Source organism: Paraburkholderia dipogonis (assembly GCF_042680985.1).
Classification (GTDB): Bacteria; Pseudomonadota; Gammaproteobacteria; order Burkholderiales; family Burkholderiaceae; genus Paraburkholderia; species Paraburkholderia phytofirmans.
Map to the genome: position 1 here is coordinate 91,379 of NZ_JBHUFR010000016.1, position 54,637 is coordinate 146,015.

67 protein-coding genes and 1 tRNA gene are annotated in these 54,637 nt (G+C 61.2%); 51 read left to right on the top strand and 17 right to left on the bottom strand.

Features of this window, described 5'->3' with window-relative positions:
• Positions 1-167: 167 nt before the first annotated feature.
• Both ACFSNN_RS20530 and ACFSNN_RS20535 read right to left on the bottom strand, forming a co-directional pair.
• A complete protein-coding gene (locus ACFSNN_RS20530) occupies positions 168-302 on the bottom strand; it encodes an entericidin A/B family lipoprotein (RefSeq protein ID WP_012433647.1) in 135 nt (44 codons plus the stop codon).
• 233 nt (positions 303-535) lie between these two features.
• Entirely contained in the window at positions 536-2,020 is a 1,485-nt protein-coding gene (locus ACFSNN_RS20535; RefSeq protein ID WP_134455513.1) for a sensor histidine kinase, read from the bottom strand.
• 243 nt (positions 2,021-2,263) lie between these two features.
• On the opposite strand from ACFSNN_RS20535, the gene ACFSNN_RS20540 reads away from it, so the two are divergent.
• From ACFSNN_RS20540 to ACFSNN_RS20560, 5 genes are all read left to right on the top strand, one after another.
• Complete coding sequence (locus tag ACFSNN_RS20540) at positions 2,264-2,440, top strand: DUF1328 domain-containing protein (RefSeq protein ID WP_012433645.1); 177 nt, start codon at positions 2,264-2,266, stop codon at positions 2,438-2,440.
• A 107-nt stretch (positions 2,441-2,547) separates the two neighbouring features.
• Entirely contained in the window at positions 2,548-2,709 is a 162-nt protein-coding gene (locus ACFSNN_RS20545) for a DUF1328 domain-containing protein (RefSeq protein ID WP_006052455.1), read from the top strand.
• A 101-nt stretch (positions 2,710-2,810) separates the two neighbouring features.
• Positions 2,811-3,383 (top strand): ferritin-like domain-containing protein, encoded by a 573-nt coding sequence (locus ACFSNN_RS20550; protein ID WP_134455514.1) that lies wholly within the window; start codon positions 2,811-2,813, stop codon positions 3,381-3,383.
• Between the two features lie 288 nt (positions 3,384-3,671).
• A complete protein-coding gene (locus ACFSNN_RS20555; protein ID WP_012433643.1) occupies positions 3,672-4,304 on the top strand; it encodes a response regulator in 633 nt (210 codons plus the stop codon).
• A complete protein-coding gene (locus ACFSNN_RS20560) occupies positions 4,304-4,753 on the top strand; it encodes a response regulator (RefSeq protein WP_244322709.1) in 450 nt (149 codons plus the stop codon). Before ACFSNN_RS20555 ends, ACFSNN_RS20560 begins: the two co-directional genes overlap by 1 nt.
• Before the next feature lie 28 nt (positions 4,754-4,781).
• Here ACFSNN_RS20560 and ACFSNN_RS20565 read toward each other — a convergent pair whose 3' ends face one another.
• The gene (locus ACFSNN_RS20565; protein ID WP_134455515.1) at positions 4,782-5,981 is read right to left on the bottom strand and encodes an MFS transporter; all 1,200 of its coding nucleotides are present in this window, start codon (positions 5,979-5,981) and stop codon (positions 4,782-4,784) included.
• Positions 5,982-6,202: 221 nt separating this feature from the next.
• Between ACFSNN_RS20565 and ACFSNN_RS20570 the strand changes: the two genes are divergently transcribed.
• Complete coding sequence (locus ACFSNN_RS20570) at positions 6,203-6,691, top strand: DUF2569 domain-containing protein (protein ID WP_134455516.1); 489 nt, start codon at positions 6,203-6,205, stop codon at positions 6,689-6,691.
• A gap of 10 nt (positions 6,692-6,701) precedes the next feature.
• Here ACFSNN_RS20570 and ACFSNN_RS20575 read toward each other — a convergent pair whose 3' ends face one another.
• The 6 genes from ACFSNN_RS20575 to ACFSNN_RS20600 all read right to left on the bottom strand — a co-directional run bounded on the left by ACFSNN_RS20575 (position 6,702) and on the right by ACFSNN_RS20600 (position 12,701).
• The gene (locus ACFSNN_RS20575; RefSeq protein WP_134455517.1) at positions 6,702-7,529 is read right to left on the bottom strand and encodes a phosphodiesterase; all 828 of its coding nucleotides are present in this window, start codon (positions 7,527-7,529) and stop codon (positions 6,702-6,704) included.
• A gap of 45 nt (positions 7,530-7,574) precedes the next feature.
• The gene (locus tag ACFSNN_RS20580) at positions 7,575-8,621 is read right to left on the bottom strand and encodes an ABC transporter ATP-binding protein (protein ID WP_134455518.1); all 1,047 of its coding nucleotides are present in this window, start codon (positions 8,619-8,621) and stop codon (positions 7,575-7,577) included.
• The gene (locus tag ACFSNN_RS20585; RefSeq protein ID WP_134455519.1) at positions 8,618-9,520 is read right to left on the bottom strand and encodes an ABC transporter permease; all 903 of its coding nucleotides are present in this window, start codon (positions 9,518-9,520) and stop codon (positions 8,618-8,620) included. Before ACFSNN_RS20585 ends, ACFSNN_RS20580 begins: the two co-directional genes overlap by 4 nt.
• Before the next feature lie 47 nt (positions 9,521-9,567).
• Positions 9,568-10,392, bottom strand: coding sequence for an ABC transporter permease (locus ACFSNN_RS20590; protein WP_012433636.1), 825 nt, complete (start codon positions 10,390-10,392; stop codon positions 9,568-9,570).
• Positions 10,389-11,378: an ABC transporter substrate-binding protein gene (locus tag ACFSNN_RS20595; protein ID WP_377689172.1), complete on the bottom strand. Its 990-nt coding sequence runs from the start codon at positions 11,376-11,378 to the stop codon at positions 10,389-10,391. The genes ACFSNN_RS20590 and ACFSNN_RS20595 overlap by 4 nt, the downstream gene beginning before the upstream one ends.
• A 252-nt stretch (positions 11,379-11,630) precedes the next feature.
• Positions 11,631-12,701 (bottom strand): LacI family DNA-binding transcriptional regulator, encoded by a 1,071-nt coding sequence (locus ACFSNN_RS20600; RefSeq protein ID WP_134455521.1) that lies wholly within the window; start codon positions 12,699-12,701, stop codon positions 11,631-11,633.
• A gap of 182 nt (positions 12,702-12,883) precedes the next feature.
• Between ACFSNN_RS20600 and ACFSNN_RS20605 the strand changes: the two genes are divergently transcribed.
• Positions 12,884-12,968: transfer RNA gene (locus ACFSNN_RS20605), tRNA-Leu, on the top strand.
• Between the two features lie 171 nt (positions 12,969-13,139).
• Positions 13,140-14,306 (top strand): integrase family protein, encoded by a 1,167-nt coding sequence (locus tag ACFSNN_RS20610; protein WP_208949452.1) that lies wholly within the window; start codon positions 13,140-13,142, stop codon positions 14,304-14,306.
• Between the two features lie 92 nt (positions 14,307-14,398).
• On the opposite strand, the gene ACFSNN_RS20615 is transcribed toward ACFSNN_RS20610, so the two are convergent.
• From ACFSNN_RS20615 to ACFSNN_RS20640, 6 genes are all read right to left on the bottom strand, one after another.
• Entirely contained in the window at positions 14,399-14,773 is a 375-nt protein-coding gene (locus tag ACFSNN_RS20615) for an aspartyl protease family protein (RefSeq protein WP_377779190.1), read from the bottom strand.
• A gap of 53 nt (positions 14,774-14,826) precedes the next feature.
• The gene (locus ACFSNN_RS20620; RefSeq protein WP_134455523.1) at positions 14,827-15,069 is read right to left on the bottom strand and encodes a hypothetical protein; all 243 of its coding nucleotides are present in this window, start codon (positions 15,067-15,069) and stop codon (positions 14,827-14,829) included.
• A gap of 310 nt (positions 15,070-15,379) precedes the next feature.
• On the bottom strand, positions 15,380-15,721 hold the full coding sequence (locus ACFSNN_RS20625; protein WP_134455524.1) for a hypothetical protein: 342 nt from the start codon (positions 15,719-15,721) through the stop codon (positions 15,380-15,382).
• A gap of 161 nt (positions 15,722-15,882) precedes the next feature.
• A complete protein-coding gene (locus tag ACFSNN_RS20630) occupies positions 15,883-16,191 on the bottom strand; it encodes a hypothetical protein (RefSeq protein WP_134455525.1) in 309 nt (102 codons plus the stop codon).
• Positions 16,192-16,290: 99 nt separating this feature from the next.
• The gene (locus ACFSNN_RS20635) at positions 16,291-16,560 is read right to left on the bottom strand and encodes a hypothetical protein (protein WP_377688865.1); all 270 of its coding nucleotides are present in this window, start codon (positions 16,558-16,560) and stop codon (positions 16,291-16,293) included.
• 33 nt (positions 16,561-16,593) lie between these two features.
• Positions 16,594-16,821, bottom strand: coding sequence for an excisionase (locus ACFSNN_RS20640; protein ID WP_134455527.1), 228 nt, complete (start codon positions 16,819-16,821; stop codon positions 16,594-16,596).
• Positions 16,822-16,862: 41 nt separating this feature from the next.
• Here ACFSNN_RS20640 and ACFSNN_RS20645 point away from each other — a divergent pair, with 41 nt between their 5' ends.
• The 43 genes from ACFSNN_RS20645 to ACFSNN_RS20855 all read left to right on the top strand — a co-directional run bounded on the left by ACFSNN_RS20645 (position 16,863) and on the right by ACFSNN_RS20855 (position 49,728).
• Positions 16,863-17,612 (top strand): hypothetical protein, encoded by a 750-nt coding sequence (locus tag ACFSNN_RS20645; RefSeq protein WP_341868424.1) that lies wholly within the window; start codon positions 16,863-16,865, stop codon positions 17,610-17,612.
• Between the two features lie 303 nt (positions 17,613-17,915).
• Entirely contained in the window at positions 17,916-18,332 is a 417-nt protein-coding gene (locus ACFSNN_RS20650; protein WP_134455528.1) for a hypothetical protein, read from the top strand.
• Entirely contained in the window at positions 18,325-18,642 is a 318-nt protein-coding gene (locus ACFSNN_RS20655) for a hypothetical protein (RefSeq protein ID WP_134455529.1), read from the top strand. Before ACFSNN_RS20650 ends, ACFSNN_RS20655 begins: the two co-directional genes overlap by 8 nt.
• On the top strand, positions 18,635-19,117 hold the full coding sequence (locus tag ACFSNN_RS20660; protein WP_134455530.1) for a hypothetical protein: 483 nt from the start codon (positions 18,635-18,637) through the stop codon (positions 19,115-19,117). The genes ACFSNN_RS20655 and ACFSNN_RS20660 overlap by 8 nt, the downstream gene beginning before the upstream one ends.
• A gap of 217 nt (positions 19,118-19,334) precedes the next feature.
• On the top strand, positions 19,335-19,730 hold the full coding sequence (locus ACFSNN_RS20665) for a hypothetical protein (protein WP_377747363.1): 396 nt from the start codon (positions 19,335-19,337) through the stop codon (positions 19,728-19,730).
• Positions 19,731-19,819: 89 nt separating this feature from the next.
• Positions 19,820-20,662, top strand: a complete 843-nt coding sequence (locus ACFSNN_RS20670; RefSeq protein ID WP_377688863.1) for a DUF6387 family protein — start codon at positions 19,820-19,822, stop codon at positions 20,660-20,662.
• Between the two features lie 141 nt (positions 20,663-20,803).
• A complete protein-coding gene (locus tag ACFSNN_RS20675; protein WP_134455533.1) occupies positions 20,804-21,037 on the top strand; it encodes a helix-turn-helix transcriptional regulator in 234 nt (77 codons plus the stop codon).
• Positions 21,038-21,147: 110 nt separating this feature from the next.
• A complete protein-coding gene (locus ACFSNN_RS20680; protein WP_134455534.1) occupies positions 21,148-22,107 on the top strand; it encodes a ParB N-terminal domain-containing protein in 960 nt (319 codons plus the stop codon).
• Entirely contained in the window at positions 22,104-23,645 is a 1,542-nt protein-coding gene (locus ACFSNN_RS20685; RefSeq protein ID WP_134455535.1) for a DEAD/DEAH box helicase family protein, read from the top strand. The genes ACFSNN_RS20680 and ACFSNN_RS20685 overlap by 4 nt, the downstream gene beginning before the upstream one ends.
• Positions 23,642-24,529, top strand: coding sequence for a toprim domain-containing protein (locus tag ACFSNN_RS20690; protein ID WP_134455536.1), 888 nt, complete (start codon positions 23,642-23,644; stop codon positions 24,527-24,529). The genes ACFSNN_RS20685 and ACFSNN_RS20690 overlap by 4 nt, the downstream gene beginning before the upstream one ends.
• 293 nt (positions 24,530-24,822) lie before the next feature.
• On the top strand, positions 24,823-25,017 hold the full coding sequence (locus ACFSNN_RS20695; RefSeq protein ID WP_134455537.1) for a hypothetical protein: 195 nt from the start codon (positions 24,823-24,825) through the stop codon (positions 25,015-25,017).
• A 1-nt stretch (position 25,018) separates the two neighbouring features.
• Positions 25,019-25,366, top strand: a complete 348-nt coding sequence (locus tag ACFSNN_RS20700; protein WP_377747364.1) for a MarR family transcriptional regulator — start codon at positions 25,019-25,021, stop codon at positions 25,364-25,366.
• 519 nt (positions 25,367-25,885) lie between these two features.
• Positions 25,886-26,116, top strand: a complete 231-nt coding sequence (locus ACFSNN_RS20705; protein ID WP_134455539.1) for a hypothetical protein — start codon at positions 25,886-25,888, stop codon at positions 26,114-26,116.
• A complete protein-coding gene (locus ACFSNN_RS20710) occupies positions 26,113-26,292 on the top strand; it encodes a beta-lactoglobulin I (protein WP_134455540.1) in 180 nt (59 codons plus the stop codon). Before ACFSNN_RS20705 ends, ACFSNN_RS20710 begins: the two co-directional genes overlap by 4 nt.
• An 869-nt stretch (positions 26,293-27,161) precedes the next feature.
• Positions 27,162-29,165, top strand: a complete 2,004-nt coding sequence (locus ACFSNN_RS20715; RefSeq protein WP_134455542.1) for a hypothetical protein — start codon at positions 27,162-27,164, stop codon at positions 29,163-29,165.
• Positions 29,166-29,167: 2 nt separating this feature from the next.
• Complete coding sequence (locus ACFSNN_RS20720) at positions 29,168-29,329, top strand: hypothetical protein (RefSeq protein WP_166799208.1); 162 nt, start codon at positions 29,168-29,170, stop codon at positions 29,327-29,329.
• A 2-nt stretch (positions 29,330-29,331) separates the two neighbouring features.
• Entirely contained in the window at positions 29,332-29,670 is a 339-nt protein-coding gene (locus ACFSNN_RS20725) for a hypothetical protein (RefSeq protein ID WP_134455543.1), read from the top strand.
• Entirely contained in the window at positions 29,654-29,827 is a 174-nt protein-coding gene (locus ACFSNN_RS20730; protein ID WP_166799209.1) for a hypothetical protein, read from the top strand. The genes ACFSNN_RS20725 and ACFSNN_RS20730 overlap by 17 nt, the downstream gene beginning before the upstream one ends.
• Before the next feature lie 3 nt (positions 29,828-29,830).
• The gene (locus ACFSNN_RS20735; protein WP_134455544.1) at positions 29,831-32,014 is read left to right on the top strand and encodes a collagen-like triple helix repeat-containing protein; all 2,184 of its coding nucleotides are present in this window, start codon (positions 29,831-29,833) and stop codon (positions 32,012-32,014) included.
• Positions 32,011-32,355, top strand: coding sequence for a M48 family metalloprotease (locus ACFSNN_RS20740; protein WP_106306378.1), 345 nt, complete (start codon positions 32,011-32,013; stop codon positions 32,353-32,355). Before ACFSNN_RS20735 ends, ACFSNN_RS20740 begins: the two co-directional genes overlap by 4 nt.
• Positions 32,348-33,691, top strand: coding sequence for a glycine-rich domain-containing protein (locus ACFSNN_RS20745; RefSeq protein ID WP_134455545.1), 1,344 nt, complete (start codon positions 32,348-32,350; stop codon positions 33,689-33,691). The genes ACFSNN_RS20740 and ACFSNN_RS20745 overlap by 8 nt, the downstream gene beginning before the upstream one ends.
• On the top strand, positions 33,691-33,876 hold the full coding sequence (locus tag ACFSNN_RS20750; protein ID WP_134455546.1) for a hypothetical protein: 186 nt from the start codon (positions 33,691-33,693) through the stop codon (positions 33,874-33,876). The genes ACFSNN_RS20745 and ACFSNN_RS20750 overlap by 1 nt, the downstream gene beginning before the upstream one ends.
• A 52-nt stretch (positions 33,877-33,928) precedes the next feature.
• Positions 33,929-34,447, top strand: a complete 519-nt coding sequence (locus tag ACFSNN_RS20755) for a hypothetical protein (protein ID WP_134455547.1) — start codon at positions 33,929-33,931, stop codon at positions 34,445-34,447.
• 8 nt (positions 34,448-34,455) lie between these two features.
• Positions 34,456-35,199: a hypothetical protein gene (locus ACFSNN_RS20760; RefSeq protein WP_134455548.1), complete on the top strand. Its 744-nt coding sequence runs from the start codon at positions 34,456-34,458 to the stop codon at positions 35,197-35,199.
• 17 nt (positions 35,200-35,216) lie between these two features.
• Positions 35,217-36,632 carry a N4-gp56 family major capsid protein gene (locus ACFSNN_RS20765; RefSeq protein ID WP_134455549.1) on the top strand — a complete coding sequence of 472 codons (1,416 nt, stop codon included), beginning with the start codon at positions 35,217-35,219 and terminating at the stop codon, positions 36,630-36,632.
• 10 nt (positions 36,633-36,642) lie between these two features.
• Positions 36,643-37,179: a hypothetical protein gene (locus tag ACFSNN_RS20770; protein ID WP_134455550.1), complete on the top strand. Its 537-nt coding sequence runs from the start codon at positions 36,643-36,645 to the stop codon at positions 37,177-37,179.
• Positions 37,180-37,205: 26 nt separating this feature from the next.
• Entirely contained in the window at positions 37,206-37,646 is a 441-nt protein-coding gene (locus tag ACFSNN_RS20775; RefSeq protein WP_134455551.1) for a hypothetical protein, read from the top strand.
• A 1-nt stretch (position 37,647) separates the two neighbouring features.
• A complete protein-coding gene (locus ACFSNN_RS20780; RefSeq protein WP_134455552.1) occupies positions 37,648-38,352 on the top strand; it encodes a hypothetical protein in 705 nt (234 codons plus the stop codon).
• Between the two features lie 8 nt (positions 38,353-38,360).
• Entirely contained in the window at positions 38,361-39,980 is a 1,620-nt protein-coding gene (locus ACFSNN_RS20785) for a hypothetical protein (RefSeq protein WP_134455553.1), read from the top strand.
• Positions 39,981-39,983: 3 nt separating this feature from the next.
• Positions 39,984-40,526, top strand: a complete 543-nt coding sequence (locus ACFSNN_RS20790) for a hypothetical protein (protein ID WP_134455554.1) — start codon at positions 39,984-39,986, stop codon at positions 40,524-40,526.
• A complete protein-coding gene (locus tag ACFSNN_RS20795; protein ID WP_134455555.1) occupies positions 40,523-40,831 on the top strand; it encodes a hypothetical protein in 309 nt (102 codons plus the stop codon). The genes ACFSNN_RS20790 and ACFSNN_RS20795 overlap by 4 nt, the downstream gene beginning before the upstream one ends.
• Positions 40,821-41,012, top strand: coding sequence for a hypothetical protein (locus ACFSNN_RS20800; RefSeq protein ID WP_134455556.1), 192 nt, complete (start codon positions 40,821-40,823; stop codon positions 41,010-41,012). Before ACFSNN_RS20795 ends, ACFSNN_RS20800 begins: the two co-directional genes overlap by 11 nt.
• A 9-nt stretch (positions 41,013-41,021) precedes the next feature.
• Entirely contained in the window at positions 41,022-41,234 is a 213-nt protein-coding gene (locus ACFSNN_RS20805) for a hypothetical protein (RefSeq protein WP_134455557.1), read from the top strand.
• Positions 41,231-41,713: a glycoside hydrolase family 108 protein gene (locus tag ACFSNN_RS20810; protein WP_134455558.1), complete on the top strand. Its 483-nt coding sequence runs from the start codon at positions 41,231-41,233 to the stop codon at positions 41,711-41,713. The genes ACFSNN_RS20805 and ACFSNN_RS20810 overlap by 4 nt, the downstream gene beginning before the upstream one ends.
• Complete coding sequence (locus ACFSNN_RS20815) at positions 41,713-42,114, top strand: 3TM-type holin (RefSeq protein WP_106306424.1); 402 nt, start codon at positions 41,713-41,715, stop codon at positions 42,112-42,114. The genes ACFSNN_RS20810 and ACFSNN_RS20815 overlap by 1 nt, the downstream gene beginning before the upstream one ends.
• Before the next feature lie 8 nt (positions 42,115-42,122).
• Positions 42,123-42,674, top strand: coding sequence for an aspartyl/asparaginyl beta-hydroxylase domain-containing protein (locus ACFSNN_RS20820; protein WP_166799210.1), 552 nt, complete (start codon positions 42,123-42,125; stop codon positions 42,672-42,674).
• A complete protein-coding gene (locus tag ACFSNN_RS20825; RefSeq protein ID WP_134455560.1) occupies positions 42,671-42,955 on the top strand; it encodes a cupin domain-containing protein in 285 nt (94 codons plus the stop codon). The genes ACFSNN_RS20820 and ACFSNN_RS20825 overlap by 4 nt, the downstream gene beginning before the upstream one ends.
• A 3-nt stretch (positions 42,956-42,958) precedes the next feature.
• Positions 42,959-44,005, top strand: coding sequence for a hypothetical protein (locus ACFSNN_RS20830; protein ID WP_134455561.1), 1,047 nt, complete (start codon positions 42,959-42,961; stop codon positions 44,003-44,005).
• A gap of 8 nt (positions 44,006-44,013) precedes the next feature.
• Positions 44,014-45,510 (top strand): hypothetical protein, encoded by a 1,497-nt coding sequence (locus tag ACFSNN_RS20835; protein WP_134455562.1) that lies wholly within the window; start codon positions 44,014-44,016, stop codon positions 45,508-45,510.
• Complete coding sequence (locus ACFSNN_RS20840; RefSeq protein ID WP_134455563.1) at positions 45,510-47,618, top strand: hypothetical protein; 2,109 nt, start codon at positions 45,510-45,512, stop codon at positions 47,616-47,618. The genes ACFSNN_RS20835 and ACFSNN_RS20840 overlap by 1 nt, the downstream gene beginning before the upstream one ends.
• Positions 47,615-48,958 carry a phosphoribosylglycinamide synthetase C domain-containing protein gene (locus ACFSNN_RS20845; RefSeq protein ID WP_134455564.1) on the top strand — a complete coding sequence of 448 codons (1,344 nt, stop codon included), beginning with the start codon at positions 47,615-47,617 and terminating at the stop codon, positions 48,956-48,958. Before ACFSNN_RS20840 ends, ACFSNN_RS20845 begins: the two co-directional genes overlap by 4 nt.
• A 9-nt stretch (positions 48,959-48,967) precedes the next feature.
• Positions 48,968-49,198, top strand: a complete 231-nt coding sequence (locus tag ACFSNN_RS20850) for a hypothetical protein (protein ID WP_134455565.1) — start codon at positions 48,968-48,970, stop codon at positions 49,196-49,198.
• Positions 49,195-49,728, top strand: coding sequence for a hypothetical protein (locus tag ACFSNN_RS20855; protein WP_134455566.1), 534 nt, complete (start codon positions 49,195-49,197; stop codon positions 49,726-49,728). Before ACFSNN_RS20850 ends, ACFSNN_RS20855 begins: the two co-directional genes overlap by 4 nt.
• Here the strand turns inward: ACFSNN_RS20855 and ACFSNN_RS20860 are convergent.
• The gene (locus ACFSNN_RS20860; protein WP_244322710.1) at positions 49,664-50,713 is read right to left on the bottom strand and encodes a hypothetical protein; all 1,050 of its coding nucleotides are present in this window, start codon (positions 50,711-50,713) and stop codon (positions 49,664-49,666) included. The two genes, ACFSNN_RS20855 and ACFSNN_RS20860, sit on opposite strands and share 65 nt — an antisense overlap.
• Positions 50,714-51,013: 300 nt before the next feature.
• Entirely contained in the window at positions 51,014-54,613 is a 3,600-nt protein-coding gene (locus ACFSNN_RS20865) for an indolepyruvate ferredoxin oxidoreductase family protein (RefSeq protein WP_134455567.1), read from the bottom strand.
• Positions 54,614-54,637 lie beyond the last annotated feature (24 nt).

Genomic DNA, 54,637 nt, shown 5'->3' on the forward strand with positions numbered 1-54,637 from the left:
GTTTGCAGCCTGGACTAACATCCGCAACGCCAGCGGCTTCGACAAAAGTCCGCGATGACGATTAAGCGGGCGCAAAAAAACCCGCCACGATTTCCCGTGGCGGGTTCTGCCTGAACTGCGCAAGCCAGGCGCTATCAAGCGCCGGCGTCTGCTTCGTTATGCGCTGCTTATTTGGCCTGTTCGGCCGAGTTCGTGATGGCGTTGCCACCCTTCGAAATATCCTGCCCGGCCCCCGCCATTGTGTTGCAACCGGCGAGCGCAGCTGTCCCTGCAATGAGAAGCAAAGCGATCAGTCGATTCATGAAAGTTCTCCTTGTCGAGAATGCATTGGTTGACGTGCCCATCTTTACGGCACGCGCCAGCTGAGCTAGCTGTCGTCCGACCGGGGCTTACGCCAGTCGATCCGGTCTGATTGCATGATAAAAAAAGGGCGGGGGCGGCGCTGTCGGCTGCGCTGCGATTTTCTTGTAGGCGTGCTCCGGTGTTTGCGTCGGCGCACTCCTACACGTCTGCCGCAACGCCGCGCGAGCCCTTGTTATACGGAGGTTCGCGAAGGCGTCGCGGGCGGCAGGTCGACCGATGGCGTCGCGGTGCTCACGCTCGGCATTTCCACGTGGATGTCGGTGCCGTTCGGCACGCCGCGCCGGATATCGAAGCGTCCGCCATGCGCGGCGACACGCTGGCGCATGCCCAGCAGGCCGTGGGTGTGCGTGCGGTTCAGATCGGCCGGCATGATGCCGACGCCGTTATCGGCGATATGCAGCGCCACCTGGCCGTCGCCGACCTGCAAGGCGATCGATACCTTCGAGGCGCGCGCGTACTTGGCCGCGTTGGTCAGCGACTCCTGCGCGACGCGAAACAACGCGATCTCGGTTTGCTCGTCGAGCTTGATGTCGTCGGCGGGCAGGTGCAGGTCGAGCGTCCAGTTGTTGCGCTGCGCGGCTTCGTCGGCGAGCGTGCGCAAGGCGGTGACGAGCCCGAAGTTGGCCAGCACCGTAGGCCGCATATCTTCGATGATGCGGCGCTTCAGCGCGATGCCCTGGTCGAGATTGGCAAGCGCCCGTTTGAGTTTGTCGGCGATGTCCGGCTCGCTGTCCTTCAGCTTGCGGTTGGCCCATGCCACATCCATTTTGCTCGCCGTCAGAATCGCGCCGAGTTCGTCGTGCAATTCGCGCGCGAGCTGGGTCTTCTCGTTTTCGCTGACCGCCTGCAAGTGCCAGCCGAGCGCCTCGAGCTGCCGGGTGCGTTCGTTGACGAGCTGGTCGAGACTTTCCTGTTGCGTGATCAATTGACGCTGCACGCGTGCCTGACGATCGATCTGAATGCCGAGATTGCGAAACAGCAGAATGAACAGCACGATGTTCAGCGCCGAGAGACCCGCCGCGCACAGCGTGGAGATGCGCTGATCGCCGCGGCTCGCGGCGAGCGCGTGTTGCGCGCGGCGTTCTTCGTTATCGCGCAGCAGCGAGAGCGTGCTGTCCACCAGCGACGCGTCGGCAGGACTGGCCTCGCTCGCGCCGCCGCAAGCGGCCAGATCGAGCGGATGCGGCGCCGCGCGTTGCAGCGCGGACGCGCCCGCGCCGATGCGCGCGTCGATCAGCGCAAGAATCTGAGTGAAACTGGCGAGCTCGGCGCTGTCCGCTTTGCCGCCGCGATAAAAGCGGTTCAACTGCTGTTCGCTCTGGCGGATGCGCGCCGCGGTTGCGCAGAACTCGTGTGCGGCGGCGTCCTGCTTCGTCAGAAGAAAGTCGCTTTGCTGGGCGCTCAGGCGCGATAGCTGGCTCGCCAGGGTGCTCAGTTGCACGGTGACGTCGCGCGCTTCGAGCGCGGTTTCGTATTCGGCGGCAATGCGCTGGCGCGCGGTCTCGAGTATCACGAGGCCGCCCACGGTAATGACGATCGCCACCGTCATGGCGATCGCCCAGCTGCGGCTGCGCATCCAGTCGCTCAGCCTGGCGGCGGCTCCCGGCGCGGCGCGATCTGCATCACCCGTGTCCGGCACGTTCTGCACATTTGGCACATTCGGCTCCTCTGATGGGGCATCAGTGTAACGTCCGCTGCATCCGGCCACGGGGATGCCATCGCGCTGGCGTTGCGTCGCCGCACGCCGGCCTGGCGAGGCGATCGTGCGCGCCGTAACGCTGCCGTAATCCAATGTAAGCGGATTCTCACACGAAAACCGGCGTGCGTCGGAATGCGCCGCGCGTGGCTGATCGATAGGATGAACCTAATCGTTCAATCAATGTTTCGGGAGGAAGCCATCATGCTGAAATGGGCGTTGTTCTTCGCCGTCATCGCGGTGATCGCCGGCCTTCTCGGCTTTACCGGTGTCGCGGCGGGCGCGGCGGCGATCGCCAAGTTCCTGTTCGTCGTGTTCGTGATTCTGTGCGTGGTGTTCCTCGTGCTGGGCTTCGTGGTGACGAAAAAGATCGTCGATTAGCGCTGCTCGATGAGGAAGTCGCGAGCCGCTTTTCAAGGTGCGAGAACGGTTCGTCGATCAGTGTTGTGCGCCCATGCCACGCAGATACAACAAGAAGGAGAGTCGTCATGCTTCACTATGCCATCGTCTTTTTCGTGATTGCGATCATCGCCGCCGTGTTCGGCTTTACCGGCATTGCAGCGGGCGCGGCCGAAATTGCCAAGATCCTGTTCTACATTTTCCTCGTCGTATTCGTGGTCACGCTGCTGCTTGGCGTCTTCCGAACATAGACGGGCGGTCGTTCGCGGCCATCGTTCCTTGTGCCGGCGCATCAGGCGCGATTCGTGCGTGATGCGCAGTTCCCCCTAATACCGGATAAAGGAGAAATTCAATGTCGAAGTCATCAACCGTTCAGGGTGCGCCGACTCAATCCAGCGATCCGTTCGTGATGGATCTGAAGAAGATTCGCGAAGACGCGCGCAAGCACATGTCAGATGGTCCGGTCACGCAATCCTACGGCGCGGATCGCGAGACGGTGCTGAAGCTGTGTAACGATGCACTGGCCACGGAAATCGTCTGCGTGCTGCGTTATAAGCGGCATCATTTCATGGCCAAGGGCATCAACTCGGAAGCCGTGGCCGCGGAGTTCGCCGAGCATGCCGCCGAGGAACAGCAACACGCCGACAGCATCGCCGAACGGATCGTGCAATTGGGCGGCGAGCCGGATTTCGCGCCGGACGGTCTGAAGACGCGCTCGCATTCGGAATACAAGGAAGGCGCGAACCTCACGGACATGATCAAGGAGAACCTGATCGCCGAGCGCATTGCGATCGATACGTATCGCGAGATCATTCGTTATCTGGGCGATAAGGACGTGACGACGCGTCGTATGTTCGAAGAAATTCTCGCTGTCGAAGAAGAGCATGCCGACGACATGGCGGATCTGCTCGAAGGCCGCGAGTAATCAACAGCTCGCAAGCGTGTGCGGCGGCGCGAAAACCGTACAACGCAAAAGCAAACAGCGCACTAAAGAAACGTAGCACGACGGCGAGCGGCAGCGCTGTACATCGCGGCCCGCTCAGCCGGTCCACGCAGCGTGGCGGACGGCGCGAAGGGCGCGGGTGGGCCGCAAGGTTTCCCGCCCCGGCATGCGCCGCCCGGTTTTCCCAATCCGGCAGAAACGATGCCGGAGATCATTACAATGTCTGCTTTGGAGCGATTCCATTGTTCCATTGCACGGACACCCAAACCGATGATTCGAGTGCTGATAGCTGACGACCATGCGATCGTCCGAGGTGGCTTCAAACAGTTCGTCGCCGACGAGCCGGATATGTGCGTCGCGGCCGAAGCGGCCACCGGCGACCAGACCATCAGCCTCGTGCGCGAACAGGCCTTCGACGTGGTGCTGCTCGACATCGCGATGCCGGACAAGAACGGCATCGACACCTTGCGCGTGATCAAGCAGGTACGCCCTGAACAGGGCGTGCTGATTCTGTCGGGCTACCCGGAGAGCCAGTACGCAATCAATCTGCTGCGCGCGGGCGCGAACGGTTATCTGAACAAGGACTGCGAGCCGGAGGAAATCGTGCGGGCGATTCGCGCTGTGGCGCGCGGGCATCGTTACCTGTCCGAGGCGGTCGCCGACACGCTCGCCGACAACCTCGACAAACCGGCGGCAGGGCGTCCGCACGAAGCGCTCTCCGAACGCGAGTTCCAGATTTTCTGCAAGCTCGCGGCGGGGCAGATTCCCACTGACATCGCGGAGGAATTGCATCTGTCCGTGAAGACCGTGAGCACTTACCGGGCTCGCGTGCTGGAGAAAATGCGGTTGGCGAACAATGCCGATCTGACTTATTACGCGATCAAGAACGGCTTGATCGAATAATGGACGATCTAGATATTCCGATGAACAGCGAATCGAACCCTGTTGCCGACCCAGCCCGTCACGCGCCGTTGCGTGTGCTGCTGATCGAGGATTCGCCGCTGATCCGCAGAAGCCTCGTGGAAACGATCGACGCGTCCGGCCTGCTCAAGGTCGCCGCATACGCGGATTCCGCGGATCAGGCCATTGCGCTCCTGAGCGACGAGTCCTTCGACGCGGTGATCGTCGACCTGCAGTTGAAGCAGGGCTCGGGCGTGCCGGTGCTCGCCTATTTGCAGCGTGAAGGATTGATCGACAGGGTGTTCGCCGCGGTGCTGACCAATCACGCGTTGCCCGCGTACCGGAAGCGCTGCGAGCAATATGGCGTGCGGCACTTTTACGACAAGTCGTTCGAATTCGATCGCGTGATCGACGCGTTGCACGAATATGCGTACGCGCGAAGCAGCAAGTAAGCGCTCCGCGCCGTGCAAATAACGCGGCCTAACGCTCCGCGCGAGCGGGAAGCGCCAGATGATTCCACGCCGCCAGCCCCGCGAACACGATCCCGGCCACGCTCACACCAAGCCATCCGAACGCCGGCCACACCACCGCGCCGACACCGGAGCCGAGTGCTCCGCCGATGAAATACGCCACCATGTACACCGTATTCACGCGGCTTCGCGCGTCCGGCTTGAGCGCGTAGATGCGCGACTGATTGGAAATCTGCGCGGCCTGCACGCCGATATCGAGGATGATCACGCCGACCACGAGTCCCGCGATGCTTTTCGCCGATACGCCGAACACGACGAACGAAACCGCCACCAGCACGATCGACAGGGTGATGATCGCGCGCGGTCCGCGTCGATCGGAAAACTTGCCGGCGAGCGGCGCGGCCATCGCCCCCGCTGCGCCGACGATACCGAATAGCCCGGCCGCCTGCGGCCCGAGATGAAACGGCGCGCCGGCCAGCAACAAGGCCAGCACCGACCAGAAGATACTGAATGCCGCGAACAGGCCCGCGCCGGTGAGCGATGCTTCGCGCAGCTCGCGATGCTCGACGATCAGATGCCACATCGACACCAGCAGCTTGCCGTAGGTTAGCGTCGACGTCGGCTGGCTTTTCGGCAGCCGCGCCATGATGACGGCCGCCAGCACCAGCAGCGCGACCACGGACGCGCCGAAGACCGCGCGCCAGCCGAAATATTCGGCGATCAGGCCTGACGCTGTTCGCGCCAGCAGAATCCCCAGCAACAAACCGCTCATTACCGTGCCGACCGCGTGGCCGCGTTCGGACGGCGGCGCGATTTCCGCCGCGAACGGCACCGCTTGCTGCGCGATGGTGGCGAGCACGCCGATCGCCAGGCTCGCTACGATCAGCACGGTCAGCGTCGGCGCGGCAGCCGCCACGACCAGCGCGACGCAGATGGCGGCGATCTGCAACAGGATCAGACGACGCCGGTCAAATCGGTCGCCGAGCGGCGCAAGCAGGAGCATGCCGGCCGCGTAGCCGAGTTGCGTGACGGCCGGCACCGCGCCGACCCACGACGCGCTGTGCGGAAACGATTGGCGGAAGTCGTCGAGCAGCGGCTGGTTGTAATAGATGTTCGCAACCGAGACACCGGCGATGGTGGCGAGCAGAAACAGTAGGCCGCGCAACGACCGGTCGGCGGAAGCGGGAGTGGACGCTTTGGAAGTGGACATGAGAGGGTGCATTCGACGGACCGGCCCATGCGCGGTCCTCAAGCGTGCCGATCATACCGGAGCACGGCGGATCGTGCTGACGGCTACGAGGCGGGGCAGCACACATTGGCACGTTCGCACAATGGCCTCACAACGCCTTGCCAACAAAATGAGATGGCTGTTCGGCGTTCGTTCGTAGAATCGGCGCGCCTTATCCGACCGACGATTATCAGAACGACCCCATGACACCGATTACGAAACACGAACCTCGACGCATAGGCGGCTCGCTGCTCATCGCGCTGATTTGCCTTGCGGCGTGGGCGCTCTATACCGCGATCGCGATGCGCGATCCGCTGAAACTCATGCTCGAATGGGAAGTGCTGGCCGTGTTCGCGCGGTCCGAAACGCACGGCTGGTATCGCACCGTGATCGTGATGGTGGGCTGCGACGTGCTCACGGGCGTGTTCATCGTCGTGGGCATGGGTTGGCTGGCGCTGCTTGCATGGCGCAAGTCACCGCGTTTTACCGTGCACGTTCAGGCCTGGCTGCTGGCGATTGTCGCCATACGCACAGGCGCGTATCTGCTCGGCGATTACATGACGCACGCGATCGGCATCGACATCGACATTCCATTCGACGGCTTCATTCAGGCTGTCGTGGCGGCCGCGCTCGGGATTCCGTATTTCAGGCTCTCCTCCCGGCGCGTTCGCGAGACTTTCTTCGACGCCTGACCCGCAGGCGTCAATCGATCAGATCGCCTTCGGGCTCGTAAAACGGATACGGGCCATCAGCTTTCTCGACATAAGCGTGATGCGTGACGATGCCGGTCGCCGGATCGTAGTGATGCAGCGCATACGCGGGCGGTTCCATCATGAATGCGGACGGCGCATCCTCGCGCAGATCGAGCGCGACTTGATGCGCGGGCGCCGGCACCGCGGAAGCGATCGTGCCGCCAAAGCGCACGAACATGGGCCGGTGCACATGCCCGCAGATCACCCGCTCCACATTCGGATAACGCGCGATCAACGCGGCGAGTTTGCCGGCGGCGGCGGGATCGAGCCGCAGTTCATCCATATGCCCGATGCCGCACACGAACGGCGGATGATGCAACGCGACCACCGTCGGTTTGCCCTGCGTCGCATCGAGTTGCGTGGCGAGCCACGCGAGCCGCGCATCGCACAGATCGCCGGCGCTTTGTCCCGGCACCATGGAGTCGAGCGCGATGATCCGCAACGGCCCGACATCGACGGCGTATTGCACGAACTCGCCACCGCTTTGCAATTCCTTGCGATCGGGAAACGCGGCGCGCAACGCTGCACGTTCGTCGTGATTGCCGACCAGCATGAAGTAGGGAATCTCGAGCGGCGCGAGCAGTGTCTTCAGGTGTTCGTACTGTTCCGGATCGCCTTGATCGACGAGGTCGCCGGTCATGATCACCGCGTCGGGACGCGGTTCGAGCGCATTGAGGGCGGCGACGCAGCGTGCGAGATAGGCGCCGGTGTCGACGCGGCGATAAGCGAGCGCGCCGGGCCGTTTGATATGCAGGTCGCTAATTTGAGCCAGCAGCATGGGGATGTCCCTGTTATAGCGCGATGTTGAACCAGCGCGACTTCATTAAGATAGCGCAATCAGCGCGTCCTGCGCGATGGAAATGCCGACCGGCGTGCCGCGCGCCAATTCCACGCGGCCGGCTACATCGATCAGCAACGCGTCCGGCGCGGCGCCGCCGACCGTCAGACGCGTGCGCTCGCCGAGAAACGCGGTGCTTTCGACATGTCCACGCAATTGCGCGTGAGCCGGATCGGCCAGATAAGCGTCTTCCGGGCGGAAGAAAATTTCGTGCACCGAGTTCGCGTGCGCGTAGCCCGAGGGCAGCGGCACGGCGCCGCCCGTGGTACTCAACATGCCGTCGCGCCGCTCGCCCGCAAGCCGGTTGATCGTGCCGACGAACTGCGCGACCGTGCGATTGGCGGGCCGGTAGTAGATCTCGCGCGGCGAGCCGATCTGCTCGATGCGCCCCGCGCTCATCACCACGATGCGGTCGCCGAGTTCCATCGCTTCGGCCTGATCGTGCGTGACGTAGACGGTCGTGATGCCCAGTTCGCGCAGCAGCGTGTTCATCTCGCTGCGCAAGGTGTCGCGCAGACGGGCGTCGAGGGCGGTCAACGGTTCGTCGAGCAACAGCACGCGCGGCTGCACGGCGAGGGCGCGAGCGAGCGCCACCCGTTGACGCTGGCCGCCGGAAAGCTGGTCGATCGGTTTGTCGGCGTGCGCGGTGAGACGCATCATGCCGAGCAATTCGTCGACGCGTTGCCGCGCCGTCTCCGCGGGCAAGCGTTTGATCTTCAACCCGTAGCCGATGTTGCCGCGCACCGTCAGATTCGGAAACAGCGCGTAGCTTTGGAACACCATGCCGACCTGGCGCTTTTCGATCGGCAGCGCGGTGACGTCGTCGTCGCCGAACGCGATGCGGCCGCCGGCATCCGGCGTTTCCAGACCCGCGATCATGCGCAGCGTCGTAGTCTTGCCGCAGCCGGACGGCCCGAGCAACACCAGCGTTTCGCCGGCATCGATATGCAGGTCGAGCGGTTCGAGCACACGTGTGCCGCGAAACGTTTTCGCGCATTGCGTCAGCGTGATGGGAACGGAGGCGAGTTTCATGGCTGGATGGCCTTTGAAGAAGAGCGCGCGACGCGTTTTTTCGCCGCGCTGCGCTGGCCGGTCGCATCGACGCCAAGCCATTGCATGGCGACGAGCAGAGGCATCGTCATGATGAAAAACAGAATCGTGTAGGCGCTGCCGATCTCGATGCGCAACGACGCGTAAGTGTCCGCGAGACCCACCGGCAGCGTCTTGGTATCGGGCGTGTGCAGCATCCACGTGAGGTTGAATTCGCCGATCGAAAGCGTCAGCACCGCCAGCGCACCGGCCACGATGCCGGGGCGCGCGTTGGGCAGCACGATCGTCACGAAGCGCTGAAAGAAGCTCGCGCCGAGACTCGCCGCGCCTTCCTCGAGCGTGCGCAGATCGCTGCTCGCGCAGACCGCCGCGACCGCGCGCACCATGAAGGGCAGCGTGAACACTACATGCCCGACGACGATGAACGCCACGCTCATGCGGAACATCGTGAAGCCGCCGTACACCACCAGCAGCGCGAGCGCGGACGCGAGACCGGGCAGCGCGATCGGCAGTACCAGAAACTCTTCGATGATTCGCGAGAGCCGCGTCTTGCTGCGTGCGAGCACATAACCTGCGGGCACACCGGTCAGGAGCGTGATGAGCAAGGTCGCCGCCGCCACTTCGAGCGAGAGAAACACCGAGCTGTGATACTGCGTCCACACTTCGCCCAGCCAGCGCAGCGTGAGTCCGCTCGACACGCCCTTGAAGTAGTTGACCGTCAGGCCCGCCATGATCGACATGACGACCGGCACGATCAGAAACGCGCACAGCAGCAGCGTGACGAGCCATTGGCCGGTTGCGAGCCACGTTCTTGCGTCTGGCCAGCGAAGCCGGGAGCGAGGCTTCGTTGACGCTTGTAGAGAGGTTGTGATGGAGTTCATTGAAGTCCTGTCCTCCGCTTTGGAAGCCGCAGGTTTTGAAACGCCGTTCATGCGCTTGCCGCCACGGCCGAGCCGCTTACGCTGCGCGCCAACGCCAGCACGGCCCACGTCACGATGCCGAGCACGATCGAGAGGCCCGCGGCCGTCACCATGTTCGCGTTGAGGGTGAACTCGGTGTAGATGGTCATCGGCAGCACGTCGATGTCGGTGGCGAGCGTGAACGCCGTGCCGAACGCGCCCATCGCGGTGGCGAAGCACACCGCGCCCGCCGCGATCAGCCCAGGCGAAAGCGCGGGCAATACGATGTCGCGCGTGATGCGCCACGGCGACGCGCCGAGCGAACGTGCGGCTTCTTCGAGCGATGCATCGAGCTTGGTCGCCGAGGCCATTACGGTGACGATCACGCGCGGAATCGAGAAGTACAGGTAGCCGAGAAAGAGCCCGCTCATCGAATAGGCGAACACCCAGCGGTCGCCCGTGAGTTTCAGCGAGAGCGCGCCGATCAGCCCCTGGCGTCCCGCCAGCATGATGACCATGAAGCCGACCACCACGCCGGGAAACGCCAGCGGAAACGTGAGCAACGCGAGCAGCGTGCGTTTCAAAGGAAACTCGCGCCGCGCCAGCAGCAGACCCGCGATCACCGAAAGCACCAGCGTCGCCGCCGTGACCGCCGCCGACAGCAGCACGGTCGCGCCGAGGCTCGACATGTAGCGCGGATTCGTCAGCATCGCGCGATAGGTGGCGAACGCGTGGCCGTCGCCGCTCAACTGCGCGAGCGCGCCCATCGGCAGCAGCCAGAAAGCGATGAACACCGCCAGCGCCGGCGCGATCAACGCGATGCGCCAGCGCAGCGGGAACGTGATGTCGTTCAATGCATCACCTGCAAGTAGCGCTCGCCGAAGCTCGACTGCTTCTCGGCCATCTTGCCGAAGTCCACCGGTTTGGCGCGCGCATAGTCGCTGGCCGGCAGGAATTTGGCGGCGGTTTCCGGGCTCATTGCATTCGCGCGCACCGGACGCAGGTAGGCTTCCGCCCACAGCTTCTGGCCTTCGTCGGAGAGCACGAAGTCGAGTACCTTCTTGCCGTTCGCTTCATGCGGCGCGCCCTTCACGAGGCTCATCACGTACGGCACGGAAATCGTGCCTTCCTTCGGAATCACGAATTCGACGTTCGCGTGATCCTTGTATTTCGCGCGATAGGCGTCGAAATCGTAGTCGAGCAAGATGGGAATTTCACCGGACATCACGCGCGCATAGGCGGTCTGCTTCGGCACGATCGGCGCGTTGGCCTTCAGCTTGCGAAACCAGTCGAGGCCCGGCTCGAAGTTATCGAGCGTGCCGCCGAGCGCCTGGTTCACCGCGACCGCGCCCGCATAGCCGACGAACGCGCTCGACGGATCCAGGTAGCCGATCATGCCTTTGTACTCAGGCTTGAGCAGGTCGGCCCACGAGCGCGGCACCGGCTTGCCTTCGAGTGCGTCCTTGTTGACGAAAAAGCCCAGCGTGCCCGAGTGAATCGAGAACCAGTAGCCTTGCGGGTCTTTCAGGTTGGCGGGAATGTCGTCCCAATGCGCGGGCTTGTACGGCTGGATCACGCCCTTGTCCTTCGCCTGGAAAGCGGACGAGACGCCGAGATAGACGACGTCGGCGACCGGGCTTTTCTGCTCGGCCATCAGTTGTGCGATCGACTGGCCGGAGTTCTTGTTGTCGAACGGCACGCGAATGCCGGTCTTTTGCTGGATCGCCTTGATCTGGCTCGCCCAGTCGGCCCATTCGGGCGGGCAGTTGTAGCAGATCGCAGATTCATCGGCGTGCGCGGCTTGCGGTGCGATCGCGGCGAGCACGGCGGCGACCATCATGCCGGCCGACAGCGCGGCAGCCGTGGAGCGCGCGAGGCGATGCCAGAGCGGCCGGAGCGGTTTGATGGGCGAAGCGAAATGTTTGGAAGAGCGGATCACTGCGGGTCTCCAGGAGAAGAAGCGAGCGGGTGGTTCGGGTTTTGGGGTGGGTGACTCAAAGTCGTCTTGCGGGGCAGCGGGGTAAACGTTTTCATGTCGGCATGTGTCGGTGCATGTCGCGCTTATTTGGTCGACGCGCGCTTGCGCGGCGCTTCAGGCGAATGGTCGCTCGGCGGGCATTGACGTACGCGTAGGCGTTGCGTCGTCGCGGCTCGAAATCGCCGCGATGGTGGCGCCTTGGCGCAAGCTATGCGGCAAGGTCAGCGTGAGCGAGGTTTCGCTCAACGCTTCGTACGTGCCCGTGACACGTGCCAGCAAACGCTGCCAGGCCGCGCAGCCGATCGCGCGATTCGGTGCGCAGATGCTGGCAAGCGCGGGCGACAGCAGTTCTCCCATTGCAAGGCCGTCGAAGCCGAGAATCGACATGTCGTGGGGAATCTGCAGACGCGCGCGGCGCAGGCCGCGCATGACCACCATCGCCAGCAGATCGTTACTGCAGAAGAGGGCGCTCGGGCGGTTCGGGCCGCTCGTCAGATGAGCGAGCACCGAGGGCGACAGTTCTTCGGCGTTGAAATCGACTTCGAGCGCCGGTGCAGGCGTTAGGCCGGCCTGCTGCATCGCCTGCGAATAGCCGAGATGCCGCTGACGGGCGCGATCGGAAGCGGCCAGCGTGCCCGCGAGCATCAGGATGCGGCGATGGCCGTGCGCGATCAGCATGCGCACGCCGTCGTAGGCGGCCAGACGATTGTCGACCGACACCGACGGGCGACGCACCGTGTCGTTATGCATCAGCACATAGAGCAGTCCCGCGCGGTCGAGTTCGTCGAGCAGCGGGTGCGTGTCGGCATCCGCGACAGTCAGGATCAGGCCTTCGACGCGGTGTTCGCGCAGCGTTTCGATGGCGTGGCGTTCGCGGTCGGCGTCGTACTGCGTGGTCATCAGCATGAGCCGGTAGCCTTGCGCCGAGGCGAGTTCGTCGATGCCTTGCAGGCACTCGGCGAACACGGGATTGGCGAGCGTCGGCAGGATCACGCCGATCAGGCGCGTGCGTTCGCCGCGCAATTGCCGGCCGAGCGGGCTGGGGCGGAAGTTCAGGGCGTCGATGGACTGACGCACCTTGTCGAGCGTGACCGGGTTGACGGTATGCGGCGCGTTGATCGCGCGCGACACGGTGGCGATGGAGAAGCCGGCGTGGGCAGCGACATCTTTGATCGTCGGGATCATGGTTTCCGCTCGGGTGTAAACGTTTTCGTGAGCGGATTATCGGGAAGGTTTGTGACTTGGGGATGACGTGGGTATTGGCGGATACGACTTGGGGAACTGGAGGCGGGCGGAGCGTCGGCGGGGCGGTTTGGTGCGCCCGGCGGGCAATGGTAGAATTCGCGTCCACACGCGTTTCGACCCCCGCCGGGGTGATGAAATTGGTAAACATAGCGGACTTAAAATCCGCCGCCTCACGGCTTGTCGGTTCGAGTCCGATCCCCGGCACCAAGCCACTTCCCAACGTTTCCCAGGATCTACCAAAAAACCCGCTGCGTCAAGGGTTTGCGGTAAGTCGTCTCCCATACTTCGCCAAGCTTTCCCATTGACACCCAGTAATTTTGGGGGCATCTTTGTGGGCACATTTTCCTGACTGGGTGTCTCAGATGCCCCCAAACGTTCATGCCCCTTACCGATTTAGCCGTGCGATCTGCAAAGCCGCGAGACAAGTCCTACAAGCTCGCCGATGGCCACGGTATGTATCTCGAAGTGATGCCGAACGGCTCCAAATACTGGCGCCTGAAATACCGGGTCGACGGCAAGGAAAGACGGGCCGCACTGGGTGTCTACCCGGCAGTATCGTTGCTTGCAGCGCGCAAGGCCCGGGAGGAAATAAAGGACGCGCTGCGCTCTGGTCTCGATCCGTCGACGGAGAAGAAGCGGGCAGTCGAGCAACGGCAGCGGGCAGCCATCAAGGAGCGTACTGTCGCTGATGCGTTCGAGGAATACGGTCGGAAGGTATCGGCAAAAAAGGAGGGCTCGAAGTGGGAGCAGAACCGACTGAAGATGTTCGTACGCGATCTCCCGGAATTTGCCGGGCGGCGGTTGGTGGACGCCGATACGCCGATGTGGGCTGACTGGCGCGACATTCGTCTCAAAGGATTTACCCGCCCGGACGGAACAGTAGCGCGTCCCGTCAAAAACAGCACGGTGCTGCGCGAGATGAACCTTTACCGGAACGTCTTCACGATTGCGCGCAGGGAGTGGAAGTGGATCGATGTGAATCCGTTCACGGATGTAGCGTCACCGCCCAACGGTACTCCGCGGGAGCGGCGCCCAGACCCGTGGAAGGAGATACGGCCGATCGTCCGCTGGCTAGGCTACCGGACAGGGCAGGAGCCAGTAACGAAGAGTCAGGAGGTCGCGCTCGCCTATCTGGTGGCGCTGCGCAGTGGCATGCGGGCGAAGGAACTGCTTGGCCTCGGCAAGGGGACGCTGAACATGCGCACCGGCGTCGCCGAGGTGCGGCACAAGATGCAATACCTGACGAAGCGGCCGAGGCAGATCCCATTACCGCGGCCGGCGCTGCGCCTGTTGCGGGCCGTCGAGCATCGGGAGATGTGCTTTTCGGTGTCGGCCGACTCGTTGTCCACCCTGTTCCGGAAGGCCAAGATCGCGCTCGGAATTGCAAACCTGACGTTTCATGACAGCCGCGGGGAAGCGCTTACACGCCTCTCGAAGAAGGTCGACGTGCTCACGCTGTCACGTATCAGCGGGATCAAGAACCTGAAGATACTGATGGAGCACTACTACCGCGAGACGTCAGAGCAGATTGCGGCGCGTCTCTGACGGGAATGGGCGGAACGGTCTGTTGCCAGAATCCGTCCTCGAGGAAATGCGGTGCGATTCCTGCCTTCGAACCTCGATCTCCGAAAGCTAGCTCAATAACAGAGCGTGTACATCTGAAGCACGCCGTTGTAAATCAGAGTGCAGCGAGACAGTACATCTCGCCCGAGTAATCCCGCAATTCCCTGCGTAATCAGACTGGCTTCCGTAACGGGCAGCGCCGCAATGGTGAACGGCGGTCCGTTGGGTGATCCGATCGCAAGTTCGACGTCATATTGGTTACAGACTACCGGAGCGCCGTTTGTCGATGGGGTATGGACCTGAATACTGCCTGTCGGTTGCAACTGCAGCGGTGCCAACAGCGTTGGATCGACGTTCGTATTGCTAGCTCCCGTGTCAATCAGGAACACGCCATTCGTCGTCGGCGGCGCTGGCTGGCCGGCGGCTTGGAGCGCCAACTGGCGCGGCACACTCACTGCAATAACGACATGAACGAGGGGGCCGAGAGGCCCGATTTGTAAATTTATACTTGGCACGGGACTAGGTATCGACGCGTAAAGTTTGCAACCGGCTCGATTCGAGAGATCTGCTTCACAAGAAACGGCTCAAGCTTGAAGGTTTGATAGCCGATCTTTAAGGCATCTTCATAAGAATCGAATTTTTCTACTACCGCGTCGCCTTTTATTAGAACAAATTTGCCTTCATCGCCAAGGAGATTTGCAAGTTCGCGATGATATGTCGCAAGTTCCTTGTCTAGAGCAGCCATGATGTAACTCCTGAGTGTGCTGTCACCGGCGCGGCCGGCCAACAGTATGATGCTAGCATCGCTATCTACTGAATTAACGTACGAAAAGAGACGAACTTTAGCCTCAAATTGCAGCGCTTGCACCCGATTCTAAGGCGAAGCATGTTACAGATAAGGTACCAAGGACCAAGAGGTCTGTGCGCATGTATACCCTAAGTGGATGATATAAAACAAAAAATAGTTTTCAATTGTCGTATGCCGATTGGATGCGTTGCCCTTCTCATGTCGACGTAAATTCAACCGCACGCCGATGCGTCCGCGATGGAGCTAGTCAGCGCACCAGGCGGTCCGCGCACACCGCATGAATGCCGCAAACCACTGGCGACTCATAGTCGAGCATCCAGCCGTCAACAAAGAGCGGCAGCAACGATTGCTCCCGCGTGAGCCCGAACGTCTCCATCACCTGCGGCGCCAGATCAGCCGCTATCTGCCCGAGTCTCGCGCGCTCATGCCAATCGAAACGCGCGCCGTTCGCGTTGCACCAGATGCGTCCTGATTCAACTAGGTGGTCGGTGCGCAACCATTCGCCAGTGCGCGCCTTCGCGACGAGCTGCGCCACGACGAGGTAGCAGAGTAGGTCGGCGCGGGCGTCGTCGGGATTATGGGAGGTCAACGTTTGGCAATCCGCTCAAGCATGTCGTAATACTCATCAATAACCCCGCGATCGGCGCACCTTAACTCCTCGTGTCATCCGACGTGGACATGTCAACTCTGGCCTTGGGCTTGATCATTACGCGCGACTTGATTTCCACGCCGCACAGAAGCCTCAGTTGATCAGTCATCATCGACCTGCTGAAACCACCGTTGCTCCCAGACCGTGAGCTTGTCCTTTTTTAAATAACGCCGCGGATTGCCGCACATCCAGCAACTGCATGGCGTGGGTGTATCGACGACCTTGCCGAGTTCCTCAGAATTGAGGCGACGCCCCCACCAATAGTAGCCACGATTTTTCTTGATTCGCGCCCGGTCCGCCCGGCGCCGCGCTGTACCTGCCATTTCGCACCTCAGTTTCGATAGCTGAATGTGCGAAAGCCCGCTCGCGGCGGGCTGGGAAGGTGAAATGCGTTCGCTTTTGAGATACATCGCCCAGATCTCTCCGGGCCGCTGCCGCACTAATTGATGCGACAGACTCAAGCCGGCTTTCGCCGGTGACATAGTTCATCTTTAATGCCGGATTTTACCTCAACCGGCGAGGCTAGCCCACGTCGCCATGGGATCCTTCGTGTCCCTGTTTTCCGCACGATCCTGTCCGGAAGACGTGACTCGGATATAGCCGTTCTGGCGGATCTCGACGAGACCAATATCCTCAAGCAGGTGGGCGTGGTATCGGACCTCGCCCTCGGTGGATTTCCCATCAAATCGTGCGACCAACGATCTGAGGTCCATCGTCCAACTGTCATCCAGCACAAGCGTCTTCAAGATTTCTTCTGCCAAGTCTTTATCGCGCCGCATACATCTGCCTATTTTTGTTTTGGGGGCTAAAGTTTATCCCAAGCGGCGCGCCATATCTCCGTGCTCGTCTGCATACACCGCGTTCGGCTCGACAAAATACCGATTCCCAATTCGTATGGGTGCCGGCACGATCCATCCTCCGCGGCGCCAGTTGTAAAGCGTGTTCCTGTGCGGTGCGTAGTCGCCGAAGACAATCTTCGCCCATGCCTCAAGAGGAATCAGTTTCGGAGTCTCAACTGTTAGCGTTTTTCTGGCTCGCATACTAAAACTCGTCAGTAAGGTAACCGTAGAAGGAGGCTACCATGCCCGGTCGCGAAGAGATTGATCGAGAAGCCTTGTATGACGAAGTCTGGCGTATGCCAATGATCGAAGTAGGGAAGAAGTATGGGGTAACACGTCCGACAATCAAATGGGCTTGCCAGGAGCTCGGGATACCGTTACCGCCACAGGCGTACTGGTCGCATTTGAAAAGGGGGCTGGTAGTGCCGAATGCTCCTCCGTTATCGTCACGATCTCCGCGGGGCGCTATCAGTCGGCACGAGCTTTTGCAGCACGAGCCGAAAAAGAGAGCGCGGAGGGCGTCTGTCGAGAAGAAGAAACGCGAGGATCGCCGTCGCATCTATGATGAGTACATCGATTACGATGAGTTCGTCTGCGAGGCCGAGAGTTGGAGCCACGCCGAATCCATGCGGCGCTATCTTGCGGAACTTGATCGACGCCTCGCAGCGGGCGGCAAGGCTATTGAAGGATATGCCGAGTGGCGAGCTAGGGCCGAACGGTGGGTGTTCGACCTGTGTCCTGCCAGCTTACGCGTGGAGATGCCTGAACTTCCTCCGCGCCAACCATCTTTTGCGAAAGCCAACCAGGTGACGAGCGCCGAGTATGTCACCGTCTCACTTGCTTCGACGATGACGGGTCTCACTCCCAAAGCAATTCGGCGAAAAATCGAAGAGGGCAAATGGGTTGAGGGCAAGGAGTTCTTCCGCACACCGGATGGCGGAGTACTGATCTCGATACAAGGGTTTGTGAGATGGGTCGAAGGCATCGCGTAGAGTCAGCGAGTTTGCAAAATTCCTCTTGACGTTTTCGTGACGCAGCCCTAATCTTTAAACGTCACTGAAACAGCAGTGACCGGGTTTGGCGACCTGAGACGAAGGCGGACATAAAACCGCCGCCATTTGGCGGTATTTTTTCGTCCGTAGTATCATCGCGTGCACCCATTTTATGGGTGGGCTGCGGTGGGGAGACCTTCGGGTCTGCCGGTTCCTTCGTTCCGGTTCGCCAACCCCGCCGTATGCCTACCCACCATTCCGTTTGGCGACGGTGGGGGTAGGCTCCTAAACGAAGGAGTCCATATGTCCACCAAAGCATCCGCTCGTCCTGAGCAAAACGCGCCGGCGTCAGTCGGTGAATCTCCCAACACAAGTGATGACAGGCGTTCGTACGGCGAGGTCACACCGGCCCGGATGCTAAGTTTCCTTTCTGAACGCGTTCAAGACCTTGACGCCGACGAACTCAGGTTCCTCTGTTCAGCGACCGAGTGCGCGAGTCACATGGCTCACGGGCTTGGCGACGCCGTTTCGAATATCGGTTGCCTGATCAACGCGGACTTCACACCCGGCCGGATGCGCGCCGGCAATTTCGAGAACCCGGGTGCAGTGAGCGGCCTGCTGTTCGTCATCGCCGACCAGATCCGGGTGATCGGCGAGCTCGCCCAGATCGGTGCGGACGCAGCTTTCAAGCTGAGTGAACAGGGAGAGCGCCATGTCTGAGCTTCCGCACCTTTCGGCCGATCGCTGGATGCCTGCCGCTGATGCTCCGGAATTCACCCGCATCCGCACTTCCGCCATGGCGGACCTGAGCCGTGCGTCGCGCGGTATCAAATCGATTGCGCGCATCCTGCACAATTCAATCGGCGACGGCACCGATGAAATGGTCAGCGCCAGCATCGATGAGCTCGACAAGCAGAATCTCGCGGGTGCAATCGAGTGCCTGGCTGACTTTATCTACGAAAACATCGAGAGCGAGACCTTCAACGAGGCCGAAATTGAAAGGATGAAACGGGAGGCCTGCCATGAGTAAGTCCGTCAACCTCGCATCCTTGCCGAAGGACCAGGCGCTTGCGTTGGCTCGCGCTGGTGGCCGCACGATCCTCGGCGATATCGATGCCGTCGCGGCAGTCTATCCAGAGTTGCTAAAAAGCTGGACCGCCCGGAACATTCCCAATGCTATCTGCCAGTCCGATGAAGAGTTTGACGGCTTGCTCCAGGAAATCGAGAACGAGTTTAACGGCGGCGTCGATGAGGCAGTGGCTGCAGCGCATTCAGCCGAAAAGTCCAGGGCGATCATCGAGCGGATAGACAAGCTCCTGACCGACCAAACCGCGATTGCTTTCAAACTTCAAGGACTGGTGGCGTTCATGGTCGCGGCGCTCCCGGATGACGGGCGAGGTGAGCTGCCGGTGAAGTGCACGCTGATGCACCTTCAGGTCGACATGATGGATCTCGCCGAGAGGCTGATGGATATCGTGAGCGAGGCCGAGAACGGCGCGAACTAATCTTCTCAGTGCGAGGGAATTTTAGCTCGCCAAATCCGGTGAGCTAAAAATGTTCACCCCCGTTGGGGGATGATCTACATGACAGATAGTCATGCTGTCCAGAAGCCGCGCGGGCCAAAACCGACGATATGTAGGATATTCTGAGTCGTTTATTCTGACTCTGTTATCGACAGGGCCAATGATTGTGGCTCTGTCGATCTTTTACAGGAGCATGAAGGTGGACCATATTCATCGCGCATTTGTAATCCGACGCGGATCGTCGAATACCGCTGATCGCGATACGGAACTCAAGGCGGCAGTATTCGGCAGTCGGCTCGTGATGTATCACGATGAATGGAACAACAAGCGCACGATGGAAGCTCGAGCGTACGGTGTCACACCCGGCGACGGGCGCGTCATCATCGGATTCCAGATCGATGCAGACCGGGGCGTCGAGCCCGAACAGTTGTGGAAGTCGATCGACGATCTGGACCGGGTCTGGGTCCTTGATGATGTGTTCCCGCATCTCAAGCGGATCGTGCCCGCCCAGCATACGGCTCAGGTTCGAAAGTTTGAGGCGTTGTCCGTCGACACTGAAATTGATGCGTCAACACCGTCTGCGGACGGTTATTGAAGATTACAACCGCGCCTAGGTTCGCTACCGAAAGCAGGGCTCCCTTACCCTGTTGGCGCGGTTCCTTATAAGGGTGCGTGAGGGCGCAAATGGTAAGTAACGTAAAGTTCCAACGGGCAGATCTGCCACGTTCGTTTGATATATCCAAGTACGATACCTGCGCACAGTTCGGCGTTTCGGAGTGGTACAACAACCTTATGAGGCGTGCGCTCACTAGATCGATGTTTGAGAACCATCGCGAACACTACTGGACGGAGCTTAACCATACCGTCGACTTCTGGCTTGAAAATCCGATTGCCCCAGTCCGAAAAATTGAAGAAGGTGATGGCTACATAAAAAATGTTTTTCGTTCGCAGGTTAGAGATCAGACAGCGTTCGAGTTGTCTTGTGGCGACTGGGCTTTGAACGTATATGGCGAAGTTGGCAGCGTTTATCGCGAAGCAGTCGCGGTGATGCGCGAAGAAGTGTACGGGGACTTTAAAGGCGATGACGCTGCCAAGAGCGCCTACGAGGTATTGGATGTGCCGGCTTGGAAGATGCTGACGGATCTTGGTGTAAATCTGTCCGGCGAAGTTGCCGTGAACGTCGATCTATATGCTTCGGAGGATAAACTTGTGGATGACTTCCGAGCTTGGCTTAAGGTGACGCGATCGGCTCTCGGTGTCCATGATATCGTGAGGCGACTTGACAAGTCTGACTTTGGACGATGGGCGCAGAATCGGATTCTGGCGTATCTGGACCTCACTTTGTGGGCTAAGGTCAAAGGGCATATGATCACCAATCAGGTGATGGGTGTCGCTTTGTTCCCTGACGAGTACAACGTCAATCTAGCGGAACGAATCCGTAAGACGGTGGCTCCTGAGGCCTCTATAGCGATTAGTACGCCATATCTGGAGGCCATGGCTTCTCAAGCGATGACTAATCCGGAATAGAAATCTATGTTTTTCAGTACCGGATAGAATCTCACATGAATATTATTCCGGTACTAAAAGCAGCTAAATTGCGTCCCTTTAATCTGGTCATTTAGACCCATAACATCCATCCATACCAACATTCACCACGGAGTGAACAGTATGGATGGCAAAAACCCGGACGACAATAGCCGTCCGAAATCTCTCCCTCTCAACGGCTTCTCTCGCTGGCACCAACTGAAGCCGTTTCTCCCTTTGGGCCGCGAGAGCTGGCGCAAGCTCAGTCTCGAAGGGCGAGCGCCCAAACGTATCCAGCTTGGCACTCGCTGCACCGTCTGGAAAAACGAAGAAATTCACCGCTGGCTCGCCGATCCGCTCGGCTATCGGGTGGAGTAACGCATGCGTACTCTGCTCAAGCAAGCCATCATGGCTGCGTACAATTGCGGGTTTCTGCCGTTCTCGGCAGTGGCGCCGTTGATCTATTTTCTGGGTCTGGAGGCTGCCTGATGAGCCTCGAACTGCATCCGCTGTGCACGCTTTTTCCTCGTCTCGAAGGCGTCGAGTTTGAGGCTCTGAAGGCCGATATCGAAGCCAATGGCCAGTTGCAGCCGATCGTTCTGCACGACGGGAAGATTCTCGACGGCGGCAACCGGTATCGTGCCTGTGTCGAATTGGGCATCGAGCCGCTGATCGCAGATATGGATCTCGGTGACTGCGATCTGCTGTCGTATGTGCTTTCGGTCAATCTGCTGCGCCGGCATCTCACGCAGGGTCAGCACGCCGCTATCGTTGCTGCCGCGACGAACTGGCTTGAGGCTGCTCAGCAAGGTGACAACCAGTACACGGGCCTCTCTACGCCGAATCGGCCCGTCGACGAAACTGGTCCGGTAACGTTACCGGACCTCCCGAAGGCCGAATCCAGCGACGTTCCTTTGCGGACTGTTGCAGAGCGCGCTGCTATGTCTGGTGTCAGCGAAAAGACTCAGCGTATGGCCGACAAGGTGGCAAAGGCCGACCCGGAACTCGCAAAGGAAGTCGCGCACGGCAACATCAGTCTCCCGAAGGCACTGAAGCAGGTCGAAAGAAAGGATTCGGATTCTGGCGACCAAAGCGCTTCTTTCCGTGATGTAACCGTTGAGGAATCCTCATCGCAATCCGGACCTGCCCCGATGGACGATCCGGAGTTCGAAATCTATCTGAACGGGTTGCTCGCGCAGATCGACAGCCTGCAACGCGCCAACGATGCTCTTTCTGCATCGGATCAGGGCGCGGAGATGATGAAACAAACGCAGCTGCTGCTGAACGCCGAAAACTCTTTGAAAATTGAACGCGAGCGCGGCTCAGTGCGCGAGAAGCAGTTGAACTGGTTCGGTCGTCAGTACGTGGAGATGCGGAAGATCCTCGGCGTGAAGACCGATCGCGATGTTCTTTCAGCCGTTCGCAAACTGACGGAGAAAACGGCATGAGGGAGGCAACGCCTGAAGAACTCGCTGCGTTTGAACATTTCGGCTTGCGTCAGTACCAGATCGAAGCTGTTCTACGCGTTAGCGATGCATATCGCAATGGTGCCCGCAACGTCCTCCTGTGCGCTCCGACAGCCGCCGGCAAGACACGCATATCCGCATGCGTTGCCTACCTTGCTTCCAATAACGGCAAGCATTCCCACTTCGTGGTCGATCGGGAGAACCTCGTCGACCAGACCTCGCGAACGTTCGACCAGTTCGGCGTCGCGCATGGCATCGTCAAGCAGAATCACTGGCGCTATCGGCCCTATGAGCGCGCGCAAATCCTGTCCGTCCAGACAGTGATGCGCCGTGGCTGGCCTGACGATCCCAAACCGAAGTTCATCATCGTCGATGAGTGCCACACGGTTCATGCTCCGACGAAAGACCGCCTTGCTGCGGGTGATGCGCGCGGACTTGGTCTCACGGCCACGCCTTTCACCAAGGGTCTCGGGCAGATTTACGACACCCTGATCAACGTCGAAACCACGAATCGCCTGATTGAGCAGGGTGCGCTCGTTCCGTTCCGGATCTTCTCGCCGTCGAAGCCGAACATGGATGGTGTTAAGGTCAACGCGGGCGAGTGGGAGCAGAAAGAGGCTACCAAGCGAGCACTGGAAGTAGTGGGCGATTGCGTTGCGGAATATCTGAAGCATGGCAACAACCAGAAATTCATCTGCAGCGCGATAACCGTTGATCACGCCCGCGAGATTCACCGGCAGTTCACTGCTGCCGGTATCCAGTGCGTCGTCTACACCAGTAGGGAAACGGACGCCGAATGCGACGAGATCGTCTCGGAGTTCAGCAAGCCGGACTCATTTATCCGCGGGCTGATAACCGTCTCGAAAGCAACGAAAGGTTTTGACGTCCCCGACGTCGGCTGCGTGATCATGTGCCGTCCGCTGCGCAAATCGCTTGCTGATCATATCCAGTTGCTTGGGCGAGGCCTGAGGACCAGCCTAGGCACCGGCAAGACCGAGTGCATCGTGCTCGACCATTCAGGAAATTGCGAACGGTTTTGGGACGAGATGAACGAGTTCTTCGAAACGGGAGCGCTCGAACTTGACGACGGCAAGAAAAAGCCAAAGTCTGAAAAGAAGAAGCCGAAGGCCGAAGACGTGATGGTCAAGTGCCCGCACTGCGCGCACCTTCATAAAGCACGCCCTGCCTGTCCGAACTGCGGTCATGAGTATCCGAAACGCACAACTGTGGAGCATGTCGCCGGCACGCTCGAGGAAATGCTGGCCAGCGGTAACCAGCGCAAGCTCACGACCGAAATATGGCCGATGGTGTGCCATTACGCACGTCTGAAATCCACGGACGTACAGCTCGCAAACAAGAAAGCGTACGCCATGTACAAGGAACTCACTGGCGCGTGGCCAAAGGCTGACTTCTTCGAGACCATTCCCGTTTTGCCCACTCCAGAGGTCGCCAGGAAGTTTGTCAACATGGACAAACGGTATTGGATTCGCCGGCATGCTGCCGCAAGGAAGGCCGCATGAACTTTGAGCAGGCAATGATTGCTCACGGCCTGATGCCCCGCCAGATTGTCGCCGACGGCAAGTGGTATCGCTGCCGGACTGTCGACAAGCCCCGGAAGATGAACGGCGCTTACTTGTTGTGGCTGAATGGGCAGAGAGGATTTTACAAGAACTTTGCCACTGACGACGACTATTGCGAATGGCGATCCGACAAACCTGTGGCGATTGCCGATCAACGTGCGATGGATGAGCGTATCAAACGTCTCCGGCAGCAGGAGGCGGCGGCGCGCTCACGGTCCATCAACCGGATGCGCGAGCACTGGGAGAAGCTTCCAATTCTCACTGAATGGCACGCCTATATCGAACGCAAAGGATTGTCTTTGCGAGGCTGCCAAGGTGTCCGCCTGGAGGGTGATGACCTCGTCATCCCGATGTATCGCGGCGGCGCGCTTGTCAGCCTGCAGAACATCACGATGGACGGCCAGAAACTGTACCGGAAAGGGTGTTCTACCCGTGGCGCGTCTTTCGTCATGGCCCGCACGGGAAGCACGGTTACCTGCTTTGTAGAGGGCTTTGCCACCGGACTTGCTGTCTTTCAGACCGTCACCAACGCATCTGTCGTTGTGTGTTTCGACGCGCAGAACCTGATCGCCGTGGCCAAGGACACCAAGGTTCGTGGGATGGCTGTCGTGTGTGCAGATAACGACTGGCAAACGCAGCGCGACAGAGGCATCAACAAGGGCGTGGAAAACGGCAGGAAGGCCGCCGAGACGATCGGATGTGGTTTGGCTTATCCCGAGGGTATCAAGGGCACTGACTGGGCCGATGCGCTGCTCGAATGGGGCGATCGCGGGGCCGCAAAGGTCCGCATGCAGATCATGAAGGGAGCCCGACTGGTCATCTGATGCGGCAAGGCACCGCGCTGGGCGGACACGGTTTAACACCAGCGGCGCGGGAAGACTCGGTACTGGGGGATAGGTCTGAAATACCGATAAGGGTGGCGAAGCTAGCGCCCGAGACCGAACGGCTGGCGAGTCAATGCGATCCGACGGACAGATCACGTTGTAAAGGCTCTCCCAGGATGGGCTGAGTCTTGCTCCCCTCGGGACAGGGATCGTAGGGATGTGGTTTAGGGGTTGAACAACAGGTGCTGGTTAGTACCACTGATGGCCAGGTTCGGCCAATACGGGTGAAAGCGATGGAAGACAAAAAAGGTTGGGTAACGACAGCAAAGAAGGATGGCTCGGTACTGATCGATCCGTTCTACACCACGAACCCGCTGTACTTCGCACAGCACGACGAATGGGACTGGCAACCGTGTGACGCGGCGTTGGCTGAACGGGAAGTTGCCCGTCAGATGAACGGATCGTCGATGGACAACGAGAGAGCCTGACATGCCGACGATACGGGAACTCTACCGGGAAAATTCCAGCACTCGCGTGATCTGCGGCATGCTGGAACGGGCCGGACCACTTACTCAAACGCAGATATGTCTGGCCGGCGATTTCACCGGTGGTTGCGCGTGCAAATGCCTGAAGCTGCTCATAGCTGAAGGCTACGTTGTCCGCGGCGCGCGCGCGATGAACCGGCACCGGACGTCGATCGGCCCGCGTCCATGGACTTACGTGCGAACTTCGAAGGTGCTGCCGCAGGCGGGCACATTACGGCCAGCCGCGCCCACAGCGCAGGAACTGTGCGACGTCATGAACAGCATCATCAGACGTACCAATGTCGCTGCCTGAGCGCAGGAAATATTCGTAGAGTGTCTTCGTCTCCAACGCTCGATGAGAGTTTAGCCCCGCAGGTCGGGGCTTCTTTTTCGATGAAGCCTGATTCCGTTATCTGTCCGTCGTGCGGCGCCGAGTGGCAACTGACAACGATCGAGATGGTTCGCCATCGCGGTCCGTTGTGGTGTGCCGCGTGCGTCGAACGCGCAGATGCGAGGCTCGTCGAAGCGATCAGACGCCATCCGGAGCAGCGACCGCAAATACCCGGGCGCGGTATAGAAGAAACGGTACAGGGGGCCATTAGCCCAGCCCTGAGATTCACCGGTGCCGCGCCGGCTCAATAAACGTGGGTAAATGGCGGAGTCGCCCCGCCACGACCGACCGGAATGGCTGAACGCACAAAGGCGCAGCAGGTCGACGAACCCGGATATACCTGCCGCGGCTTAGCAAACCACTTTTTTTAGCGGGTGGGAAGTCACGCCCTGTGCAGGAGGTCAGCCGCCTGCCACCCGGATCGGTGTTCAAGGAGTCACCATGAAGCTCGTCGAATTCCCGCTCACCAACCTGCAGGACATCCCGGCCAAGCTGCGCCAATTCGCTGATCGCATCGAGGACGGCACCCTCGTCGACATCGATGCCGCCGTACTGCTGCTGCGCGATGAGCATGGCGACGTGCTTGTTCACGGCTTCGGCAACGCAGACCCGTCCCTCGCGTACTGGATGATGGGTCGCGGTATGCGCAAGCTCGACGGGGAATCGCAATGATGACCTACGCGATCTTCACACCCGACGGCACGCCGCTCGCCTACATGACCACTGCCGTCCCGCCCACGATCGAGCAGATGGCAGACCATTGCGCCGAGGTGCACGGCTTCGCCGACCGTGATGAGTGGATGATGGTCCAGAACATCGCCCAGATCGCCTACGCGCCTGTCCATTGACATGTTGCGTGCATGGGATCACACCAAGCTGCGCGTCGACGGATGGACCACCGATACTCCGGATATGGATGACGAGATCGTGACCACGACTGGTCGTCGATATCGCATCCTCGACGCCATCTGGCGTAACGGCAGGGTAAGGCATCTCGTCGTTGTGGTGCTTCCGCCTGATGCTGCCGTTATTGGCCGACAGTTCTCGTGGTGCTGGACGCCGAGGTCCAAGCGGGCGTCGCCGGGCTAGGTATGCGTCGACGGAGTACACCCGCCAGCAGGTCTCGATTTCAAGTCGCGAAGTTTTACGACCTGTTCGGGAAGTTCAAGCGTGTCCCCAGAACTGGGGAGGGGGTAACGGATCGTTAGGCCCTCCTAGCTGCCTCAGATTTGAGCCGCTTCCCCGGCGAAGTGAGATACGCGCACTTTGCCGCGCATCGGTATTACCAGAAATTCCGGTATTAGACCAAGCGGCAACATTGCCACTTGCTGACCTGCAAAGTTGTCAGTCTGCTCCGATCCCTCACGCGTACACGCACGCGCGCGAGGAAAGGCTCGGACAGATGGGATCGGAAGAGGGTAGAGGTGGCCGGTTCGGGTGTCGTGCCAGCCCGGAAAACACGCATCTGGCCACCATCCACGACGCGCCACACCGCAGCAGATCGGCCCGCTAAGGCTGCGCGACATTATAAGAATAATGTCGTGTAAGAGCCTGATTCGTAAGGGTTTACCCTCGGTAGAGCGGCGATGGATGAGAATGATTCTCAACTCTGGGACCACCCGGGGCCCCGCCGGACGGGGTGCACAGAATTCGGGGAGCACCTGTCCAATCTGCGCACAGGAAAAACACCGATGATCCTTCGCAACGGAGGATTCGCATGGCTTTGACCAACGCCGCCTTGCTCAAGGCGATTTCCGAGGATCGGGCACTCGCGTCAGCGATGATGTTTCCGCATCGTCATCCGCAGGCCTCGCCCGCATTTCACGTCGAGGTCATGGACCTGTGGCGTGCGGAGGATGAGTTCGTTCTGATCGAGGCATTCCGGGAGGGCGGCAAGTCGACGCTGTCGGAGGAGTTCCTGCTGCTCGAAGCGGCCTTCGGCAATTTTGGGTACTGCCTGATTATCGGGGAGACCTACACGAAGGCCTGCCAGCGTCTTGAGGCGATCAAGCACGAGGCGCTGCGCAACATGAAGTTGCAGAGCCTTTTCGGCAGGCTCAGGCAGGACGGACGGAAGTGGAACGAGCATCAGATCGAATTGCCGAACGGCGTGCTGCTCGAGGCGCACGGGTGGGAAGAGGAGCTTCGCGGCTTCAAGTGGCACGACCTGCGGCCGGACCGCGCGTACCTCGACGACATCGAGAACAAGGAGCGCGTGAAGGACGCGGCGGCGGTGGCGGCGTCGATGAACAAGCTCTATCTCGAGTTGATGCCGGCAATGGACAAGGTGAAGGGAAAAATCCGTTTCACGCAGACGCCGCTTGCCGAGGATTGTCTCGTGACGAGGCTGCGCGAAAACCCGGACTGGACGACGCGGCGCTTTCCGGTCTGCAACGGCGACATCGATGATCCGTCGACCGTGGCGCTGTGGCCCGATCGCTATCCGATGGAGTGGGTACGCAAGAAGCGCGATGAGATGGAGCGCGCCGGCCAGCTCCGCGGCTTCATGCAGGAATACATGCTGCTGGCGATCGGCACGCAGGACAAGCCGTTCGAGACCGATCAGATCGCCGAGTGTGCGGTTGACCCGGCGCCGTGGCTGCCGAAGGTGGTCATCACGGATCCGGCCCGCACGACGAACGTGAAGAAGAGCGACCGGTCGGGGCGCGTGGTGGTGAGCCGTCTGGGGACAAAGATTCTGGTGCATTCATCGATCGGCGCCTTCTGGAAACCCGACGAGGTCATCGAGGATGCATTCGCGACATCGTCGCGCTTCGGCGACGCGGCCGTGGCGATCGAAAAGAACTCGCTCGACGAGTGGCTTCTGCAGCCGATGCGTGCCGAAATGCTACGCCGCGGCGTGACGCTTGCGCTTAAGCCATTGAGCGCGCCGCAGGATCGCGACAAGACGCAGTTCATCATGGGGATTCAGCCGTTCCTGCTCGCTGGCGACATCGTGCTCGTCGGCGGCCGCGGCGCGCACGCCCAGCTCGTCGCCGAGATCCAGAATTTCCCATCCGGCAAGCGCGACATCCTGAACGCGCTCGCGTATTTCCAGCGCGTGTTCTCAGGGGTCCCCGTGTACGAAGACTTCGGACAGTGGAACATCGTGTCCTACTACGAGCCGTCGCAGCAGCATCCGATGGCGCTCGCGTTCAACTCGAACGGCGCCGACACGACGGCCGCACTCATCTGCATCGAAGGGCAGCGCATGGTGGTGGTGGCCGACTGGATCTCGCCGGTACCGCCTAAAGAGGCGGTGAATGACATCGTGCAACTGGTGCGCGCGATGTTCCCGCGTGCGCGCCTCACCGCATGGGTGCCGGCCGATGTCATGGATCAGGCCGACCGCATGCCGGTTGTCGCGGCGCTGCGCGCGGTCAATCTCTACCCGATGCGAGGCGAGTATCTGAACGTCGCCCGGGGCGCGCTGTCGCCGCTGATCCGCACGGAGGCAAAGGCGCGGCGCCTCTTCCAGGTAGATCAGGAAAGCGCGAAGCACACGCTCAATGCGCTCGCTGGTGGATACAACTTTCCAATCGACCGCGCGGGAAATAAAGGTAATGTCCCCGAGACTGGACCGCACAGAACCCTGATCGAAGGGCTGGAATCCGCGGTTCAGGCGCTTAGCTCGCAACGGGATACGGCCCTGCCGGAAGGCATCCATATGGCCGTCAACCCGCAGGGCGCTTCGTACGTCACAACCCTGCCACGGAGATGAACATGGCAATCGACCGCAAGATTTCCCCGAAGGCCCCCACGCAGAAGCCGACGGATTTCTATCAATCGAAGCAGCAGGGCGGCGCCTATGGCAAGCCCGAGAAGGTGGGCGAGCGCCTGAAGGGCGGCCCCATGCGCGAGAAGATGGGCCGCAAGGGGCTGTGATCGTGGAATTCACGCACATCGCCAACCCTGTCAAGGTGCACGCCCAACAGATCACGCGCGTGCTGAAGAGCTTCGCTGCGCACGATGCCCGCGTGCACGACGGGTGCATTTTCGAGTTGTCGGACGGTACCGATATCCGTCTCTTTCTCGACGATGCCCGAATCGCGCGTTATGAGCCGATCGAAGGCGACTACGTGGTCACCCAGGAAGACGGCTACGTGTATTTCAATCCGAAAGACGTCTTTGAGCGCAAGTACTCGACCATCGAGAACGTCCCGGCGGAAGCGCCGGCGCCTGCTGACAAAGCACCCGAAGGTGGTTCCAATGAAAAAGCCCCGTGAGTTTAAGGGCACGCGCTCGGTGTCGCGCGACGTCAACGAGTTCTTCGGCAAGTCGCCGTACAAGTCGAATGTCGATGATCGGCCCAAGCGTGTGCCGAAAGACCGGAACACCGGGACTTCGGTCGAGCGCCGGCTTCGCGGCAAGGTAATTGGCTGACCTATGGCGCGCGCGAAAAAAGAGAAAAAGAAGGATGACAAGCCCGCAGTCGAGACACTCGATTCGCGGGCTCTCGACGCTGAGAAAACGGGTGAAGAGATAGAGAACTGGGCCGACAAGCCCGACTCTGACGCCTACATCGAGGCGGCGAAACTCTACCCAAAGATCGCGAAGTGCTACGAGAACAAGCAGGAGCAGATGGACCGCTGCCAGGAATACTGGGCGATCTACAACGCCCAGCCTGACGAAAACGCCCAGTACTCCGGAAATTCCCAGTGCTACATTCCGGCGGTGCGTAACGCGGTCAATGCACGCATGAAGCGCACGCTCGCGCAGCTGTTCCCCGTCAATCACAAGCACGTGGGCGCCACCGGCCCTGACGGCAATATCCCGTTCTCGCAGATCAGCCTGCTCGAACATTACATCCGCTCGGCGGATGTGAAAGACGCGGTGCGCGCCGACCTGATCGCGGGCGATGTGACTGGACAGTGGAATCTGTACATCGACTGGTCAAAGACGCAGCGGCGTGTGCGCGAGCTCATCAGGAAACCACCGATCCTTGAAAACAGCGAACTCGGCGTCGAGGTTCAGGACGTCGCGGCCGATGACGAAGAGTGGTCATGGGAGACCGAAACCAAGGACGTGACGACCGAGGGTCCGGACATCGTACCCTTCGCGACGGAAGATCTCGCCGTCCTGCCGCCGACCTGCAACAGCATTGAGAAAGCCACCGCCACGACGATCCGGCTGCGGCTCGACCGGGAGGCGGTTCAGCAGTTCGTCGACGAGGGTATTTTCCTCGGGCACTCGGCGAAGGAACTGGTCGACAATCTGGCCAAACCAGATGGCGGCCGGGAGAAGTACGTCCCGCCCAAGCGCCGCACCGGTGACGCCGGTGTCCGCACTGAAGGCACGTTCAAATACGCGCTGATCTATGAAACGCACACCAACCTCGACCTCGGAAATGGACGCGAGCCCTGCTACGTCTATTTCGCAGGTCAGGACGAGATTCTTGGCATTATCCGCAACCCATTTTGGTCTGGAAAACGCCCGATCCTGTCAGCGCCGATCGAGCGCATCACCGGATCATTCTTCGGCATCTCCAAGATCGAACCCGTCAAGTTCCTGCAGTGGAACCTGAATGACTTCTGGAATATGGGCCAGGATTCGGCGCAATACAGTCTGCTGCCGATCACGATGGTCGACCCGCTCTCGAACCCGAACTATCAATCGATGGTGGTGGGCCTCGCGGCCGTCTGGCTGACCGATCCGAACAAGACGAAGTTCGCGAATTTCCCGGCGATCTACAAGGATGCGATTCCGCTCTGCGAGAACCTGAAAGGGCAGATCAACGAGTCGATGGACGTCAATGACGCCATGCTCGGCAAGGCGCCGCAAGGCCGGAAGAATCAGGCGCAGATGGCTGCCCAGGCGCAGGCGCAGGAATCGAACATCATCGACAACGCGAAGCGGTATGAGGAAGTCATGCTCAATCCGCTTCTCGAATGGATGTTCGAGCTCGACCGTCAGTTCCGCACGGAGGAGTTGACCGTCGAAGTACTCGGCGAAGTCGGCGCGCGCGCGAACCTGCAGGTCATTCCGCCTCAGGCCTTCGGTGAGCGCTATTTCTTCCGCTGGTGCGGTACGTCCTACCAGCAGAACCTGCAGCGCATGCAGCAGATGATCGCGTGGATGAACGTCTTGCGCGGCATCCCGCCGCAGCAACTCGACGGCCGGCGTCTGAATATCGGGCCGATCCTTGAATTCGGCACCGAGCAGATTTTCGGCCCTGAAGTTGCGCCGCGGATCCTGATCGACGAGCGCAACATGTTCCACCTTGAGCCTGATGACGAGAACCTGATGATGCACAACGGCCTGGCTGCCGAGGTGCATCAGGCCGACGACGACCGCGCGCACCTCGCCTCGCATTTGCGTGCCGCGCAGCTCACCGGCGATCAGGCAGGGCTGTTCCGCGCGCACATCCAGCAGCACCAGCAGGCCATGCAAGCCAAACTTCAGGCGCAGCAGCCGAAGCCGCAAGGTCAGCCCGGTGTGCCCGGCGGCGCGGCACCTGGCGTTGCCGGTACGCCGCGCCCGGGTGCGCAGCCGGGGCAGCCTCGGCCGCAGGGACCGGCCGGCATGATTCATCCGGATCAGCTTGCCTCTCCTGACGCGGGGCCGCGATGAAACGCTACGTTGCCCGATGCACGCCGTGGGGCACCATCCAGACCGGAGCATTCTTCACGCGCCTCACCGATGAAGAAAAATCCGCCGTGCTTGCGCACGAACAGGGGCACCTGCGCAATGGCGACCCGCTGCGCCGTCTATGGTGGGTGCTCTCGCTTCAGATCCTGTTCCGCCCGACGTGGGTGTTCGAGCAGTGCCGTCGACAGGAATTCGCCGCCGATGCGCACGCGGTCGCGCTCGGCCACGGTGTTGGCCTGCGTCGCTTCCTGCTGCGGTTTCCGCAAACGTCGAGCCCGATCTATCCGAATGCACGGCAACGTCTGGAGGCACTCGATGGCTGACGCATTCCGCATCATCCCGCCGCAGGTGCGTGCTGAAGGCAAAGACGTGCCGCCGGAACAGATTCAGGCGGGCTTTAACGCGCTTGCCAACCAGGTGACGAGCGCGCTGAACAGCGTCGCGAGTGATCCGACTGGTCCGGCGGGCGGAGATCTGTCCGGCTCCTATCCGAATCCAACGGTTTCGAAGGTCAATGGCGTTACCGCTGGCACGATGGCGAACCAGAACGCCTCGAATGTGACCATTACCGGCGGCACGATCGCGGGCGTTACCGCGTCTCTCAGCGTGCCGCTCGCGGTGACAAGCGGGGGCACCGGACAGAACGCGCTCAGTGCGCACAACGTGCTCATCGGCGAGGGTTCGTCGGCGGTGGGGTTTGTCGCGCCCGGCGCAAGCGGCACGCTGTTGGCGTCAACCGGCACGGGCGCCGATCCTTCGTTCCAGAGCGCCGCGACGCTCGGGCTTGCCGTGACGAGTGGCACGCTTGCGCAATTCTCTACGACGACGTCCGCGCAACTTGCCAGCATCATCTCCGACGAAACGGGCAGCGGGTCGCTGGTATTCGGTACGAATCCAACGGTCAACAACCTGAATGCAACCGGAACACCTACGGCACCCACTGCAACAGTTGGCACCAATACCACGCAAATCGCGACGACTGCGTTCGTTCAGGCGGCAGCCGGCAGCGGCCGACTTCTTAACGTTCAGGTATTCACCGCCAGTGGCACATACACACCCACCAGCGGCGCGACTTCGGCGATTGTGGAGTGCGTGGGTGGCGGCGGTGGCGGCGGTGGTGTTGGTGCAACATCTTCGACGCAGGTTGCTGTAAGTGGCGGCGGCGGGTCTGGCGCATATGGCCGTGTGCGGGTCACTTCGCTCTCATCTCAAACGGTGACGATCGGCGCCGCCGGCGGTGGCGGCACAGCTGGCGCCAATGCCGGCTCGGCGGGTGGTCAAACCAGCATCGGGACATGGCTCGTATGCCCGGGTGGTGGTGGCGGTCCTGCCGGCAGTGCGCAGACTTTGACGAATGCGCAAGTGCTGGCGGGTACTGCGGCAGGCGGCTTAGTCGCGACCACAACGGCGACGCAGATTTTTCTGTCCAGGGGTAACGCCAGTACGTTCGGTCTTAGCGTCTACAACACCGGCGGAGCAATTAGCGGAGCGGGCGCCAGTAGCATTTATGGCGGCGGCGGACAGGCTACCAGCGGTTCGGCAAACACAGCCAGCGGAAACGGTGCGGGCGGCGGTGGTGCATCCAACAACATTTCCTCTACCGCACAGCCGGGTGGAAATGGGACTGCCGGTCTGGTAATCGTCTATGAGTTCTCGTGATGAACTACGCACTCATCGAAAATGGTGTCGTCGTCAACGTGATCGTGTGGGACGGTCACTCCGACTGGCAACCGCCGAACGGGCAGACAGCCGTGCAGATTCCGGACGGTGTATATGCGGGAATCGGGTCCACCTATTCGAACGGCACATTTGGCGAACCGCCACAACCGTCATCGACTGTTTGAGCAGTCCGGGAAATAAACGTACCGTTTGCGCAACCCTGATCAGGAGATCACCGTGCGCAAAACGATTCTGGCCAAACTGCTTGGCTTTCTCTTCCCGGAAATCGGCGCGGGTAATACGCCGAACGTTCCCGACAACGGAGCATTGCCCGACCAGATCGGGCTGGTGAATGCGATCCTCGGAATGAATCCATTCCAGGAAACCGGTTACAACGCAGCAACCAACACGACCGGTTTCACCGCCGCGCCCCAGCAGATCTCCGGGGCTGCGCAGAACTTCCTGAATCTCACCGGCACACTCGGGGCCGCTGCGAACATGCAGCTCCCGACGGTCGCCGCGCTCATCGCCGCGTTGCCCAGCGTTGTCCAGAACAACCCGGTCGGCCTGAGCTTCCAGCTACGTGTCATCAACAGTTCGTCAGGTGCTTTTGCGTGGACGACGACGACGAACACCGGCTGGACACTGGCCGGGACCATGTCGATGGCGCAAAACACGTGGCGCGATTTCATCATCACCATCACCAGCGCGACGACCGCGACGATACAGTCGGTCGGCACCGGAACCCAATCGTAAAGGTCAACATGAGCAAGCTCCTGAAATTGCTTCTTGGTCTTCTGCTTCCTGGTGTTGATGATCCGGCAGCAGACCCTGTCGATCCGGTTGACCCGGCAGATGACCCGGTCGACCCGATCGATCCGGCGGGAAGCGGAACCGATGACGAAGACATCGACTTCGATTTCGTCGAACCCACGCCACGCGCCGCGCCGAAGCGCACTACCGATGACCGCCTCGAGAGAATCGAAGCTTCGATGTCAGAAGCACGGCGTCTTGCCGAAGAGCGCATGCGCGGCACCGGCGCTCCGACGGCGCCGGTCGATGTCGAATTCCAGCGCGAGGAAGAGCGCCTTCGCGCTGCGGACCTGAGTGAAACCGAGCGCTGGCAGATCAATTCGAATCGCGTGCTGCGTGATAGCCAACGCGCGGCCAATGCGGCGCTGTTTCAGGCGCAGGATCTGAATGACCGGACGACGTTCGAATCGAAGGTCGCCGCCGATCCGCACCGCGCGCGCTATCGCGACAGGGTGGAAGCTGCACTCGCCGAAGAGCGCCGGCACGGTCGCAACGCTTCGCGCGAGGCGATCTACTACCACATGCTCGGCAAGGACATTGCCGACGGCAAGCTCAAGCCGAAAGCCAAGGCGAAGACGCCGGCCGCAGATGTGCCGCGCGGCCGCACGCCGGCTGTTCGTTCCAATGTCCAGTCCGGGCGGGGATCGACCGAACACCAGAAGCGCGCCGCGCGGCTGGAAAACCTCAATATCTGACCAGCAAGGGGAAATCCATGTTGACCAAAATCACGGCCCTTCTGCTGGGCTTCCTGCTCCCGGGTGTGACGAACAACTCGTCGAGCTTTACTGCCGACGTCGAAGCGTACATCCAGGAAGAAGTTGAACCGCTCGCGCGGCGTCAACTCGTCGCCTACCAGTTCGGCAAGCCGCTGAAGCTCGACTCGAACCGCGGCACGACCTATACCGCGTCGCGCTACCAGCGCCTGCCGCTGCCTTACGCGCCGCTTCAGGAAGGCGTCGCGCCTCCGGGCGAATCGATGACCCTGCAACAGGTGAGCGCCACCGCCCAGCAATGGGGCGATCGCGTGATCATCACCGATGTCGCAAACCTGACCATCAAGCATCCGCTCTTCCAGCAGGCTTGCGAACTGGTTGCGCTGCAGATGCCGGAAACGCTCGAGCGCAATACGCTCAACACGTTGCTCTCGGCGCCGCAGGTCAACTATGCAGGGGGCGTTGCGAACCGCGCGGCACTGGTCGTGGCCGACGTCATGTCTCCGCACGAATCGAACCGCCTGTTCGCGTCGATGTCGGCTTACGGCGTGCCGCGTTTCAACGGCGATGAGCGCGAAGACATGATGATCGAGGCGGGCGCCTATCGCGATCCGTCGAAGTCGCCCGCAGTCAAGCAGCACTATGTCGCCCTGATCAGTCCGTTCTCGGCGCAGGACATGCGCGAGAATTCGTCGGTCCAGCAGGCTTGGGCATATAGCGACGTGAACCGTCTCTATAACAACGAGCTTGGCGATTTCGGCGGTATCCGCTACGTCGAAACGAACATGATGCCGTACTGGACCGGTGCCGCGCAGATCAACGGTGCGGCGTCGACATCCGGCGGGCAGCTCGCCACCGGCACGTACTATATCCAGGTCACCGCCGCGCCGGCCCTGACCTCCGTCGAGCAGACGATCTATCAGGTATCGGCCTCGCTCAACGTCACCGGCCCCACCGGCTCGATTGCGGTCACGCTGCCGTCGTTCCCGAACTACGTCTTCAACGTGTATATCGGCACGACCAACAGCCCGTCGAATCTTGCCACCGCGATCGGTAACGGTGTCCCGGTGACGGGCGTCCTCGCCGGTCAGGCCACGCAGTTGCAGCCGGGCCAGACGGTCACGCTGACGGGTGTCGGTGTCACGCAGACGCCGCCGGCCGCGCCCGCTAACGGCGTGTCGGTGTTCCCGGTGATCTTCATCGGCAACCACAGCTACGGTCAGGTGCTGCTCGAAAACCCCGAGTTCCACTACCTGACCGGTGCCGACAAGTCGGACCCGCTGAATCAGACGCGCGTCGTGTCGTGGAAAGTTTTTTACGGTTCGATCCTTCTCAACACGGCCTTCCTGGCTCGCGTCGAATGCAGTTCTGCATTCTCGCCGGGCTATCAGGGCGGCACGATCACGACCCCGTAAGGAGTAGCTGATGGTCGCACGCAATACGCAGGAGCCGGGCAAGACACAGGCTCCGGAAATGACAGAGGCCGATGTTATGGATTCGTCTCAAGCGGCGTCTCAGGGAACCGGAGCGGCTCCCGAGGAATCGATCGAGGCGCTCCGTGCGCGCATCAAGGCGCTCGAGGCCGACAACGAAAAGTTGAGCGCAGCGAAAGACGTGGCAGAGGAAGAATCAGCCCGTCTTTCCGCTCAGGCCCAGTCGTCGCTGCTTACGACCTCGGTCGTTGAGCGATTTGCCGGCAAGTCTGAAGACGGCAAAGAACTGTGGTGGTACCGGGTAGATCTCGCGCCGTGCGGTGGAACGGATCTGCGCATCAACGGCAAACCGTACCTGCACGGCGAGACGTACAAGTTCGATACGGACACGCTGCGCACGATCAAGGAAATGGTTGCGCGCACGTGGGTTCACGAAAACGACATCAACGGGCACGCCTTCAATCCGTACCGCAAGGCGCAGAACAAGGTGCTCGGTGCTGGGGCGGTGCCTTCGTGGGCTCGCCAGTAATCTCTCTTCAACTCTCAGGACAAACCATGTCGGAAAAAACGTCGGCCTCTCCGGAAGTTACGGCTGTACCTGCAACCGTGATCGGCAATTTCTCGATCACGCTTCCTGCTCCGAATCAGGCACAACTGTCGGCGAGCGGTTATCTGCTCGATGGCGAGGACAAGGATTCGCTGGATGCGCGAATGGACCTCGTACGCGAGTCCCTGCAGCGCCAGCAACGCATGCTCGAGATCCCGGTTATCGAGGCGCATATCGAGCAATACTCGAAAGCGCGGGACGACATCGCGAAGGCATACGCGGATCTGCTCGAACGCAGCAATGCGAAGGCAGCAGGCAAGGCAGGAGCGAAGAGCCTGACGAGCCAGGAGCAGGCGAACCTGAAGACCTACCCGGCGCAACTCGATGGCATCGAACGGGAACTCCTGAAGGCGACCCAGAAGATCGCCGACGCTCGCGCCGGGGTATGAGATGGCCTACCTCCAGGCCAGTCAGATCGTTGCGCGCGCCTGCGCGATCGCAAAATGCCCTGGCTTTATCCAGCAGGGCGGCATCTATCTGAATATGGTCCTGGAGGACCTTTGGCTGCATCGTGACCTGAAGATCAACCGGATCACCGAATTCGTGACGGTGCAGGCAAATAACTACGGCCCGTTCACGCTGCCGTTGAACTACCTGCGCACATATGACCTGTTCTTCCAGCAGAACAACCTTCCGTACTTCCTGAATCCGATCTCGACCGAGGAATGGGACCAGGAATTCAAAGACCCATCGATTGCGAACTATCCGTACGAGTACATGACGATTCTTCTCGACGAGACGAGTGCGCAGGCGGCGGGCTCGGCGGGCAGTCTTTATATTTACCCGCAGTCTTCAGGGCAGATCGTGCTGACGCACCGCTACATGGTGAAGCAGCCGGATATCACCGCGCCGGAGACGTCGACGGTGATTCCGTGGTTCCCCGATCAGAACTACCTGATCAAGGCGACGGCCGTGGAGTTGATGGGAGAGACGGACGATACCCGTCAGGAGTCGTGGCGCGCGCAATGCGAAGCCATGCTGCGCACACACCTGATCATGGAGGGAGATGAGCAGGCTGTCGTCAAGTCGGTGCGTCTCGACCCGCGGCGCTTCCATTCGAACCGGACGCTGAAGCCGACGAAGATCACCGACTAGGGGCTGCCATGGCGATCCGAAACGGCAAGCCGGTGCAGTTCACGCCCAAAGGCCTCTGTGACGCATTCGATTCCAGTCAGGCTTTTCCGGGCGCATGCCAGCTTCTGACGAATCTTGTTTTCGATCAGGCCAATCCTGAGCTGGTGGTCTCCCGGCCGGGCGTTGGCGCGGCCGCCACCACGTTCTCCAGTTTCACCACTCCGACTTTCGTCTCGGTCTACATCGTCATCGGTGTGGTCGCTTACGGCATGGTGTCGAGTGGCCGCAATGCGGGCAAGGATGAGCCGTTCGCGTACAACATCCTGACGAACACGTTCATCACGATTTCCGGCGTGACGTCCGCGAATACGCCGACGTCTCCGGCGACGAGCGGCGCGTGGACCCCGCCGACAATGGCCGTCGTGAGTACAAAGATTCTCGTGACGCATCCGGGCTTCAACGGAACGGGCAGCAACTTCTTCGGCGTGATCGACATCACCAATCCGGCCGCGCCCGTGTGGTCGTCGTCGAACCTCGCCACAAACGCTCTGACAGGCGTGCCGACGTCGGTGGCGAACTTCAACAATCGTGCATGGTTTGCAGTCGGTAACACGCTGCAGTTCAGCGATGTGCTGGTGCCGACCACGCGCACGAACGCGTCGCAGTCCGTGACGGTGGGCGATACGACGCCGGTCATCGCCCAGTCCGGTCTGCCGATCCAGACGACCTCTGCCGGCGTGATCGGCGCGCTGGTGGTGTTCAAGCAGTCGCAGATCTGGCAGATCACAGGCGACCCTGCGACGAGCAATCTGTCCGAAAACTACATCACGCTGACGACCGGATGCATTGCGCCACGCAGCATCGTGCAGGGGCCGTTCGGGATTTTCTTCGCAGGGCAGGACGCACCTTACATCCTGAACTTCCTGGGCACGCTCGTGCCTCTGTCGAGCCGGCCGGGGACAGACTTCCCCGCCGATCTTCAGGTGCCGTTCCAGAACACCACGCAGGCCTCGCGGATTTCAGCATCGTTCTCGGGCAACATCTATCGCGTGTGCGTGCCGACGCTGGTCCAGGGGCAGGCGCAGACGAACGACTACTGGTACGACATCCGGCGCAAACGCTGGACCGGCCCGCACTCGTTTCCCTACGACTGCGCCGTGCAGTACGGCAATCAGTTTGTCATTTCTGGCGCCGCGTCAGGAGCGGCTCTGTTCGTCAGCTCGACCATTCCGAATTCGAACAGCGCGTTCAATGACGCCGGCACGAATCTAACCAGTCATCTGCGCTCCTCGACGTTCCCGAAGACGAACCACATGGCGGAAGTTCAGGTTGTGGAGTCGACGATCGAGCTGTCCTCGTCCGGACTCTCCACGACGTACAACATCACGGCGTACGACGACCAGAACAACACGCTGGGCTCGACCTTTGTACAGACGCCGCCCGTTGGCTCTCTTTGGGGCAGTTTTCTCTGGGGCGCGGCGAGTTGGGCATCGAGCTTCAGCATTCCTCACGTGTACAGCATCCCGTGGACGTCCGCTCTCGTGTTCCAGAAGATGGCGCTCGATGTGATGGTGACGTCCGCAGAGGGCGTCCAGATCGGCACCTTCTACGCGCGGTATGCGGACACCGGATATACGAATCAGGGGTAAAACATGTCGATCATCGGAGCTCTACCAGTCACTTTGGCGAACGGAAACACGGCCGACGCTTCGCAGGTCATGACCGACCTGAACTTCATCGTGAACGCCGTCAATGCGAACGCACAGCCGGCGGGTTCATATTCTGCGGCTGGGACGCTCGATGCGCCGTCGGGCACCCGGATGGCGTTTCACCAGGCAGCGGCTCCGACCGGCTGGGTGAGCGACACGACGATCGGCAATCACGCATGCCTCATTTCTTCTGCCGGTGGCTTCGTACAGAGCGGTCAGCAAAACTTCGGCGCGCTTCTTACCGGCAGTGTCTCGACGGCCGGTCACACGCTCGCAGCATCGGAGATTCCGCCACATACGCACGTCCTTCCGGGTGCGAGTGGGCAGTACAACAGCTCCGGGAATCCGGGGTTTTTTACCACTGCAACCAGTTCTTCTCCTTTCAACATAACCACTGACGGGGGGACTGGTGGCAACCAGCCACACTCGCATCAGCTCACGACGAATTACAACTATGTGGTCATGGTCATCGCGCAAAAATCATGAAAAAGTGCCCGCTCATCAAAAAGCCCTGTATCGAATCGGGCTGCACGTTCTGGACTCACCTGCTCGGCACGAACCCGAACACCGGTCTGCCCGTCGACGAGTTCGGCTGCTCCATCTCATGGCTTCCGATTCTGCTGATTGAGACGGCGCGTCATACGCGGGGCGTGCAGGCGGCGGTCGAATCGACGCGTAACGAGATCGTGTCCCGCCAGGACATTCTGAATAGCGCGGTCCGGTCAGCACAGCGACAGGTGGACCGCACCGAGACCAAATCTTTGCCAGACGGGGAAACAAATGGACGATAACCGCACTTTGACAGAGGCCGATGTAAGGGCGATCGCCGCGCAGATTGAGGTCGGCATTACACAGCGTTTTCAACTGAATGTCGGTCGAGGCGTGCTGGCGATCGTGTGGAAAGCGATCCTGTACGCGCTGATTGCGACGGCGGCGTATGGCGCCGGCGGCGGCTTCAAGAAGTTTTTCTAGGAGAAGGTCATGAGCATCTGGACTGGAATCGAAACGGAATTTAACGCGATCGTCGCCGACGCGCGGTCGATCCCCGAGAAGCTGGCAGCACTTGTCGATTTGCATGGCAAGGCGCAGTCGCTCTCGTCGATCGAGAGCACGGTGACGTCGATCATCGAAGACGCGGCGAAGGCTACCGCCGACAAGGTGACCGAGATTATGACGGCGGTCGGAAAGCTGTGAGCTCGTTCGACGACGCCTTCGTTGCTCTCATGGGCAATGAAGGCGGCTATTCGAACAACCCCGCCGATCCGGGCGGCGAGACCATGTGGGGAATCACTGCCCGCGTGGCGCGTGCGAACGGGTACGCGGGCGAGATGCGCATGCTCCCGCAAAGCACGGCGAAGCAGATCGCGAAGATGGTCTACTGGAATCCTTACTACTGCGACCAGTTCGATTCGCGCGTTGCGTTTGAGGTCTTCGACGCCGCATACAACGGCGGGAGGCCCGTAACCTGGCTTCAGACGGCCGCCGGTGTGAAGGTCGACGGCAATATCGGACCCGTGACGATCGCAGCAGTGAATGCGGTTGACCCTCGCCAGATCGTGATGCGCTTCCTTGCCTACCGCCTGCGATACCTCGGTGATCTGTCCACGTGGCCAGCGTTCGGTCATGGCTGGGCCAACCGGATCGCGAACAACCTTCTGAAAGGAGCTGCGTGATGGCTGCGCTCGACCCCATTACCGCTGTCACTAACGTGGTCGGCGACGTTATCGATCGGATCTGGCCGGACCCTACTCAGGCTGCGGCCGCGAAACTCCAGCTCCTGCAATTGCAGCAGACGGGTGAACTCGCGCAGATCACCGGACAGATGCAGATCAACCAGTCCGAAGCGCAGAGCACCGATCCGCTTCAGCACTGGCGCGGCGGTATGGGTTGGGTGTGCGTCTCCGGCTACGCGTGGAATTTTGTGTTGCAGCCGCTGACGAACGCCGTCGCCCAGATCATGGGCCATCCGCTCAACCTGCCGCCGATGGACCTGAGCGAGCTTTCGACGCTCACGCTCGGAATGCTCGGGCTGGGCGGCCTGCACGTCGCCGAACGGATCAAGGGAGCAGCATGAGGAATCTCGTGAAAATCGGTGCCGGGATCGACACCGCTCCAACGTTGCTCGCCATTGCCCGCCAGCCGGGTCTATGGAACCGCCACACCGTGCGTACGGAAGGCGACGGCAACCCGCACGCTGATGTGTCGGACATCTGGCTTCGCTACAACGATGTCAAGCCGTACAAGGCCGCGGGTGACTTCACCGGCTTCAATGATCCGCATGACGCGATCTTCTATCCGGAGTGGTATGCATTGCCGCAATTGCGGCCGATAGTGTTCGGGCTCATGGCTCGCGTGGAAGGCACGCGTCTGGGCGGTGTGCTGATCACGAAGATCCCCGCCGGCAAGCGAGTGCTTCCGCATGCGGATGATAGCTGGCATGTCCGGCATTTCAACACAAAGCTGTACGTGCCGCTGCAGTCGAATCCGAAGTGCTGGAATCGCGTCGAGGACGAGGTGGTTTCAATGGCTCCTGGTGACGTCTGGTATTTCGACAACACGAAAGAGCATGAGGTCGTCAATGAAGGCGACGACGATCGCATCACGCTGATTGTGTCGATCCGGTGCGAGAAATGATCAAACACCACTTCTCGGCCGGAGGCGTGTACGCGCGCGAGCAGACACTGCATGCGGGTGAAGAGGTGCAGAAGCACGTTCACGACTACGACCATCTGAGCTACCTCGCGCAAGGTCGCGCGCTGCTCGACGTGGACGGTGAACTGAGCGTGCTCGACGGGCCGTGCATGCTCGAAGTAAAGGCGGGCCGCGTGCATCGTATCCAGGCTCTGACGGACCTGACCTGGCTGTGCATCCATGCAGAAAGCGTGGCCGACGCCGAAACATTGATGAAGGGGTAAGCCATGCCGTGGGGAATCGTTGGAGCGGTCGGAGCATCGGTAGCCGGTGCCGCGGTGTCGAGCGCCATGTCCCCTTCGACGTCTGGGGGCTCTGGCAGCGGTGGCGCGAACTATTACGTTCCGACCGGCCTCGGCACGGCTGATCAGACCTGGCAAAGCCTGCTGTCAGGGATCAACGGCGTTTATGGCGCAAACAACCTGAACCAGTATGCGCTGGGATCGCTGCAAGGCGGCGTCGATGCGAGTAATCAGTACGGCCCTGCGTACCAGGCCGCCGCCAACGGCGCCGCGTCGAACTACGGCAACCTCGCTGGTTTGATGGAACAGCAGGCGTACGGAAACTACGGAACGCAGCAGTCGCTGCTCGGCGCCGGACAGCAGGTCTACAACATGGGCCTCGATCCGCAAAACGCGCTTTATAACCGCACGGCTCAGCAGCTTCAGGATCAGACCGGCGCGACCAATTCGATGTATGGCCTCGGCTCGTCGGCGGCCGGGGCGGGCGTTGCGAACCAGGCGATGTCCAACTTCAATATCGATTGGCAGAACAATCAGCTCTCGCGCGCAGCGCAGGGTCTGTCTGCCTATACCGGCGCGGCGAACACCGCCGGGAACTACGGGCAACTGGCGGACCAGCAGGCAGCGTCTGTTCCAGGGTATCAGCTGCAATCCGGTGCACTGCCATATCAGACCGCGCAGACTATCGCTGCAACTCCGGGAAACCTGGCGAACACGTATGGCTCGTTCCTGAACCAGAACGTTTACGGGCCGGCCGAGGGGATCATGGGTCAGACCATCCCCTATATGAACTACGGCCAGGGCGCGCAGAGCGTACCGTTCCAGGCGCAGTCGCAGGGTGCGGGTGCGCTCGGTAGCGCGGTCTCCCAGGGAATTACCGGCGTGGGAAATGCCGTGCAGAACGCGGGTGGCTTTGGCAACTTTTTCAACGGCACGACCGGATCCTTTGGTAGTGGCGATTTCAGCGGCGCGTTCAACAGCAGCCCGTACTACAGCGGTGGCGGGAATTCGTACGGCTTCACGCTGCAATGAGGTGAATCATGGCCGGACTCTCAGGACTCCCGTATTTTCTGCAATACCAGGAGCAGGCTCAGCAGCAGGCCATGCAGCGCCAGTATGCGCAGATTCAGATGGCACAGTTCCAGCAGGCCCAGCAGGACCGTCAGCGTCAGCAGGCCGCGCTCGCTGCGGCGGGCAATGCGCTGCCGCAGTTGCTCGCTGGACAGCAGCAGCCGCAACTTCCGCCGCCGCCCGGTCAGGCGTCGCAACCGATGCAGCAGCCTCAAGGTATGCAACCTGCACCGCAGGGCATGCAGGCGCCGCAGGGAGGCGTGCCGCTGCCGTCTGGACCGGTTCCTGGCCAGATGAGTCGGCCTCCGTTGCCGGCCGGTGGTGCTGGCGGTGGAATGCCGGCGCGCGGTCTGCCGCCTTTCCGCCCGCTGCCGACCAGCGCATCGCCGACACAAGCGGCGTCTCCGGCATCGATTCCGGCGCCGCCGACGGCTTCGCCCGGTTCGCAGCAGCCCGCGCAAGGTCCACTGACGCTCGAAAGTGCGGTCAAGGTGCTTCAGGATCAGGGGCTGAGTGGCGCGGATCTGATGGCGGGACTCTCGCAGCTCACGCCGATTCTGGACTCGCAGGCGAAGAGCCAGGCCGCGCAGTTGCAGCAGCAATTCCAGCATCAGCTGCAACTCGCGCAGCTGCAGGAGCGCTACGACTCGCTGCGCCAGCGCGCGGAAGATAACTCAGCCAATCGCGCCGATCGCGAGCAGGCTCACCAGGACTCGCTCGGTATCCAGCAACAGATGCTACAAATCCGCCGCGAGTCGCTGAACAGTCGCTTGCAAGGCGATCCCAATGCTGCGCTGGATAAGGACGATCTCAGTTTCATGGCCCAGCAGTATATGGCCGGCGATCGGACCGTATTGCAGAATCTTGGGCGCGGAGCGCAGGGTTCAAAGAATCTCGTCGCGTTGCGCAATGAGGTGCGCAAGCAGGCGCAGGAGCAGGGCTTGACAGGTCGGGATCTCGCCGCGTCGGTGGCGGAATTCGAGGGCGTCAAGTCTGGCGAGCGCGCACTAGGCACGAGAACCGCGCAGGCCGGCATGGCCGTCAACGAAGCGAGCCAGTTCGCCGACATCGCGCAGGAGGCGTCGAAGGCTGTACCGCGTAGCCAGTTTGTGCCGGCGAACAAGGCGCTAAATGCATACCAGACGAACACCGGGGACCCGAAGATCGTTGCTTTCGGTGCCGCGACGAATTCCCTGATCAACGCATACGCGCGCGCAGTGTCGCCGAGCGGCACGCCGACGGTGAGCGATAAGGAGCATGCGCGCGAGATGCTGAATACCGCGCAGACGCCGGAGCAATACGCTTCGGTGGTGTCGATGATGAAGCGCGAGATGGCGGCCGCCCAGCAGTCGCCGGGGCAAGTGCGCAGTGAGTTCCGCGAGGCAGTGACACGCAAGGCGCCGATGGCCAATCCGCCACCGCCGGCCGGTGGTCTGCCGAACGGATGGTCTGTCACGGAGCACTGATGCCCAAGTTCACGTTCACATCGCCGGACGGGAAGAACTACGACGTGGAGGGTCCCGATGGCGCGACTAAAGAACAGGCCTTTGCGATCCTGCAGCAGCGTATCGGATCGCCTGGTGCTGGCACTTCATCTCCAACGCCGGGCGGCGCTCCTGCGCCTGCTGCAAAGCCTGCAGCAGATCAATCGCCGCAGAGCATGACCGGCTTTGTCGGTGGAAACCTGGCGAAGGGCGTGGCGGGGGCGGTCGGGCCGGTTGCGGAGAAGGCGCAGAGCCTCATCGATCTGCCTGCGAAGGCATTCGATAAGGCGCTCGACATGGTGACCGGCGGCATGTCCGGCAAACAGAAGCCCGTGTCGGCGTTGCCGAAAACAGCGGACAAGCTACCCGTCGGTGACGATGCGCTTCAGGCCGCGATGAAGAAGCTCGGCATCATCGGGCAATCCGCCGAGCCGCGTACAACAGCGCAGCGATATGGCGCGGCCGCTCTGCAGGCGTTGCCCGCCGCTGCGCTACCGGGTGCTGGTGAAGGCGTGCTTGGCCGTGTTCTCCCGCAGATTGGCGGCGCGCTGGGTGGTCAGGCAGGACAGGACATCGGCGGCGCGCCGGGGCGTCTTGCAGGTACGTTACTAGGCGGCGGCGTTGGTGGTCTCGCGACTACCCGTCCGAGTCAGATCGCGCGGCCGCCGCAGTCCGAAGCCGCGCGCGCAGCGGAGTCGTCGGGCATTCCTCTCACGCTCGGGCAGGAAACCGGGAGTTCGTCGCTTCAGTTCCTGGAGAACCGGCTGCGCGAGCTTTTCCCGTCGAAGGGCACCGCGCAGGTCGACGAGGCCAAACAGGTCGCGGCCGGCGCCGCGCGGGTGAATCAACTCGCGGACCAGTTGAGCACGCAAAGCGTTGCGGATCCGGAGGCGATCGGTAACCGGCTGCGGTCTGCCTACGTCGATACCGTTGGCAAGATCGCTGCACAGCGTGACAAGCAGGCATCCGTCGACTATGGCAAGGTCCGCTCGCTCGCCGGCAACAAGCCGGTGATCAAATACCAGAACGTCACAGACGAACTGCAGAAGATCATCGAGGAAAACAAAAACGTGCCCGCCGGCGATGCGAAGAAGATCGCCAGTCAGGCGCGCGGCCTCCTGGATCAGCTCACCGAAGCGCAGTCCGGTCAGTCTGCGTCGCCTATCGTCCTGCCTTCAGGTCAACCTGCGCGCCTGCCGACTCCGCCCACGCCCGCTGCGAAGGCGGCGACCGTGTCGGATGCGATGAAGACGCGTGCGGCATGGGGCAAGGCGGCCCGCCGTACCGGCAACATCTTTTCCGACATCGACCCGAACGCGAACCAGATGCTGGCCCGCCGTCTTTTCGGCGCGATCAACAAGGACTTCGATGCCGCGAGCACGGACGGAACGCCGATCGCGAAAGCCCTGAAGGATGCGAACCAGAACTATGCGAAGGCATCGAAATCGATCGAATTCATCGATCAGTCTGCGCTTGGAAAGCTGCTCGGCAAGGACGTAACGGACGCCGCGTTTTCCAACGAGACGTTCTCGACGAAGGCGCCCGAGGCGATCGCGAAACGTTACCTCACGATGCAGCCGAGCCAGGCGGCTCAGGTGACCGCGATCCTGCGCGAGCACGCACCGCAGGTTCTGCAGGATGCAAAATCGTTCGTGCTGCGCAACGGGTTGGAGCTGGCGGCGAACAGCGGTCCCGGCGCATCGGGAATTTCGTTCGCAAAATTCCGCAAGGAAATTGATAAGGTGCAGCCCAAGCTCGAAGAGATGGGATTCACCGCGAAAGAGATCAGGGACATCAAGGACGTTACCGACACGATGGCGCGCGCGGGTGATCGCACAGGAGCGAATCCATCGGGCACGTCTGCCGCTGGCCACATGCTTGGCACCGCGGCGATCGCACTGGCACATCCAGTCGCGGCCGGTGCATCCATCGTCACGCCGTGGATTGCATCAAAAGCGCTACTTTCAGAGCCAGGCCGCGAGCTGCTGCGCAAGGCTTATGCAGCAGGCACGCCGGCGGCGCGCAATGCCGCCCTCGGCGCGCTGCGTGCCAAGTTTGGCCAGACCGTTACCGGAGCACCGCAGCAATGAGAATTCTCGCAATCGATGTGGGCTCGAACTGCCTTGACTGGCTGATGCGCTGCCAGGACCATGGTCATCAGGTTGCGTGGTACGACCAGCCGCGCGCCGACGGCACCGACCGGCATGCCGGCGAGGGAATCGTGCCGAAGATTCGCGATTTCGACGAGTTGCGAAAGAAGTGGCTGGGCTGGGCAGACCTGATCTACACGCCGGACAACGTGAAGTATCTGACGATGCTGGAGCCGTACCGCGCGATGGGCTATCCGATCTACGGCTGCAATCTCGCCGCGGTCGAATGGGAACTCGACCGCGAGATGGGGCAGAAGGTGATGGAAGAGTGCGGCATGCGCATCATCCCGGGCAAAACGTTCCACGACTATGACTCGGCGATTGCGTACGTGAAGCGCGAGTGCAAGCCGTTCGTCTCGAAGCCGTCCGGCGACGGCGAGCGCGCGATGTCGTACGTATCGAACAGCGCCGCCGACATGGTCTACATGCTCAGCCGCTGGAAGAAGATTGACAAATACCGCGCGGCGGCGCGCGCCGACGGCTTCATCATGCAGGAGAAGATCGACGGCATCGAGATGGCGGTCGGCGGATTCTTTGGGCCCGATGGCTGGTCGAAGGTTTGGATCGAGAACTGGGAAAACAAGAAGCTGATGAACGGCGACCTCGGCGTGAACACCGGCGAGATGGGCACGACGGTGCGCGCGGTGCGCAAGTCGAAGCTGGCCGACGAGGTGCTGACGCCGGCCACCGAACATCTGAAGCGTATCGGGTACGTCGGCTACGTCGACGTGAACTGCATGATTCCGACCGACGGCAAGGGCCCCTTTCCGCTCGAGTGGACTATGCGCGACGGCTGGCCGATCCGGCACAACCTGACCGCGCTGATCGAGGGTGACCCTGCGCAGTGGATGAAAGACAAGCTCGAGGGACGCGACACCCTGAAAATCCGCATGGACGAGGTGTGCATTTCGGTCCTGATGGCGCTGCCCGACTTTCCATACTCGAAGATCACGAACAAGGAACTGTGCGGCATCCCGATCTACGGCGCCGAGGACATGCAGCACCTGCATTTTTCGGAAGTCATGATGGGTACCGCGCCGCGCGAGGTGAACGGGAAGGTGGTCGACCTGCCGGGCCCCGTGACCGCCGGCGACTATGTTCTGATCGCCACCGGAACCGGCGAGACGATCACCGGCGCGCGCCGCTCGGCGTATAGCGCGATCAAGAAGGTGAAGATTCCGAACAGTCCGTTCTATCGGACCGACATTGGTGTCGGCCGGCTGAAGAAGCAGTTGCCCGATCTTCAGCGCATGGGATACGCGAAGGGATTGAGCTACTAGGAGAACGCAATGGCGACAAAAAAGGGTAGCGCCGCACCGATGACGATCTCGAGTGACGAGAAGCGCTGGCGCGCGCAATCGGACGCCGACACATTGGCGCGGGCGCAGGAAATCATGCAGGATCGTTCCCGCCACATAGCGGCGAAGTCTCATGCCGCCAAAGAAGCCAAGCGGTACTCGAGCGTCGCCGGCACCGAGCGCAAGGTCGCCGCAAAGACCCCGACGCGGGGCCGTAAGTGAAACGCGCCAAACGTGCCGGGCTGATTTCGGAGCAATCCATCAAGGAAGCGCTCACCGAGGCGAAGGGAGACATCTTCCTCGCGTCGACGGCGCTCGACTGCACGGCGCGCGAGCTTGACGGCTATATCCGCGCTTCCGCCGAGCTGCAGCAGTTCGCCGCGGCGATTGAGAAGGTCAAGATTGACCCGGCTTATTCGCGCATGAGCGTCGAGCAGTTTGAGAACCGTCTGGCGGATCTGAGCCTCGCCTACAAGATCGTCGGCATCGAGGAATTGCACAAGCTGGCCACGATGTCACACCAGAACAGCGGCGCGATGGCGAAGGTAAAGTTTCAGGCGGCGCTCGCGCTGCGCGGCGGTCACCAGCAGGTCGCCGGGGACCGGGAGATCGAGCACGCGCTGAGCGAGCTCAACGCCCTCTATCACCAGAACGCGCCTCGCATCAAAGAGATCCGGCAGACGGTGATCAAGCTTGAAGGTGGTCAGGAAGTCCCTCAAGTAACGATCGAACTGCAGCCAGATCAGTCATAGCCTCGATCCGGCGTCGCTCGACGCGCTCCCAGTCCGGCTCGACGTCCGGATAGGCCTGAACCCTCTCCAGCGCGATGTGCCCGAGCCGGGCCATTTCCTTGATCGCCGCGCGATGCCCTGCCTCTCTCACTTCCTTCCTGATCGCGCAGCGGCCGGCGCCGATCCATTCCCACGCGGCCTGGAATCCGGCGAACTCCGGCTGCAGTCGGGGTTTCATCGTCCATTCCTCTGCCGGCTTCAGGCTGGCGCGCATGTAGGTCACGTGCTGGCGCGGTACGCCGGTTTCCCGGGCCAGTTGATCGTCTGACATGCGCCGGCCGTGAGCGGCCTGCCACAGCACCCTCAGCGCGTCGACGGTGGGCGTGCGCAGCTCGATGCATTCCTCGTGTACGCGCCACGTGTGCGGTCGCGGGATCACGGTGTATTCGGCAATGTGCTGGCTCGACTGGACAATGCGCTGCATCGTCATCGGGCACTCAACGAAGACAAGCACGTCGGCCGCGCCAGACTTGTCTGAGAACGCATACTCGTCGATCAGCACGCCCCCGTTCTTGCGCCACCTTTCGTGCTGGCCATGCGTGGCGCCTTTCCAGTATCCCCACTGGTACACGGGCAGATCGGCGATCAATACCGACCTGAAAAACACCGGCTTGATCGTCGTGTATCCGCGGTTCACGAGGATATGCGTGAAATCCCCGTGAGCGCGGCGGATCGATGTAGCGATGTCGTCGGTCGCGTATAGCTTCATTGCGTCGACGATGCCGGGCAGGGCGGCGCGGTCGGGCCCGTCGTTTCGCAAGGGCGTAACTGCGGTCCATGCGTCGGAATAAACTTTGCCGGCGGCGTATTGCCAGAGTCGCCACCGCCGCTGCCTCCGCCGCCACAACCGCAAAGAAGAAGAGAAAGAATTAAAGTCGCTGCTGAAAGATTGGTCGCCATGGCTGTCCTTTTTCCCCTCAAGCCAGCGAAGAAATTTCGGGGGCATATTAGGGGGCATCGTTTTTACGATGTTGGGCGTGAGCCTTTAATGGCGGGGGTTTAGTGGAATCGGATAGTCCGGTCCCCGGCACCACAGTCCCAGCAAGGATTCGTCCGTTTTTGCGGCTTAACCGCCCATCTTCGGGATGTGGGTTTTTCTTCCCTCAACCGGATCCATCGCATCACCTCTTCTGCCCGATCCGGCCCACAGACGTCCGCGCGACGGCCTCATCAAGCGGCAAAGGCCGGGGCACTCCCGTCATCCAGTGCGCGTACCGTTCCGATTTGCCAACATACATCGTCGTTTTCAGAGCGCCTGCTCGAAAACTCCAGAAGACGAAACCCGCAGCGCGCCCCCCGCATCGACCCGGTATTCCGCAACCCACCGTTCGCGCTTCGCTGCCGCGGCGAGCACGTTGCGCTCCTTCACATGACCGAAGCCCCGAATCTCGTCGGGCAGATTGGCAAGCTTCATTGCCGTATCGAATCGGACGGTATCGAGCGTTGCGCAGAATTCGTCGATCAACGCGAAATACTGCGCGATCAGTTCACGTTCATTGCGCCGCTCTTCCGTCTTGCCGAACACGTCGAACGTCGTGCCGCGCAGGAACCTGAATTTTTCGAGCACGCGGAACAGCGTGAGTGTCCACTGCCCGAATCGCTGCTTCTTCAAATGGCCGTGCTCGTCGCGTTTCGCGAGCAATGGCGGCGCCAGATGAAACGCGAGCTTGTAATCGCGACCCGGCTCGCCTTCGAACTGAGCCCGCAGCTTGTCCATATAAGCGGGTTCCGCGTAGAGACGAGCCACTTCGTACTCGTCCTTATAGGTCATCAGTTTCGCCAGATTGCGCGCGACCACCGGCGTGAGGCGCGGTTTTGCTCCTCCCATGAGCGCAGTTTCCTTCGCGCGCAGCCGCTCGACCGCTGCGACATAGCGAGCCGCATAACCAGGGTTCTGGTAGACACTCAACCGCTCTACGTTGCGCTCGATCAGACGGTCCAGCGATTCCGGCATCTGCACGACAATGGCCTGCTGTTTCGCGGACTGCGGCGTAAAAGCATCCGCAGCGGCTTCGCCGTGCTGTGCGACATAGCGGCCCCATTCGAACGCCAGCCGATTCTTTTCGACGGCCACGCCATTCAGTTCGATCGCGCGGTCGAGACTGTCGTAGCCGAGCGGCAGCCAGCCGCGTTGCCAGACGAAGCCGAGAAGCAGGGGATTGGCATAGAGCGTGTCGCCCAACAACGCGAGCGCGAGCCGATTGGCGTCGATGAAATCGCAGTCGTCGCCGATACTCGCGCGCAGATCCTGTTGCGTTTGATCCGCCGGAAAACTCCATTGGGGATCTCGCACGAACTGCGCGGTCGGCGTGGCGCCGCTGTTGATCGCCGCTTTCGTGATGCCGCGTTGCGTGCGTGCCAGCACTTCAGCGGAAGCGGAGACGATCGCATCGCAGCCGAGAATCAGCCGCGCTTCACCGGCCGCAATCCGCGTGGCGTGCAATTGGTCGGGTGCCGCGGCGATCTGCACATGACTGAGCACGGCGCCGCCTTTCTGTGCGAGCCCGGCCATATCGAGCACGGTGACGCCTTTGTTTTCAAGGTGAGCCGCCATGCCCAGCAAGCCGCCGATCGTCACGACGCCGGTTCCGCCGACGCCTGTCACGAGCACGCCGTACGGCTTCGCGAGTGAGGCAATCGCGGGCCGAGGCAGCGCCGCGAAATCGGGCAACGCGGCCGTGGATGCGGGTTTAGCGGGCTTCTTCACCTGCGCGCCTTCCGCCGTGACGAAACTCGGGCAGAAGCCGTTCACACACGAAAAATCCTTGTTGCACGAAGACTGGTTGATCTTGCGCTTGGTGCCGAGCGGCGTTTGCAACGGCTCGACCGACAGACAGTTCGACTGCACCGAGCAGTCGCCGCAACCTTCGCACACCGCATCGTTGATAAAGGCGCGCTTCGCCGGATCGGGATACGTGCCGCGTTTGCGACGCCGGCGTTTTTCGGTCGCACAGGTCTGGTCGTAGATCAGAATCGACGTGCCCGCCATCTCGCGCAACTCGCGCTGCAAGCGGTCGAGTTCGTCGCGGTGATACACCTTCACACCTTCCGGAAGGCGAATGTTCGCGTCGTATTTCTCCGGCTCGTCGGTCACGATCAGCACGTGCTTCGCGCCTTCCGCAACGACCTGAAACGCGATCTGCGGGACGGTGAGCACGCCGTCCACCGGCTGGCCGCCAGTCATCGCGACCGCGTCGTTGTAGAGCACCTTGTAGGTGACGTTCGCGCCAGCCGCAATCGAAGCGCGGATCGCGAGCAGACCCGAATGAAAATAGGTGCCGTCACCCAGATTGACGAACACGTGACGCTCATTCGTGAAGTGCATCTGGCCGGTCCACGCGACGCCTTCGCCGCCCATCTGACTGAAGGTCTCCGTCTTGCGGTCCATCCACATCGACATATAGTGGCAGCCGATGCCGGCCAGTGCGCGAGAGCCTTCCGGCACACGCGTCGAGGTATTGTGCGGGCAGCCCGAACAGAACCACGGTTGCCGCTCCGTCACGGACCGCGGCGTGGCCGCCTCGCGTTCCTTGGCCTCGATCACGGCCACGCGTGCTTCGATACGCGCCCGCAGATCGGCGGGCAGATCGGCTTTGGCAAGGCGCCGGGCGATCGCTTTCGCGATCAAGGCAGGGGACAGTTCGTAGTGCGCGGGCAGCAGCGTTTGCCCACGCGGCACGGACCATTCACCGCCTTCGTCGTCGCGCTGATCGAACTTGCCGAACACCTTGGGACGCACGTCGTCGCGCCAGTTATACAGTTCTTCCTTGAGCGCATATTCGAGAATCTGGCGTTTTTCTTCCACCACCAGAATCTCGTCGAGCCCGGTTGCGAAGTCGCGCGCGTTCTGCGCATCGAGCGGCCATACGCAACCCACTTTCAGCACGCGTATGCCGATGCGGGCGCAGGTTTCGTCGTCGAGCGAGAGGTCGGCGAGCGCTTGACGCACGTCGAGATACGCCTTGCCCGCGGTCATGATGCCAAGGCGTGGATTAGGGCTGTCGATTACCACGCGGTTGAGCTTGTTCGCGCGAACATAGGCGAGCGCCGCGTACCACTTGTGGTTCAGCAGACGCGCCTCCTGCGCGAGCGGCGGGTCGGGCCAGCGAATATTCAGGCCGCCTGCGGGCATGTCGAAATCTTCCGGCATGACGATCTGTAAGCGGTCCGGATCGATGTCGATCGACGCGCTCGATTCGACCACGTCCGTGACACATTTCATCGCGACCCACAGACCCGCATAGCGGCTCATGGCCCAGCCGTGCAGACCGTAGTCGAGATACTCCTGCACGCTGGCCGGATACAGCACCGGAATGCCGCTTGCCACGAACATATGCTCTGACTGATGCGCGACCGACGACGACTTCGCCGCATGGTCGTCGCCCGCCAGCACCAGCACGCCGCCGTTCGGATCGGTGCCGGCCGCATTTGCGTGCTTGAACACGTCGCCGGTGCGATCGACCCCCGGCCCCTTGCCGTACCACATGCCGAATACACCGTCGACCTTGGCGCCCGGCCAGAGATTGAGCTGCTGTGTGCCCCACACGGCAGTCGCGGCGAGATCCTCGTTAACCCCTGGTTGAAACACTACATCGTGTTCCTTCAGATGCTGCTTCGCTTTCCAGAGACCCTGATCGAGCGCGCCGAGCGGCGAGCCGCGATAGCCGGACACGTAGCCCGCGGTATTGAGGCCGGCGCGGCGGTCGCGCGCCTTCTGCAGCATCGGCAAGCGCACCAGCGCCTGAGTACCGCTCATATAGACGCGGCCCTTTTCGAGGGTGTATTTGTCGTCGAGCGATACGGCGGTAAGCGCGTCACGTAGGGGAGGCGTTAGCGGGGCGTTCATGGGGAAGTCTCCGGCGGCTTTTAT

Excerpts from the sequence above, each read along its gene's own strand:
- ACFSNN_RS20530 (WP_012433647.1), bottom strand. The coding sequence starts at position 302 with ATGAATCGACTGATCGCTTTGCTTCTCATTGCAGGGACAGCTGCGCTC.
- ACFSNN_RS20540 (WP_012433645.1), top strand. The coding sequence starts at position 2,264 with ATGCTGAAATGGGCGTTGTTCTTCGCCGTCATCGCGGTGATCGCCGGC.
- ACFSNN_RS20545 (WP_006052455.1), top strand. The coding sequence starts at position 2,548 with ATGCTTCACTATGCCATCGTCTTTTTCGTGATTGCGATCATCGCCGCC.
- ACFSNN_RS20550 (WP_134455514.1), top strand. The coding sequence starts at position 2,811 with ATGTCGAAGTCATCAACCGTTCAGGGTGCGCCGACTCAATCCAGCGAT.
- ACFSNN_RS20555 (WP_012433643.1), top strand. The coding sequence starts at position 3,672 with ATGATTCGAGTGCTGATAGCTGACGACCATGCGATCGTCCGAGGTGGC.
- ACFSNN_RS20560 (WP_244322709.1), top strand. The coding sequence starts at position 4,304 with ATGGACGATCTAGATATTCCGATGAACAGCGAATCGAACCCTGTTGCC.
- ACFSNN_RS20565 (WP_134455515.1), bottom strand. The coding sequence starts at position 5,981 with ATGTCCACTTCCAAAGCGTCCACTCCCGCTTCCGCCGACCGGTCGTTG.
- ACFSNN_RS20570 (WP_134455516.1), top strand. The coding sequence starts at position 6,203 with ATGACACCGATTACGAAACACGAACCTCGACGCATAGGCGGCTCGCTG.
- ACFSNN_RS20575 (WP_134455517.1), bottom strand. The coding sequence starts at position 7,529 with ATGCTGCTGGCTCAAATTAGCGACCTGCATATCAAACGGCCCGGCGCG.
- ACFSNN_RS20580 (WP_134455518.1), bottom strand. The coding sequence starts at position 8,621 with ATGAAACTCGCCTCCGTTCCCATCACGCTGACGCAATGCGCGAAAACG.
- ACFSNN_RS20585 (WP_134455519.1), bottom strand. The coding sequence starts at position 9,520 with ATGAACTCCATCACAACCTCTCTACAAGCGTCAACGAAGCCTCGCTCC.
- ACFSNN_RS20595 (WP_377689172.1), bottom strand. The coding sequence starts at position 11,378 with ATGATGGTCGCCGCCGTGCTCGCCGCGATCGCACCGCAAGCCGCGCAC.
- ACFSNN_RS20600 (WP_134455521.1), bottom strand. The coding sequence starts at position 12,701 with ATGATCCCGACGATCAAAGATGTCGCTGCCCACGCCGGCTTCTCCATC.
- ACFSNN_RS20610 (WP_208949452.1), top strand. The coding sequence starts at position 13,140 with ATGCCCCTTACCGATTTAGCCGTGCGATCTGCAAAGCCGCGAGACAAG.
- ACFSNN_RS20620 (WP_134455523.1), bottom strand. The coding sequence starts at position 15,069 with ATGGCTGCTCTAGACAAGGAACTTGCGACATATCATCGCGAACTTGCA.
- ACFSNN_RS20630 (WP_134455525.1), bottom strand. The coding sequence starts at position 16,191 with ATGTATCTCAAAAGCGAACGCATTTCACCTTCCCAGCCCGCCGCGAGC.
- ACFSNN_RS20635 (WP_377688865.1), bottom strand. The coding sequence starts at position 16,560 with ATGCGGCGCGATAAAGACTTGGCAGAAGAAATCTTGAAGACGCTTGTG.
- ACFSNN_RS20640 (WP_134455527.1), bottom strand. The coding sequence starts at position 16,821 with ATGCGAGCCAGAAAAACGCTAACAGTTGAGACTCCGAAACTGATTCCT.
- ACFSNN_RS20645 (WP_341868424.1), top strand. The coding sequence starts at position 16,863 with ATGCCCGGTCGCGAAGAGATTGATCGAGAAGCCTTGTATGACGAAGTC.
- ACFSNN_RS20650 (WP_134455528.1), top strand. The coding sequence starts at position 17,916 with ATGTCCACCAAAGCATCCGCTCGTCCTGAGCAAAACGCGCCGGCGTCA.
- ACFSNN_RS20655 (WP_134455529.1), top strand. The coding sequence starts at position 18,325 with ATGTCTGAGCTTCCGCACCTTTCGGCCGATCGCTGGATGCCTGCCGCT.
- ACFSNN_RS20660 (WP_134455530.1), top strand. The coding sequence starts at position 18,635 with ATGAGTAAGTCCGTCAACCTCGCATCCTTGCCGAAGGACCAGGCGCTT.
- ACFSNN_RS20670 (WP_377688863.1), top strand. The coding sequence starts at position 19,820 with ATGGTAAGTAACGTAAAGTTCCAACGGGCAGATCTGCCACGTTCGTTT.
- ACFSNN_RS20675 (WP_134455533.1), top strand. The coding sequence starts at position 20,804 with ATGGATGGCAAAAACCCGGACGACAATAGCCGTCCGAAATCTCTCCCT.
- ACFSNN_RS20680 (WP_134455534.1), top strand. The coding sequence starts at position 21,148 with ATGAGCCTCGAACTGCATCCGCTGTGCACGCTTTTTCCTCGTCTCGAA.
- ACFSNN_RS20685 (WP_134455535.1), top strand. The coding sequence starts at position 22,104 with ATGAGGGAGGCAACGCCTGAAGAACTCGCTGCGTTTGAACATTTCGGC.
- ACFSNN_RS20690 (WP_134455536.1), top strand. The coding sequence starts at position 23,642 with ATGAACTTTGAGCAGGCAATGATTGCTCACGGCCTGATGCCCCGCCAG.
- ACFSNN_RS20695 (WP_134455537.1), top strand. The coding sequence starts at position 24,823 with ATGGAAGACAAAAAAGGTTGGGTAACGACAGCAAAGAAGGATGGCTCG.
- ACFSNN_RS20700 (WP_377747364.1), top strand. The coding sequence starts at position 25,019 with ATGCCGACGATACGGGAACTCTACCGGGAAAATTCCAGCACTCGCGTG.
- ACFSNN_RS20705 (WP_134455539.1), top strand. The coding sequence starts at position 25,886 with ATGAAGCTCGTCGAATTCCCGCTCACCAACCTGCAGGACATCCCGGCC.
- ACFSNN_RS20710 (WP_134455540.1), top strand. The coding sequence starts at position 26,113 with ATGATGACCTACGCGATCTTCACACCCGACGGCACGCCGCTCGCCTAC.
- ACFSNN_RS20715 (WP_134455542.1), top strand. The coding sequence starts at position 27,162 with ATGGCTTTGACCAACGCCGCCTTGCTCAAGGCGATTTCCGAGGATCGG.
- ACFSNN_RS20720 (WP_166799208.1), top strand. The coding sequence starts at position 29,168 with ATGGCAATCGACCGCAAGATTTCCCCGAAGGCCCCCACGCAGAAGCCG.
- ACFSNN_RS20730 (WP_166799209.1), top strand. The coding sequence starts at position 29,654 with ATGAAAAAGCCCCGTGAGTTTAAGGGCACGCGCTCGGTGTCGCGCGAC.
- ACFSNN_RS20735 (WP_134455544.1), top strand. The coding sequence starts at position 29,831 with ATGGCGCGCGCGAAAAAAGAGAAAAAGAAGGATGACAAGCCCGCAGTC.
- ACFSNN_RS20740 (WP_106306378.1), top strand. The coding sequence starts at position 32,011 with ATGAAACGCTACGTTGCCCGATGCACGCCGTGGGGCACCATCCAGACC.
- ACFSNN_RS20745 (WP_134455545.1), top strand. The coding sequence starts at position 32,348 with ATGGCTGACGCATTCCGCATCATCCCGCCGCAGGTGCGTGCTGAAGGC.
- ACFSNN_RS20750 (WP_134455546.1), top strand. The coding sequence starts at position 33,691 with ATGAACTACGCACTCATCGAAAATGGTGTCGTCGTCAACGTGATCGTG.
- ACFSNN_RS20760 (WP_134455548.1), top strand. The coding sequence starts at position 34,456 with ATGAGCAAGCTCCTGAAATTGCTTCTTGGTCTTCTGCTTCCTGGTGTT.
- ACFSNN_RS20765 (WP_134455549.1), top strand. The coding sequence starts at position 35,217 with ATGTTGACCAAAATCACGGCCCTTCTGCTGGGCTTCCTGCTCCCGGGT.
- ACFSNN_RS20770 (WP_134455550.1), top strand. The coding sequence starts at position 36,643 with ATGGTCGCACGCAATACGCAGGAGCCGGGCAAGACACAGGCTCCGGAA.
- ACFSNN_RS20775 (WP_134455551.1), top strand. The coding sequence starts at position 37,206 with ATGTCGGAAAAAACGTCGGCCTCTCCGGAAGTTACGGCTGTACCTGCA.
- ACFSNN_RS20780 (WP_134455552.1), top strand. The coding sequence starts at position 37,648 with ATGGCCTACCTCCAGGCCAGTCAGATCGTTGCGCGCGCCTGCGCGATC.
- ACFSNN_RS20785 (WP_134455553.1), top strand. The coding sequence starts at position 38,361 with ATGGCGATCCGAAACGGCAAGCCGGTGCAGTTCACGCCCAAAGGCCTC.
- ACFSNN_RS20790 (WP_134455554.1), top strand. The coding sequence starts at position 39,984 with ATGTCGATCATCGGAGCTCTACCAGTCACTTTGGCGAACGGAAACACG.
- ACFSNN_RS20795 (WP_134455555.1), top strand. The coding sequence starts at position 40,523 with ATGAAAAAGTGCCCGCTCATCAAAAAGCCCTGTATCGAATCGGGCTGC.
- ACFSNN_RS20800 (WP_134455556.1), top strand. The coding sequence starts at position 40,821 with ATGGACGATAACCGCACTTTGACAGAGGCCGATGTAAGGGCGATCGCC.
- ACFSNN_RS20805 (WP_134455557.1), top strand. The coding sequence starts at position 41,022 with ATGAGCATCTGGACTGGAATCGAAACGGAATTTAACGCGATCGTCGCC.
- ACFSNN_RS20815 (WP_106306424.1), top strand. The coding sequence starts at position 41,713 with ATGGCTGCGCTCGACCCCATTACCGCTGTCACTAACGTGGTCGGCGAC.
- ACFSNN_RS20825 (WP_134455560.1), top strand. The coding sequence starts at position 42,671 with ATGATCAAACACCACTTCTCGGCCGGAGGCGTGTACGCGCGCGAGCAG.
- ACFSNN_RS20830 (WP_134455561.1), top strand. The coding sequence starts at position 42,959 with ATGCCGTGGGGAATCGTTGGAGCGGTCGGAGCATCGGTAGCCGGTGCC.
- ACFSNN_RS20835 (WP_134455562.1), top strand. The coding sequence starts at position 44,014 with ATGGCCGGACTCTCAGGACTCCCGTATTTTCTGCAATACCAGGAGCAG.
- ACFSNN_RS20840 (WP_134455563.1), top strand. The coding sequence starts at position 45,510 with ATGCCCAAGTTCACGTTCACATCGCCGGACGGGAAGAACTACGACGTG.
- ACFSNN_RS20845 (WP_134455564.1), top strand. The coding sequence starts at position 47,615 with ATGAGAATTCTCGCAATCGATGTGGGCTCGAACTGCCTTGACTGGCTG.
- ACFSNN_RS20850 (WP_134455565.1), top strand. The coding sequence starts at position 48,968 with ATGGCGACAAAAAAGGGTAGCGCCGCACCGATGACGATCTCGAGTGAC.
- ACFSNN_RS20860 (WP_244322710.1), bottom strand. The coding sequence starts at position 50,713 with ATGCCCCCGAAATTTCTTCGCTGGCTTGAGGGGAAAAAGGACAGCCAT.
- ACFSNN_RS20865 (WP_134455567.1), bottom strand. The coding sequence starts at position 54,613 with ATGAACGCCCCGCTAACGCCTCCCCTACGTGACGCGCTTACCGCCGTA.